Below are 53,619 nucleotides of genomic sequence, written 5' to 3'. Positions count from 1 at the left end.
GTGTTGAACACCGGCCGAGCTGACACACGACTCCCAGACAGTGAAAGTCTGATGTGTTGAGAATCTGTCGCGACAAGATGTTGAACCGTCACGGGTTGGGGGCCGCTTCTTCCTAGTGGAAGATGGTTCCCATCATGACGAAGCGTTACCCGCCCGGGGTTCGCGAGCAGGCCGTCCGTCTGGTCTTGGAGCGTCTCGATGAGTTCGAGTCCCCGTATGCCGCCGCCCGCGCGATCGGCACGTTGGTGGACGTACATTACGAGACGTTGCGGGTGTGGGTGAAGAAGGCGCTCGCCCAAGGTGCCTCGCCGGCCGGCAAGGCCGGTGCGGGGTTGTCGGCGGCCGAGCGTGAGGAGCTGACGCGGCTGCGTAAAGAGGTCCGAGATCTCAAGCAGGCCAACGACATTCTGAAAGCTGCCTCGGCTTTTTCGCGCGGGAACTCGACCCGCGACACCGTTGATCGTCGGGTTCATCGACGAATACCGTCAGGTCTTCGGTGTCGAGTCGATCTGCCGTGCGCTCTCGGCGCACGGAATCCAGATCGCGCTGCGGACCTATCGCAAGGCCCGACGCCGACCGGCGGCAATGCGTGATATCGCAGATGCGCACCTGGAGAACGCATTACGCGATCTGAAGGGCAAGCCCGAGGAAATGTATGGCCGCAGGAAAATGACCCGCTACCTGCGCCGCCACGGCCACGACGTCGCGTTCTGCACTGTGGACAGGGTCATGCGCGAGCTCGGCATGAACGGGATCGTGCGCGGCCGCAAGCTGCGTACCACGATCCCGGCCAAGGACGGGATCCGCGCCGGTGACAAGCTCAATCACGACTTCACCGCCGCCGTACCGAATCTGGGTCGCCGATTTCACCTACGTGTCGACCTGGACCGGATGGGCGTATGTGGCGTTCGTGTTCGACGCCTACTCCCGTGCCATCGTCGGCTGGACCACCGCCGCGACGAAAACGACGTCGCTGGTGTCCAAGGCCCTCAACATGGCCGTGTGGCGGCGTGATCATTACGGGCATCCGATCGAGCCCGGACTGATCCACCACAGCGATGCCGGGTCGCAATACACGTCGGTGAAGTTCACTGAATCACTTGCTATGCAAGGACTCTCAGCGTCGATAGGCTCGGTCGGTGATGCCTACGACAACGCTCTGGCTGAATCGATCATCGGGTTGTTCAAGACCGAGGTCGCGAATCGGCACGGCCCGTTCAAGACGCTCACCGAGGTCGAGTTCGCGCTCATGGAATGGGCCGACTGGTACAACAACGCCCGCCTGCACTCGCGGCTGGGCTACCTCAGTCCGGCCGAATACGAAGCCGCGTACTACTCTCAACAATCGCCACGCCGACCGGCGCTGGTCTGAATCCGAAGCCGGTCCCTTATCCGTGACGGTTCACCATGCCGTTCCAACTTCTCGAGGATGGTGCCAGTGTTCTTCACTCGGCTCGTTGGCGTCCATCCCAGTTCCACCTGCACTCGATCGACGACAGCTCCGAGAACTTCGCCGTAGCAGAGGAGCAGATCCTGCAGCATCGTGAGGTCAGCGGGCGTCGGCCCACCGACAGTTAACAGCCACTGCCCGAGCTTTTCGATCTGTGACTTGGAGTATGGCAAGGTCACCTGGTGGTTTTACCATGCTTATCGAACCAGAGCATCCGCGTTTTCGTTCAGATGGCGTCTAGGCGTGTGGCCCCGCCACTCACTCTGTCTCTGGTCCCGATCACCCCCGACGTCCAGGGCAGCCCCATCGGCTATTGCATAGCTAGCAACTGCTGCTACACGTATGCCAACACGAATCGAGCACTAGATCGAAGCTGATACACGAAACCCAGGCATGGCCTGGGTTTTCGAGGGTGGGCGCAGAGGGGTTCGAACCCCCGACCGCTGGTGTGTAAAACCAGTGCTCTACCACTGAGCTATACGCCCTCGGGGCGCCGGTGGACCGGCGCGACGGTTTATGAATCTAGCGCGGCGAGCGCTTTCTCCCAAGCTGCCTGGTCACGGGGCTCTCCGGGGCCGTTCATTTCGGAGAATTGGATGATGCCGTCCTTGTCTACGACGAAGGTGCCGCGGTTGGGGTAGCCGGACTTCTCGTTGAAGACGCCGTAGGACTGGGCTACGGCGCCGTGGGGCCAGAAGTCGGAGAGGAGGGGGAAGGTGTAGCCTTGCTCGGCGGCCCAGATCTTGTGGGTGGGCGGGGGGCCTACCGAGATGGCGAGGATTTCGGCGTTGTCGTTCTGGAACTTCGGCAGTTCGTCGCGGACCTTGCAGAGTTCGCCCTGGCAGATGCCGGTGAAGGCGAGAGGGTAGAAGACGATGAGGACGTTCTTCTCGCCTCGGTAGCTCGACAGGGTGACTTCCTGGTTGTTCTGGTCCTTCAGGGTGAAGTCCGGGGCGAGCGTACCGACCTCTAGCGGCATACGGTGAACCTCCATCGGATTCGGGCTTACGGCGGGCGGGCACGGTCGCCCGCCCGATCGAAAACCTTAGCGAAGGCAGGGATCAGCGCTGCTTCGAGGGCGTCTTGGGTTGGGTCAGCTTGGTGCCGGTCCAACTACCCAGGCTGACCGGGGTGGTCGAATTCAGGCCCGCAGACGGTGCGGACTCGGCGATCTCACTGGGATCGACGTGGCCGGGCTGGCCGGTCTTGGGGGTGAGCACCCAGACGATGCCGTCGTCGGCCAGGGGGGTGATCACATTGAGCAGTTCGTCGACCAGGTCTCCGTCACCGTCCCGCCACCAGAGCAGCACGACCTCGACCACCTCGTCGGTGTCCTCGTCGAGGAGCTCCGAACCGATGGTCTCCTCGATCGAGTTCCGCAGCGTGTCGTCGGTATCTTCGTCCCAGCCCAGTTCCTGTACCACCATGCCGTGCGAGATGCCAAGCTTCTGAGCGTAATTCTGCGCGTCCGCCGCGGCGACCACGGTGGTGTCCTCCTCGAGTCCCGACAATAGGTAGTTGCAAGCGAACATGGTTAAGAGCCTCAGCGCAAGCCGATCGGCCGAAATCGCCGAGGAAATTGTCGCGAGTGTTATCGGGCCGGGCAGGCGTCGCGGACCGCGTTGAGGGCGTCGTTGACCTTCTTGCTGGCGTCGTTGAGCGCCGCGACCGGGGAGGTGTAGGTCATGACGCGGGCCTGGGCGGCAAGCTCTCGAGCAGCGTTCACGTAATCGGTGAGCTTCTGCGCGAGGTCCGGGGGCAGCGCCTCGCCCGCCTCCTGCACGCGCGTCTCGACGGTCCGCGCGGCATCCTCGATCGTGTTCGCGGCGGTGTCTCGTTTGGCCGCGTAGTCCGGCGCATTTGCGTCATGGGCATCGACGAACTCGTTGTAGCGCGTCACCGCGGGACCGGTGGTGTCCCGGAACGGATCGCAGTTGTCGGCGATCGCCTTGGCCTGTGCGGCCGCCCGGCGCGACGAGGTGGCCGCCGCCGAACTCGACGACGCCTCAGCGCGATACGACGTAACCTGGGCCTCGTTGGCCGTCGGTGTGCCCTCGATGCGATCGGCACATCCCGCGACCGCTAGACCAGCGGTTACCGCCAGGCTCGCACAGACCAGACCGAACCCCCGCGGGTTCAGCAGCTTCATCGATCCTCCCGGTTCGACTGCCATGACGGTTCCCTACCGAACCGTACTGGATTTCCGGCTGACATGATGATCCAGGACGCATCGTGCACGAGGATGTGAGATGCGCCCTAGAAACCATCGTGAACGGGTACCCGCCGACCAGCGGTCACCCGGGGTAATGACGCCACGCTTGTCCCACCCCATGTACGAGGAGCAAATGTCTTGACCGACCTGATGCACCCCATTTCTTCGTCGAGTCCTACAAACGGGCCGGCACGCAATCGCCCGGCGGGGGGCCGGGTCCGAGTGATCCGCGAGGGGGTGGCGTCATACCTGCCGGACATCGATCCGGAAGAGACCAGCGAATGGCTCGAGTCCTTCGACGAGATGCTCGAGCGCGAAGGACCTGGCCGGGCGCGCTACCTGATGCTGCGGCTGCTCGAACGCGCCGGTGAACGCCGTGTCGCGATTCCCGCACTGACCTCCACCGACTACGTCAACACCATCCCCACCGAGAACGAGCCCTGGTTCCCCGGCGACGAAGAGGTCGAACGCCGCTACCGGGCCTGGATCCGCTGGAACGCGGCCGTCATGGTGCACCGCGCGCAGCGGCCCGGAATCGGTGTCGGCGGCCATATCTCGACCTACGCCTCCTCCGCCGCGCTCTACGAAGTCGGCTTCAACCACTTCTTCCGCGGCAAGGACCATCCCGGCGGCGGCGACCAGGTGTTCATCCAGGGGCACGCCTCCCCCGGCATCTACGCCCGCGCCTACCTCGAGGGACGGCTGTCCGAGGATCAGCTCGACGGCTTCCGCCAGGAGTACTCGCACGGCGGCCCGGGCCGCGGCCTGTCGTCGTACCCGCATCCGCGGCTCATGCCGGACTTCTGGGAATTCCCCACGGTGTCCATGGGCCTGGGCCCGATGAACGCCATCTACCAGGCGCGGTTCAACCACTACCTGAACGACCGCGGTATCAAGGACACCTCCGATCAGCACGTGTGGGCGTTCCTGGGCGACGGCGAGATGGACGAGCCGGAATCGCGCGGCCTCATCCAGGTGGCGGCCAACGAGGGCCTGGACAACCTGACCTTCGTGATCAACTGCAACCTGCAGCGCCTGGACGGCCCGGTGCGCGGCAACGGCAAGATCATTCAGGAGCTGGAGTCGTTCTTCCGCGGCGCCGGCTGGAACGTCATCAAGGTCGTGTGGGGCCGCGAGTGGGACTCCCTGCTCCAGGCCGACCGCGACGGCGCGCTGGTGAACCTGATGAACTCCACGCCCGACGGCGACTACCAGACCTACAAGGCCAATGACGGCGCGTACGTGCGCGAGCACTTCTTCGGGCGCGATCCGCGCACCAAGGAGCTGGTGAAGGGGCTGTCCGACAGCGATATCTGGAACCTCAAGCGCGGCGGCCACGACTACCGCAAGATCTACGCGGCCTATGCGGCGGCCATGGCCCACAAGGGGCAGCCGACGGTCATCCTGGCCAAGACCATCAAGGGCTACGGTCTGGGCAAGCACTTCGAGGCGCGCAACGCCACGCACCAGATGAAGAAGATGACCCTGGACGATCTGAAGGCGTTCCGCGACGTGCAGCGCATTCCGATCACCGACGCCGAACTCGAGGCCAACCCGTACCTGCCGCCGTACTACCACCCCGGCCAGGACGATCCGGCCATCCAGTACATGATGGACCGCCGCAACTCCCTCGGCGGTTTCGTGCCCGAGCGCCGCACCAAGGCCAAGCCGCTGCAGCTGCCGGGCGATGAGCCGTACCGCTCCATCCGCAAGGGCTCCGGCAAGCAGAACGTGGCCACCACCATGGCTTTCGTGCGCCTGATGAAGGAACTGCTGCGCGACAAGGAGATCGGCAAGCGGATCGTGCCGATCATTCCCGACGAGGCCCGCACCTTCGGTATGGACTCGTGGTTCCCGTCGTTGAAGATCTACAACCGCAACGGCCAGCTGTACACGTCGGTCGACGCGGAACTGATGCTCGCCTACAAGGAGTCGAGCGTCGGGCAGATCCTGCACGAGGGCATCAACGAGGCCGGTTCGACCTCGTCGTTCACGGCGGTGGGCACCTCGTACGCCACCCAGGGCGAGCCGATGATCCCGCTCTACATCTTCTACTCGATGTTCGGATTCCAGCGCACCGGCGACGGCCTGTGGGCGGCGGCGGACCAGATGGCGCGCGGATTCGTCCTCGGGGCGACCGCCGGGCGGACCACGCTGACCGGTGAGGGACTACAGCACAACGACGGTCACTCGCTGCTGCTGGCGTCCACCAACCCGGCCTGCGTGCCGTACGACCCCGCCTTCGCCTACGAGATCGCCCACATCGTGCGCGACGGCCTGCGCCGCATGTACGGCGGCGGTGTCTCCTCGGGCTACCAGGAGGCGCTGCCGGGCACCGACCCGGAGACGCACTCGCGCCACCACGAGTTCGGCGGCGAGGACATCTTCTACTACATCACCCTGTACAACGAGCCGCAGTCGCAGCCCGCGGAGCCCGACGACCTGGATGTGGAGGGCCTGCTCAAGGGCATCTACCTCTACAAGAAGGGCGGTGCGGGTGATGTTCGCGCGCAGATCCTGGTGGCGGGTGTGACCATGCCCGACGGCCTGCGCGCCCAGGAGATCCTGGCGGAGGAGTGGGGCGTACAGGCCGACGTGTGGTCGGTGACCTCGTGGGGTGAACTCCGCAAGGAGGCGCTCGCAGGCGAGATCGCCAAGCTGCACAACCCGACCGCCGAGCCGACCGTGCCCTATGTGACCAAGGTGCTGTCGCAGGCCGAGGGCCCGTTCGTGGCCGCCTCGGACTGGATGCGGGCGGTGCCGGATCAGATCCGCCAGTGGGTTCCGGGCGATTACATCACCCTCGGCACCGACGGTTTCGGCTTCTCCGACACCCGCCCGGCCGCGCGCCGCGTATTCAACGTGGACGCGCAGTCGATCGTGGTGGCAGCGCTGTCGGGGCTGGCGAAGGCCGGGAAGATCGATGCGGGCAAGGTCGCCGAGGCGGCCGCGCGCTACCGCATCGACGACGTGAACGCCGCGCCGAAGGCGGCACCGGGTACCGAGGGCGGCGACGCATAACGGACGATAGGCATCGTGGAACGTAAACCGCCGAGGCCGCGCCGGATTTCCGAGAGCACCTCCTCCCACGAGGTGTATCTACCCACCGGCGCGCTCTCCCCGAATCGGCAGACCCGCGACCCGCTCCCGGACACGCTCCTCAAGCGGGTGAAGCAGTTCTCCGGTCGACTCTCGACCGAGGCCGTGGCGTCCATGCAGGATCGGCTGCCGTTCTTCGCCAATCTGGACGCCGCCCAGCGGGCCGGGGTGCAGATGCTGGTGCAGACGGCGGTGGTGAACTTCCTCGAATGGCTACAGGACCCGGAAAGCGATATCCGGTTCAGTCTGGACGCTTTCCAGGTCATCCCGGACGATCTGGCGCGGCGGCTCACGCTGCGCCAGACCGTCGACATGGTCCGGGTGGCCATGGAGTTCTTCGAACAGTGGCTGCCCGCGCTGGCGCGCAACGACCGGCAGCTGGTGGCGCTCACCGAGGCGGTGCTGCGATACGGGCGTGAGCTCGGTTTCGCGGCCGCCTCGGTGTACGCCAGCGCCGCGGAATCGCGGGGCGCGTGGGACACCCGGCTGGAGGCCCTGGTGGTCGACGCCGTGGTGCGCGGCGATACCGGGCCCGAAATGCTCTCGCGCGCGGCCACATTGAACTGGGACGCCACCGCGCCCGCCACGGTGCTGGTGGGCACGCCCCCGAACGACCAGATGACCGTGGTGGGTTCGGTGCACGGCATCGCCGCCCGGCACGGTCGCGCGGCGCTGGCCGTGGTGCAGGGTTCGCGGCTGGTGATGGTGGTGAGCGGACATCTGGGCGACACCATGTATCCCTCGCCGTTCCTGGCGGACCTGCTCACCGAGGTGTTCTCCGAGGGCCCGGTGGTGATCGGACCGACCACGCGCACCCTGTCCGCGGCGCATGTGAGCGCGGTGGAGGCGATGGCCGGTATGGAGGCCGTGGTGGGCTGGCGGGGTGCGCCACGCCCGGTGCACGCGTCCGAACTCCTGCCGGAACGGGCACTGCTCGGCGATCGGGCCGCCGTGGACGCCCTGAACGAGAGTCTTGTGCTACCGTTGGCCGCCGCCGGGGCAGCGCTGTCCGACACCTTGGACGCCTACCTGGACTGCGGTGGAGCCGTCGAGACCTGCGCCCGCCAGCTGTACGTTCATCCAAATACCGTCCGCTATCGGTTGAAGCGAATCGCCGATATCACGGGACGGGATCCGATGAATCCGCGGGACGCCTATGTGCTCCGGATCGCCGCCACCATAGGTCGGCTGACACGAACCCGTAACGAATCGCCTACTTCAGCCTCAGAAGCGACTCCCGTCACAGATCCGAAAGATGGGATGTAACGCGATCCGGGAATCGGGCGATCCGGACAACTCACTTGCGCTTTTGTAGAGTCCACACAAAAGCACCCGCCAAGCTTCATTCGCGCCGACATCTCTGGAGACCCGCCTCACAGTGTTCTCTTAGAGGCGTGATCGCGTTGTTCGCCCCAGGACAGGGCTCTCAGACACCCGGCATGCTCTCCCCGTGGCTCGAACTGCCCGGTGCGGCCGACCGCATCGAGCTGTGGTCGAAAGCCTCGGGGCTGGACCTGCTGCGATTGGGCACCACGGCGACCGCCGAGGAGATCACCGATACGGCGGTGACTCAGCCGTTGGTCGTCGCGGCCGCCCTGTTGGCTTTCGCGGAAATCCCGCAGGACTCGCTTCCCGCGGATACGATCGTCGCCGGTCATTCGGTCGGCGAACTCGCCGCCGCTGCCGTCGCCGGAGTCATCTCCGCCGATGACGCGGTGGCCCTGGCCGCCATCCGCGGTGCGGAGATGGCCAAAGCTTGCGCACTCGAACCGACCGGCATGTCGGCGGTGCTCGGCGGTGACGAAGCCGCCGTGCTCGCCCGGCTCGACGAGCTGGACCTCGTTCCGGCCAACCGCAACGCGGTGGGCCAGATCGTGGCGGCGGGCCGGTTGGACGCCCTCGCGGAACTCGCGGCGAATCCCCCGGAGAAGGCCCGGATTCGCGCGCTGCCCGTGGCGGGCGCCTTCCACACCGCGTTCATGGCTCCGGCCCAGGACGCCGTGACGAAGGCCATTTCCACGATCACCCCGGGTGAACCGACCCGGGTGCTGCTGTCGAACTTCGACGGCAAACCGGTCGCCTCCGGTCAGGACGCGATCGACAAGCTCGCCGCCCAGGTCACCCGACCCGTGCGGTGGGACCTGTGTAACGAAACCGTGCGCGCGAGCGGTGTATCCGCGGTAGCGGAGCTGCCGCCCGCGGGCACCCTGGTGGGTATCGCCAAGCGGGAGCTGAAGGGTACGCCGAATCTGGCGCTCAAAACCCCGGCCGACCTCCCCGCGCTGGCCGAACTCACGACCAAGGACTAGCTTGGCCTGCGGCCTCCGGCCCGATCGTCAACGGCGACATCGGTGTACAGCCGCAAACCGGAAGAACACCACCAATCCCACAACAAGAATCACGAAGGGAGCCACGAAGTGGCCGCTCTGACCCAGGAACAGATCGTCGAAGAGCTCGGCAAGATCATCGAAGAGGTGACCGGTATCGAGCCCTCCGAGGTGACGATCGAGAAGTCCTTCGTCGATGACCTGGACATCGACTCCCTGTCGATGGTCGAGATCGCGGTGCAGACCGAGGACAAGTACGGCGTCAAGATCCCGGACGAGGATCTGGCCAGCCTGAAGACCGTCGGCGACGCCGTGGCTTACATCCAGAAGCTCGAGGCCGAGAACAGCGAAGCGGCCGCGGAGCTCAAGGCGAAGTTCGGTAGCGAGTAAAGGCCGACATCGTGACCACTCCTTCCACCCGGAACGGGAATTTCCCCAACGTCGTCGTCACCAGCATGGCGGCGACCACATCGATCGCAGGCGACGTTGATGCGACCTGGAAGGGCCTGCTCAACGGCGAAAGCGGCATCGATGTCCTCGAGGACGATTTCGTCGCCGAGTACGACCTTCCGGTCCGCATCGGCGGCCACCTGAAGGTTTCGCCGGACACCCTGCTCAGCCGGGTCGAGATTCGCCGGATGGCGTATGTCGAGCGGCTGGCGACCGTACTCGGTCGCGAGGTGTGGAAGAACGCCGGTTCCCCCGAGGTCGACCCGCTGCGGCTGGGTGTGGCCATCGGTACCGGTCTCGGCGGCGGTGACGCGCTGATCGATTCGGTGGACAAGCTGAAGAACGGCGGCTATCGCAAGATCTCGCCGCTGGCCGTTCAGATGGTCATGCCGAACGGCCCGTCCGCCGTCGTCGGTCTCGAACTCCAGGCCAGGGCAGGAGTGGTCACTCCGGTCTCGGCGTGTTCGTCGGGTTCGGAGGCCATCGCGAACGCGTGGCGCATGATCGTCATGGGTGATGCCGACATGGTCGTCACCGGTGGTGTCGAGGGCTTCATCGACTCGGTGCCGATCGCCGCCTTCTCGATGATGCGGGCCATGTCGACCCGCAACGACGACCCGAAGGGTGCCTCGCGTCCGTTCGACTCCGAACGCGACGGTTTCGTCTTCGGTGAGGCCGGTGCGCTCATGGTCATCGAGACCGAGGAGCACGCCAAGGCTCGTGGAGCCACCATCCACGCCCGACTGCTGGGCGCGGGTATCACCTCCGACGGCTTCCACCTGGTCGCCCCGGATCCGGAAGGTTCCGGTGCGGCGCGTGCGATGCAGCGTGCCATGCAGACCGCCGGTCTGTCCGCACAGGACATCACCCATGTCAACGCCCACGCGACCGCCACCCCTATCGGTGACACCGCGGAGGCCAAGGCGATTCACAAGGCGGGCGTCCAGCACGCCTCGGTGTACGCACCCAAGTCCGCCCTGGGCCACTCGATCGGCGCCGTGGGCGCGCTCGAGTCGGTGCTCACGGTCCTCAGCATCCGGGACGGCATCGTCCCCCCGACGCTGAACCTGGAGAACCAGGATCCGGAGATCGACCTGGATGTCGTGAAGGGCGAGGCTCGCCGTCAGGACATCGAGTACGCGATCAACAACTCGTTCGGTTTCGGTGGGCACAATGTCGCGCTCGCCTTCGGCCGGTACTGACGACACCGGTCGTTAGCCAAGCGGTCCCGGCGGGGTCTCGGCAAGAGATCCCGCCGCCGAAACCACCGCCGGGACTTCGACATTCGCAGCCGCTCTCAGCGACCGCGCTTCCTTTCACAGGAGTTCGCGATGACCATCATGGCTCCCGCGCATGCGGATACCACCACGACCGATCCCCGCGATCCGCTGGGCCGGTTGCAGCGCTTCTTCGATCCCGGAACCGTGCTGCCCCTGCACCCCCGCGACAAGTCCGGCGTGCTCGCCGCCATCGGTGAGGTCGACGGCGTGCGCACGGTGGCCTACTGCTCGGACGCCACCGTCATGGGCGGTGCGATGGGCGTCGAGGGCTGCAAACACATCGTCGATGCGATCGACACCGCCATCGACTCCAAGATTCCCGTTGTCGGCCTGTGGCATTCGGGTGGCGCCCGCCTCGCGGAAGGGGTGGAGGCGCTGCACGCGGTCGGCCTGGTCTTCGAGGCCATGGTCCGCGCGTCCGGACAGGTCCCCCAGATTTCCGTGGTGCTCGGCTTCGCCGCCGGTGGCGCCGCCTACGGTCCCGCGCTGACCGATATCGTGATCATGGCTCCCGAAGGGCGCGTCTTCGTCACCGGCCCGGATGTGGTCCGCAGTGTGACCGGCGAGAATGTGGACATGGCGACCCTGGGCGGTCCGATCACCCACGGCAAGAAGTCCGGCGTCTGCCATATCGTCGCCGACGACGAGTCCGATGCCATGCACCGCGCCCGCCGCCTGGTCTCGATGTTCGCCGAGCAGGGCGAGTTCGATATGACCGCGGCCGCGCACGGCGACGTCGACCTCAAGGCCATGCTGCCGGAGTCGGCCAAGCGCGCCTACGACGTCAAGCCACTCATCCACGAACTGCTCGACAATGTGGACGGCGAAAGCTCCTTCGAGGAATTGCAGGGCGGTTACGCCCGCTCCATCGTCACCGGTCTGGGTCGCCTCGGCGGTCGCACCGTGGGCGTGCTGGCCAACAACCCGATTCGCATGGGCGGCTGCCTCAACTCCGAAAGCGCCGAGAAGGCAGCGCGTTTCGTGCGCCTGTGCAACGCCTTCGGCATTCCGATGGTCGTCGTGACCGATGTGCCCGGCTACCTGCCCGGCGTGAGCATGGAGTGGGAGGGCGTGGTGCGCCGCGGCGCGAAGCTGCTGCACGCCTTCGCCGAGGCCCGCGTCCCGCGCGTCACCCTGGTGACCCGCAAGATCTACGGCGGCGCGTACATCGCCATGAACGCCCGCTCGCTCGGCGCCACCGCGGTCTATGCCTGGCCCGGCTCCGAGGTCGCGGTCATGGGCGCCAAGGCCGCCGTCGGCATCCTGCACAAGAAGGCGCTCGCCGCGGCTCCCGAGGAGGAGCGCGAGGCCCTGCTCGAGCGCCTGACCGCCGAACACGAGGCCATTGCCGGCGGTGTCGGCCGCGCGCTGTCCATCGGCGTGGTGGACGAGGTCATCGACCCGGCCAAGACCCGATCGACCATCGCGGCGGCCCTGGCCGCGGCCCCGTCCCGGCCGCAGCACAACAAGAACATCCCGCTGTAAACGGAACGGCGAACCCGGAACGGGGCGGTCTCATCCGAGGCCGCCCCGTTCCGCATTCCCCGGGCAAATCGTCGGATGTTCTTCATAACTGGCAACAGCGGCGATACGGCGCCGATACACGGTGCCCCTAGCGTGCACGCATGTCCGCAACCCTGGAGAGAACCGACGAATCCGCTCCCGCCGCCCGATCGCCCTGGTACTCCTCGCTGTTCGTACAGCTGCTGGTGGCCGTGGTCGCCGGAATCACCGTCGGCGCGCTGTGGCCGGATCTCGGCGCCGATCTGAAACCGCTGGGCGACGGATTCATCAAGCTCATCAAGATGGTGATCGCGCCCATCGTGTTCTGCACGGTGGTGCTCGGCATCGCCCACATCGGGAATCTGAAGTCGGTGGGGCGCATCGGCATCAAAGCGCTGATCTACTTCGAGGCGGTCACCACCTTCGCGCTGATCTTCGGGCTGGTGGTGGGCAATCTGGTGCGGCCGGGCGCGGGGTTCAGCATCGACCCGGAGACGCTCGCCACCGGCGCCGAGGCGGTGGCGCAGAAGACCGGTGACGGGGAGCTGCCGCATACGGTCGAATTCCTGCTCAACATCATCCCGGCCTCGCTGGTGTCGGCCTTCGCGGAGAACCAACTGCTCCAAGTGCTGTTCATCGCTGTGCTGTTCGGGTTGGCGCTGGCCAAGTTCGGCGAGAACGGGCCGCCGGTGGTACTGGAGCTGATCGACCACGTCAGCCGCATCCTGTTCATCGTGATCGGTTGGATCATGCGGCTGTCCCCGCTGGGCGCGTTCGGCGCGATGGCCTACATCATCGGGCAGTACGGGCTGCGGTCACTGGGCAGCTATGCCAAGCTGATCGCCTGCTGCTACGGGGCTGCCGCGCTGTTTCTGCTGGTGCTGGCGGTGATCACCCGGGTGTTCGCCGGGGTGAGCTTCTGGAAGCTGTTGCGCTACATCAAGGATGAGCTGTTCGTGGCTCTGGGCACCGCGTCCACCGAGGTGGTGCTGCCCCGCATCATGACCAAGCTCATCGACGCCGGGGCCTCCCGGGCGACCACGGGTCTCGTTGTCCCGACCGGATATTCGTTCAATCTGGACGGTGCGACGCTGTATCTGGCCATCTGCGTGCTGTTCCTGTCGCAGGCGGTCGGCGTGGATCTGACGCTGGGTGAGCAGATCACCGCGCTGCTGGTGCTCATGCTGACCTCGAAGGGGATGGCGGGGGTGCCGGGCTCGTCCTTCCTGGCGCTGTCGGCCACCATCAGCGCCATCGGGCACGGCTCCATTCCCGTTGCGGCCGTGGCGATTCTGCTCGGCGCGGACCGCATCATGGATTCCATGCGGGTGTCGGTGAACCTGCTCGGCAATTGCGTCGCCACCTTGGTGGTCGCCAACTGGGAAGGGCAACTCGACCGCGAGCGGCTCGCCCTGGTGCTGGACGGCAAGGAAGTGCCGCCGCTGGACGAGCCGGATCCCATGGCCTCCCGGCGGGACTAGCCTCCCTCACTCCCGGTCCAGGACGGCGTGCAGGAATTCACGGGTGCGCGGGTGGTCGGGCTCGCTGAAGATCTTCTCCGGCGCGCCGTCCTCGATGATGCGGCCGGAGTCGAGCACCATGACGCGGTCGGAGCTGGTTCGGGCGAAACGCATTTCGTGGGTGACACACAGGAAGGTGATGTCGGTGTCGGCGGCGATGTCGGCGAGCAGGCCGAGTACGCCGGTGACCAGTTCGGGGTCGAGAGCGGAGGTGACCTCGTCCAGCAGCAGCACCTTGGGGTCCATGGCCAGGGCGCGGGCGATGGCGACACGCTGCTGCTGACCGCCGGAGAGCTGGGTGGGGTGTGCCTTCACCTTGTCGGCCAGCCCGACCATGCCCAGCAACTCCACGGCGCGCGCCTCGGCCTCCTCTTTCGAACGGCCCAGGCTTCGGATCTGGCCCTCGGTGATATTGCGCAGCACGTTCATATTCGGGAACAGGTTGAACTGCTGGAACACCATGCCGATGTGGCGGCGCGCGTGCCGCAGATGCTTCTCGTCGGCGGGCACCAGTTTCCCGCGCCGCTCCATATGGCTGAGCGGTTCCCCGGCGACCTCGATGGTGCCGGAGGTGACCCGCTCCAGGGTCATGAGCAGGCGCAGCACCGTCGTCTTGCCGGAGCCCGACGGTCCGATGAGGGTGACGAATTCCCCCGGCGCGACCGCGAAGTCGAGCGCCTCCAGGCACCTCACCTCGCCGTAGCGCTTCACCACGTCGTTGAAGCGGATCATGGGCTCGGAGCCGCCGCCCACGACGGCGACGGCGGATTCAGACGCTAGGGATTCAGATGCTTCCGACACGGCGTTCCAGCTTTCGTACCAGGAGGGAGCAGGGATAGCTCAGCATGAGGAAGGTGAGGCCGACCGCGAACCACGCCTCCGGTCCGGCACCGCCGGTGTTGGCGGCGTAGACGGTCTTCACCTGATAGACCATGTCGAGCACGACGATAGAGGACAGCAGCGGCACCTCTTTGAACATGGCGATGGTGTAGTTGCCGAGCGCGGGCAACACCCGCGGAATCGCCTGCGGCAGCACCACATCGGTCCAGGTGCGGGTGCGCGGCAGATTCAGCGCCGTGGCCGCCTCCCATTGGGCGCGCGGCACCGCGTCGATACCGGCGCGGTACACCTCGGAGGTGTAGCAGGCGTAGTGCACGCCCAGGGCGGCCACACCCACCAGCAGGCGCTGGGTCTCGATCGGCAGCTCGCCCAGCAACGGCGGGCGAACCACCCAGTACAGCACGAAGATCTGCACCAGCAGCGGTGTGCTGCGCACGAATTCGATGAACAGCCAGAGCGCCTGGGTGACCACGGGGATGCCCAGGCGGCCGATGACGGCGAAGAGCAACCCCAGCGTGTAGGCGACCAACGAACCCAGCAGGGTGAACTGGATGGTGACCTTCAGGCCGTCGAGAATGTAGGGGAAGGCGTCGAAGAACCGGTCCCACTGCCACTTTTCCATCAGACCGCCACCGTCCGCACGCCACGCCACGTCGCCTGGCGACCGACTCGCCGGGCCGCCAGCATCTCCACCACACGCATGATCGCCGTGACCGCCACCGCGATCAGCAGATAGAACACCAGCTCGATGGCATAGATCAGGCCGAGTTCCTGCGAGAACTCCGGTACCGCGCGCAGTTCATCGGTCTTCTTGAAGATCTCGGGTGCGGCGATGAAGCTCAGCAGGGCCGTACTCTTCACCAGTTGGATGAACAGCGTATTGAACGAGGGCACCATCTCGACCACGGCCTGCGGCAGCACTACCCGCCACATGCGTTGCCACGGAGACAGATTCAGTGCCACCGAGGCGTCGATCTGCCCGCGCGGCACGGATTGGATGGCGCCGCGCACGATTTCGGCACCGTAGGCGCCGTGGTTGAGCCCGAGCACCATGATGCCGATGTACAGCAGCCCTTCGGCCGTCGCACCGAGCGCCACCCCGAGGAAGATGGGCAGCGCGACCGCGAAGAAGAACAGCTGCACGACCTCGGAACTGCCGCGGAACCCCTCCACGTAGACCCGCGTCACGAAGCGCACCGAGCGCCGCGGCGAGAGCAACGCGATACCCGCCGTGAATGACAGCACGATGGTGAGCGCGATGCCGCCGACCGTCGCCCACAGCGTTAACGGCAGACCGGCGAGCATCCGCTCCAGGTAGATCGAGATATTGTCGGACACGGAATTATCAGGCCGTGCAGTACGACTCGGTGGTCATGGCGGGATCGGGCTCATTGGCGGCGGTCAGGCCGTACGGCTCCACCAATTGCAGCCACTCCCCGCTCTCGTGCAGGGCACGCAGTTCGCGGTTGAAGTCCTCGCGGAACTCGTCGTCGTCCAGGCGGAAGTTGAAGGTGCCGACGTCCGGGCGGTCGCTGAAGTTGAAGGACGGGGTGACCTCCAGTCCCGCACCGGGGTTGTTCTTCACCAGCCAGGAGGCGGTGACGTCGAGGATGGCGGCGCCGTAGACGTCGCCGTTGTCGACGGCACGCAGGATGTCGTCCTGCTTCGCCATGGGCTCGATCAGGTTGCCGGGCACACCGGCCTGTTCGGCGTAGCCGTTCTCCACCGCTCCACCGAGGGTGGCGACGCGGACGTTCTCCCGGGTGATGTCCTCGAACCGGGTGATATTGCGGGGGTTGCCCTCCGGCACCATGAAGGCCGAGCCGACCTGGTAGTCCGGGATGGCGAAGTCGGAGTTCTCGCAGCGCTCCGGGTTGATGAACATACCGGCGGCGACGAAAGCGTAGTTCTGGGCGCGCAGGCCGTCGATGAGACCGCCGAAGTCGGTGACCACGCCCTCGACCTCGTCGATGCCGAGCCTCTTCAGCACGGCGCGGGCGACGGTCGGCGCGTAGCCGGTCAGCTCACCGTTCTCGTCGAGGTAGGCCCAGGGGGCCTCGTTGGCGAATCCGACCTTGATGCGGCCGGAGGACTTGGCATCGGCGTAGGTGGTGGCGGCCGCGTCGTCGCCGCCGACACCGCAGCCCGTGACGGCGAGCAGCGCCGCGGCGGTGAGAGCCAGGATCGGGCGCAGGCGGCCGCGCGGTCGCCCGCTCGTCGGCGATGTCCGCACCGTCCGTCGGGATGGAATGGCCCATTGTATGAATCGTGTCCGCATAGACAGTCGAGCCTTGCGCATCGACTTTGCGATCAGACCGTCGATTGATTTGCGGCTGTGTGACGGACGACACGCGGCCGTCGTCTACGAGTAGAGGTGGATCTGGTCGGCGGACTCGTTCTGGCTGCCGCACTCCTGGTACGGATTGGGATCGCCCTGCCGTTCGGCGCAGACCCAGCGGATATTGTCGACGGTGACGGCGATATCCCCTTCGGGCTGGGAATCGCGTTGTGCCGCATACTCGTTCACTACCTCGAGGGCCATGGCGCAGAAGTCCGGACCCTTGGTGGTGTAGACGACGACCGACAGGCCCCAGGGGCCGGTTCCGCACTGTACGGGTTCGCCGGGCAGCGGGGTGGCGGGCCTGGTCGACGTGGCGGAGGTTGTTGTCGAACTCGTGACGGACGACTCCGAGGTGGAATCGTCACCGCAGCCCGTCACCGCGACCAGGGCGACGGCCAGACCGGCCAGCGCCGATGCTCCGACGCCTCGCATACGCACTCCTCTCTCTCGAACTGCTCCCTATCGAGCGTCCAGCAGCAGGCGTTCAGCCGACATCGCGGCGCAGCCAGGTGACCTCCGCGCCCTCACCGCCGAGGCGGAAGGGCTCGAGCGCGTCGTCCCAGGCGGTGCCGAGCGCGCGGTCGATATCGGCGGCGATGTCGGCGGCGGTGTGGCGACCCGCGCCGCGGGCCTGTTCGACAATGGCGCGCAGGCGCATCTCGCCGACCACCACATCGCCGCTGGCGGACGTCGCGCCGTTCCAGAGGCCGAGGCCGGGAACGAAGCAGTAGCGTTCGCCGTCGACGCCCTCACTGGGGTTCTCGGTGACCTCGAAATAGAGTACCGGCCAATCCCGCAATGCCCTGGCTAATCTACTGGCGGTGCCGACCGGTCCGTACCAGTCGATGGTCGCCCGCAATTGCCCGTCGGCCGCGGGCTGCGCCGTCCAGCGCAGTTTGGCGGGAGCCTTGAGGGTGGAGGTGAGCGTCCATTCGATGTGCGGGCACAGCGCGGCCGGCGACGAGTGGATGTAGACGACACCCGACGTCGCGTCGGCGAACTGACTCGATGCGCGCACCACTAACACCTCCGGCTTCGACGGGGACGTCTTCCCCAACGACCCTCCGAGCCGGCGTTGCCCGAGTTTACTGGAGTGCCCGGTGTTACGGGTGTTACTTATCCGACGTGTCGCGAGTCCGCGCGTGTCCGATGCGGCAACCAGGCAGACCCGCGCGACGCCTAGCCGAACTCGGCGATGACGGCATCACTGAGGGTCGGCCACGCCGCACGGGCCCAGTCACCGAAATTCTCATCCGCCAGCGCGAGACACGCCATACCGATAGCCGGATCGACCCACAGGAACGTGCCCGACTGCCCGAAATGCCCATAGGTACGAGGCGAATTCGCGCCTCCGGTCCAGTGCGGGGCCTTGTGGTCGCGGATTTCGAACCCGAGCCCCCAGTCGTTGGGACGCTGCGAGCCGTAGCCGGGAAGAATCCCATTGCGATCCGGGAATTGCACTGTGTTTGCTTCGCCGAGCAATTCCGCACTTACCAGACGCGGGTTCAGCAATTCCTCAGCGAAGCGCAGCAGATCTGCTACCGAGGACCGTGCGGCATGCCCGGCCGCACCGGCCAGCACCGACGAGCGCATACCCAGCGGCTCGAAGACCGCCTCGTGCAGGTAGCGGTCGAACGCAATCCCGGACTGTTCGGCCACGAATTCGGCCAGCACCTCGAACCCCGCGCTCGAATAGATCCGCCGCGCCCCCGGCTGCGCCACCACCTGCGTGGTGTCGAACGCATACCCCGAGGTGTGCGCCAGCAGATGCCGCACCGTCGACCCCTCCGGCCCGGCGGGCTGATCGAGTTCGACGGCCCCCTCCTCCACCCCCACCAGAACCGCGTACGCCACAAGCGGTTTGGTCACCGAAGCGAGCGCGAACACCCGATCCGCATCCCCTTCCCGGTCCACCACCCCCTTGCCGTTCACGACCACACCCGCGGCCGCATGCCGGACCGGCCACTGTCGAATCTGTTCCAGCGCTCGCACCCCTCGAGCCTACGAGTTCCACACCGGCGCGGGGGCGCACGGGTGCGGATTCAGTGTCGATCGTGCGCCGCGTCGTGGTGTCGGGCCAGCAGGGAACGCCGGCGTGCGAGGGTGGCGATCTCGTCGTCGAGGCGAGCGAGGCCGTCGCGGATGACCGCGCGGGAGTGGTCGCAGTGGGCGAAGCCGGTCTCGGTGACGCAGGGCAGCAGGGCGTGGATGGCGGCGGTGTTCAGGCCCGCGTCGAGGAGTTCGCGAATACGCGCCACCCGGGCGACGGCGGTCTCGGGGTAGACGCGGTAACCGTTGGCGTCCCGGCGGGCGACCAGCAGCCCCTGCTCCTCGTAGTAGCGCAGCAGCCGGGGACTCACGCCGGTGGCGCGCGACAGTTCACCGATCAGCACGTCGGCCCGCCGTGGGTGCGGCGCGGTGGTTCCGAGTGCTGTGTTCCCGAGCGCTGTGTTCCCGAGCACCGGGGCTTGACCCTCACATCCATGTCAATCCCTAACGTCGCCGCCATGACGACGATTCCACTCACCACCACCGTGACCGGCTCCGGACCCGCCATCGTGCTCGCGCACGGTGCCAGCGGCGGCATCGAGGCCAATTTCGGATCACTGATCCCCTTGCTCGCGACCGACCACATGGTCATCGGGTCGGACTACCCGGACGACGACACCCCGTTGGAACTCGACGCGCTGGCCGACGCACTGGTCGCCGCGGCCGTCGAGGCCGGAGCCGAGGAGTTCGCGATCATCGCCTATTCGCTCGGGACCGCGGTGGCCGTGCGAGCGGCGATACGGCATCCGGAGCGGGTGCGCGGGCTGGTGCTGGCCGCCGGATTCGCCCGCGCCGACCATCGGGCGGTGCTCACCATGCACCAGTGGCGGCAGACCCTGGCGGCCGGGGATACAGACGCCTTCGCGCGGATCGCGCTGCTGGGCGGATTCGCCGCCGACTTCGTCAATTCCCTCTCCCCCGAGCAGCTCTCGGCCGTGCTCGAGCAGACCGCCGCGCGGGTACCGGGAGGCACCGCCGCCCAGGCGGACCTGGTGACGCGGGTGGACACCACCGCCGACCTCCCCCGCGTCCGGGTGCCGACACTGTCCATCGGCGCGCGCGACGATCTGCTGATCGATCCGGCGGGCGCACGCCGGTTGGCCGCCGAGATTCCCGGAGCCGAGTACCTCGAAGTGCCCGCCGGGCATGTGCTGATGGTGGAGCGGCCCGATGCCTGGCACAGTGCCGTACTCGACTTCGTGCGGCACCGGATCCCGGTGCGCGCCTGAGATTCTCGTCTGCGCGCCTCAGATTGTCGTCGCGACTACGGCCGCGCGACGGTCGGGTCGTGGGTGGCAGCGACCGTCAGCCGGGAGCGGCGGCGGCCGTAGCCGAAGTAGACGAACAGGCCGAAGGCGGTCCACAGGGTGAACGCCAGCCAGGTGACGCCGGGCAGGCGCAGCAGCAGCCAGGCGCACATGCCGATGCCGAGAACCGGGACCAGCGGCACCAGGGTCCGGAAGGTGCGAGGCAGGTCGGGCTTGGTGCGGCGCAGCACCAGCACGCCGATGTTGACCAAGCCGAAGGAGACCAGGGTGCCGATATTGGTGGCGTTCACCAGTTCTCCGAGCGGAACCAGTGCGGCCAGCACCGACACCACGCCGCCGACGATGAGGATATTGAGGGTCGGCACCCGCTTGCCGCCGACCCGCGACAGCACCCGCGGCATGAGCCCGTCGCGGGACATGGAGACCAGGATGCGGGTCTGCCCGTAGAGCACGGTCAGCACCACCGAGGCGATGGCGATCACCGCACCGGCCGCCAGCACGGTCGCGGGCCAGCCCGCACCGGTCACCCGCTCCAGCACGGTGGCCAGCGAGGCCCCCGAACCGCTCACCTCGTCCACTCCGACCGCGCCGACCGCGGTCAGCGCCACCAGCACGTACACCACGGTGACGATGCCGAGTGAGATCACGATGGCGCGCGGCAGATCCCGCTGCGGATTCTTGGCCTCCTCACCGGCGGTGGAGGCGGCGTCGAAACCGATGAAGGAGAAGAACACCATGGACGCCGCCGAGGTGATGCCCGCGATCCCGGCCGGGGCGAAGGGCGCGAGATTGCCGGAGTCGAAGGCCGTGACCGCGACGACCACGAAGAAGACCAGCACGGCGATCTTGAGCAGTGTGGTGAAGGTGGTGACGCGGGCGCTCTCCTTGATGCCGTCCAACAACACGGCGGTGGCGATCAACACCACGACCGCGGCGGGCAGGTTCACGATCCCACCCTCGCTGGGCGCGGCGGCCAGCGCGTCGGGAATGCGCCAGCCGATGGTGCCCGCGAGGAATTCGTTCAGATACGCACCCCAGCCGACCGCGACGGCCGCCACCGAGACGCCGTACTCCAGCAGCAGGCACCAGCCGCACACCCAGGCGACGATCTCGCCGAGGGTGGCGTAGGTGTAGGAGTAGGCCGAACCCGAGACCGGCACCGCACCGGCCAGCTCCGCATACGACAGCGCCGAGAACAGCGCCGCCAGCGCGGCGAGCGCGAAGGACACCACTACGGCCGGTCCCGCCAGCGGTGCGGCCTCCCCCAAGACGACGAAGATGCCGGTGCCCAGTGTCGCGCCGACCGACAGCGCGATGAGCGAGATCAGCCCGAGGCTGCGCCGCAGCTGAGAGTGCTCGCCGTCGGCGGCCAGCTGTTCGACGGGTTTGGTGCGCAGCAACGATGCGGTGAATCGACTGAGTCCGGGCACGTGCGGCCACGCTACCCGGTGATAACCGGCCGGTTACCATCGGTTGCACCATGAGTGAGATTCCCCAGATCCACGGCGAGGTGGACACCGGCTTCGGCCCCGTCGCCGACGCCTTTCGGCGCAACTTCACCCGGCACGGCGAGATCGGGGCGGCGGTGGCCGTGTACGCCGGTGACCGACCGGTGGTGGATCTGTGGGCGGGGCATCGGGATCGCCGGCGCTCGGTGCCGTGGGAGCGCGACACCATGGCCCCGGTGTTCTCCTCCACCAAGGGCATGGCGGCCTTCGTCGTCGCCGCGGCGGTCTCGCGGGGATGGCTCGACTACGAGACGCCGGTGGCCGAGTACTGGCCGGAGTTCGCCGCGCACGGCAAGGAGTCCATCACCGTCCGGCAGCTGATCGACCACCAGGCCGGGCTGGCGGCGCTGGACCGCACGGTGCGGCTGCGGGAGCTGGACGACCTCGATCGGCTGGCCGAGATCCTGGCGGAGCAGAAACCGTTGTGGCGGCCCGGAACCCGGCACGGCTACCACCCGATCACGGCCGGGCTCTACCAGACGGAGCTGATCCGCCGGGTGGATCCGCGGGGGCGCACCCTGGGCAAGGTGTTCGCCGAGGACTTCGCCGCGCCACTGGGTCTGGACTTCCACATCGGGCTGCCCGAGCAGGTGTCGATGGACGGCATCGCGACGCTGTCGGGTACCCGGGGCCTGGACGTGCTGCGCTACGAACGCGATCTGCCGGTGCGCATCGGCATACAGCTGGCGGTGCAGCGCGGCCTGTCGTATCGGGCGCTGAGCAGCCCCCGCACCGGCGCTCCGGAGCGCGCGGCCCGCCGGGAGTTCCTGTCCAAGGAACTGCCCGGTTCCAGCGGTGTCGGCACCGCCCGCTCGCTGGCCCGCGTCTACGGTGCGGCGGCGGCCCGCACCGGAGAGCTCCCGATCGACCAGGACCTCATCGACCGGCTCGGCGCCGCCGACACCGCCGACGACGTACCGGCCGACGACCTGATCCTGCTCACCCGCAGCCGCTACCACCTCGGCTTCCGGAAATCTTGCGGCGCTTTCCGTTTCGGCACCGACAAGCGCGCCTACGGCACCACCGGCCTCGGCGGCTCATTCGGTTTCGCCGATCCGGCAACGGGTCTCGGCTTCGGCTACGCCATGAACCGGCTCGGCCTGGCGGTGCTCGACGACGCGCGCGCCCGCAATCTGCGCACGGCGCTGCGGGCCTGCGTCGCCTGATTCCGGCTCAGGCGCGCACGTCGTGGACGTGGTGGACCAGGTCGTGCAGGAAGTAGCGGCCCAGGGTGTCGACGGTGAACTGGGAGCCGTTGCTGCGGCGGGCCACCCGCGCGCGCTGGTCGGCGGGCACGGATTCGTAGGCGCGGGCCGCTGATTCGGCGGCGGCGCCGAGTTCGGCGGCGACGGCGGCGGGACTCTGGGCCGCGTAATCGTCGGCCTCGGCGGTGATGTCCTGATCCCAGTTGGCGAACATCGGAACGCCCGCGTCGACGGTGACGCTCGGATCGTAACCGGAGATGACCGGGCCGGGGACGGCGGCCGCCGCCAGTGTGATGCCGAGGCGGTGGGTCATGATGCGGCACACGTCGCGCACATGGGCGGCGTATTCCAGGGTGGACCAGGTCGATTCGTCCGGGCGGACCCGGACGTCCGGGCGTTCGAGCGCCGCGGCGATGCGGACGGCGCTCGCCCGCACCAGGCCCGGAACGGCCTCGTAGGGGGTGGCGGCGGGGTCGAATCCACAGTCGACGCAGGCGCGTTCGAGGACCCAGGTCCAGTCCTTGGTATCGGGAACGATCGGCATGCCGAAAACTTATCCTGGCAAAAGTTTTTCGGCCACCAATTTCCTGCCACCCCTCGGCAAGATTCCGACAGTGCCGGTCACTCCATCAGCCGGTGCGCCTTCTCGAACAGCTCCAGGGTGATGGCGTGCAGGAAATCGCCGACCTGTTTGGGCGCCTTCCCAGCGAAGGCGCGGGCGTGGGTGCCCTCCAGCACGATGCCGAGCTTGAAGCAGGCCAGCACCGTGTACCAGGTGACATCGCTCAGGTCGCGGTCGGAGAACCGGCCGTAGTGGGCGGTCATCTCCTCCGGCGTGGGGAGGCCGCCGACCGCGCCCAGGCTGCCGACCAGGGCCGCGCCCGTGGTGCCGGGTTCGGGGCGGGTGGCGATCTGCCAGCCCAGGTCCAGCAGCGGGTCGCCGATGGTGGACATCTCCCAGTCGACCATGGCCACCACCTCGGGACCATCGAAGGAGAACATCATATTGGCGAGGTGGCAGTCGCCGTGCAGGATGCCGGGCCGCCACCGAGCGGGACGGTTGCGGTCGAGCCAGTCCCCGACGCGCTCCACGCCCGGGATCTCCGGCCCCGGGTAGCCCGCATTGGCGCTGTAGGAGTCGAGCTCCTTCAGCCAGCGCGGCACCTGACGTTCCAGGAAGCCCTCCGGCTTGCCGTAGTCGCTCAGCCCGAGCGCCTCATGGTCGAGGGAGCCGAGGCGGGCAATGGCCTCCACCGCCGACAGACCCATCTGCCGCCGCACCTCGGGATCACCCGCGTGCAGCTCGGGCAGTTCATTCTGCGGGTTGAAGCCGACGACCGGCTCCATGAGGTAAAAGGACGCACCGAGCACGGAGTCGTCGGGGCAGGCGGCGATCACCCGGGGTGCGCGGATACCGGTGCCGTCGAGCGCGCCGAGAATGCGCGATTCGCGATTGATGACGGAATTGCTGGCCGCTCGCAGATGCTTGGGACCGCGCCGCAGCACATAGTCGCGGTCGCCGCGACGGAAGCGCAGCATGATGTTCTGGGTGCCGCCGCCGAGCGGTCGCACATCCTCGAATTCCCCGCCGGGCAAGCCCTGCTCATCCATCCACTTCCCGATGATCGCGAAGTCGACGACATCTCGATCCACTGCGACCGGCTGCACTTCAGACATGCCCCACATTGTGCCGCAGCCGTCCAGCACAACTGAAGGCATATGCCAGCAGAAGTGGCGGTGGCCATGTTCACGCAGGTCGAAGTGCGATGTTCGGCACCGGGCGGCGTAGTCTGCCAGGCAAATGCGCACGCTCCTGATCGACAACTACGACTCGTTCACCTACAACCTGTATCAGCTGATCAGTGAGGTGAACGGGATCGAACCCGTGGTCGTGCGCAATGACGAGGTCGACGATCCGGCCGAGCTGAAACTGGAAGCCTTCGACAACATCGTCATCTCCCCCGGACCGGGCCGACCGGATGTGCCGCGCGATGTCGGCATCTCGGCGGCGCTCATCGCCTGCGGCGAGTTACCGCTGCTGGGTGTTTGCCTGGGCCACCAGGGCATCGTGCTCGCGGCGGGCGGGGTGGTGACGAGGGCTCCCGAACCCCGGCACGGTTATCCCGATCGCGTCACCCACGACGGGCGAGATCTGTTCGCGGGTGTACCGCAGGACTTCACGGCCGTGCGGTACCACTCGCTGTGCGCGGCGCGGCCGCTGCCGGAGGCCCTGGAGGTCACGGCGACCACGCCGGACGGAGTGATCATGGGGGTGCGGCATCGCGGCCGACCGCAGTGGGGGGTGCAGTTCCACCCGGAGTCCATCGCGAGTGAATACGGGCGCACGCTGCTGCGGAACTTCGCGCGGCTGACGGAGGCGGCCGGTGCCCGGACCCCCGGCCGGAGCGGGAGCGCGAGCCCTGACGCGGCACGGCCCGGATCCGGTCGTCGACTCGGCGGACACGGCGCTGCTTTCGGCCCGCGCGCGGAGGCCGCATCGGAAGGCCACGACGTCGCGACACCGGAGAACCGTGCCGCACAGCCCCTATCGGAGACGCACGCGGCGACCGTCGAGTACCGGGTCGAGCGCACGACCATCGAGCGTGCCCTGGACGCCGAGGCGGTATTCCTGCGGCTGTACCGGAATTCGGCGACGGCGTTCTGGCTCGACAGCGAACATGTGGAGCCCGGGTTGGACCGGTTCTCCTTCCTCGGGGACGCCTCGGGACCGCTGGCCGAGGTGGTGCGCTACCGGGTCGGCGCGGGCAGCGTGGAGGTGGAGTCGGCGGGCGGCCGACGACAGGTCGCGGGCGGGGTGCTGGACTATCTGTCCCGGGAGCTACGTCGTCGCCGCATCGAATTCCCGCCGGTGCCTTTCGATTTCGTCGGCGGCTACGTGGGGTACCTCGGCTACGAGATGAAGGCGGACTGCGGTGCGGCCGCCGCGCACCGCGCGCCCGCCCCGGACGCGCAGTGGATGTTCGCCGACCGGCTGATCGTCGTCGACCACGAGGCGGGCCGCACCCATCTGCTGGCGCTGGCCGAGTCGGGCGCGGAATCGGTTCGGGTCGCGCGGGATTGGCTCACCGCCACGCGCGCCGTCGTGGCCGCGCTGCCCACCTGGGAGAACCCGCCCGCCCTGGACCTGGTCGCGGAGGAGCGGACGGTCGCGCCGCTGCTGACCCGGGGGCGGGAGCGGTATCTCGCCGATGTCGCGGCCTGCCGGGAGCAGTTGCGCGCGGGCGAGTCGTACGAGATCTGCATTACCGACAGCGCCTATCTCCCCGCCGATTCCGACGGGCTCGACGTCTACCGCACCCTGCGCCGCAGCAATCCCGCCCCGTACGCGGCCTTCCTGCGCTTCCCGGGGCTGGAGGTGGCCTGCTCCTCCCCCGAGCGCTTCCTCAAGATCGACCGCACGCGCACGGTGGAGTCCAAGCCCATCAAGGGCACCGCGCCACGCGGCCTCACCGCCGCCGAGGACGAACAACTGGCGGCGGAACTGGCCAGCAGCCCGAAGACCCGCGCGGAGAACCTCATGATCGTGGATCTACTGCGCAACGATCTGGGCCGGGTGTGCGAGATCGGCACCGTGCACGTGCCCAAGCTGATGGCGGTCGAGACGTATACCACCCTGCACCAGCTGGTTTCGACCGTTCGCGGCACCCTGCGCGCCGACCACGACGTGATCGACTGCGTCCGCGCCTGCTTTCCCGGCGGGTCCATGACCGGAGCCCCGAAGCTGCGCACCATGGAGATCATCGACGGCCTCGAGACCGAGGCCCGCGGCGTCTACTCGGGCACCATCGGCTTCCTCGGTCTCGGCGGCACCGCCGATCTGAATATCGTCATCCGCACCGCGGTGCGCCAGCACGGCCGCTGGCGCGTGGGCGCGGGCGGGGCCGTCGTCCTGGACTCCGATCCCGAGGCCGAGTACCACGAGATGGTCTGGAAGGCCGCCGCCGCGCTGCGCGCCCTGCCGGGTATCGGCGTCGCACCGCGTGCACCCCTGCCCTCGGCCTGACCGCAGGCGGCTATTTCCGGCGATCGCGGCGCGACTTCGGTTCGGGCGGGGCGGGCTCGGCTTCCTCGCGGGGAACGGTGAAGCGACCCAGCAGGGATACGCCGGGGAGTCTGGACAGCCGGGTGAACACGTCCTCGCCGAACGCGATCATGGCCTCGAGCCGCGGGAGCAGGCGGTCGTAGGCGGCGAAGGCCGGATCGGCCAGTGCCAGCGTCCGGTCGAGACGGTCGATGGTGGCATTGAGCCGGTCGATGGCGGTGGCGAGGTTCTCGATGAGGTCGGGGAGCTGGGCGGCCAGTTGCACGGAGGCCGGTGGGAGGCGCACCGCGGTGTCGAAGGCGGTACCGGCGGTGAGCTGGGCGGCGTCGAGGACTTGGCCCGCGGCGTGCTGGGCCGCCTCCACCGCGGACTGGGCGGCGGCGATGAGGTCGCCGGGGCTGGCGGCGCGCTGCTGGCCCTTGCGGCCGGACCCCTTCGGGTTGCTGCCGGGGCCCTTCGGAGTGGTCATGCCTCCACTGTGCCGGAGCGGCGGCCAAAGTACATGTAAGACCGCCCGGTTCTATTCGGCCGGGTGGCGTGTCGGAGCGACATGGCATAGTTCGATCACGATGAAACTGATCAGGGGTGGCCATGCGCCGGTGCCGACATCGCTTCTGACCGTTGTCCTTTCGTGGCAGTCGGAACACGAGGTGGACGCGCACGCCCTGTTACTCGCCGACGGCGGCCGGGTGCGCTCCGACCGGGACTTCGTCTTCTTCAACGCGCCCCGCCACATATCCCAGGCGGTCACCCTGGATCAGGCGCCCGCCCCCGGCACCGCGCGCCTGTCGGTCTCCCTCCCGCGCACCGAATCCGACGTCACACGCATCGTCCTCACCGGCTCGGTGGACGCCGACTCCTTCACCGAGATCCCGGGTCTCGTCCTGACCGTGTTCGATCACAGCCGCCCGGTGGCCTGGTTCGAGATCGACGCCGGGGAATCGGTGCGGGCCATGATGTTCGGCGAGTTCTACCGCCGCGACGGGCAGTGGCGTTTCCGCGCCATCGCGCAGGGCTGGGCCAGCGGGCTGGCGGGCATCGTCACCGAATTCGGCGTCGAGGTCGACGACGAGGAAGCCCCGGAGCGCACGGATGCCGACCACGAGATGGCGGGAACGCGGGCGGGGGGCTCCGCGCCGTGGGAGCGGCGGATGCGGCCGGGATTGTCGTTGGAGCGGGAAGCCCGGGAGATTCCATCGCTGCTGCTGCCACCGCCGCATCCAGAGCGGGCGGACTGGCACGTGGATCCGGAGGACCCCGCACGCCTGCGCTGGTGGGACGCGGCGCAGTGGACCAGTTCCGTGCGACCGGTGCCGTCCACCGACGCCCGGCACTGCCCGCGATGCGGGCGGGCGCGGCGCTGGCGGTTGTTCGGGCGGCCCGCCCCGTGCCGGGAGTGCTCGGACCGGATCGAGGAGTATCTCGAGGGCTGGGTGCAGCGCGCCGCGCGGGTACTGCGGACGACCGGGACACACGGTGCGGACTGGGAGGCGCTGTGGACGGCACTGCGCTATCAGCGCATCGATCAGGCGCTGGGGCTGGAGCGGTTGCGGCCAGTCGGGCACGACCATGTGGAACGCCTGGTGGCGTTCGCCTTCGCCGACGGGGTCATCGAGCAGGCCGAACGCGACGCCTTCGACGCGGCGGTCGGCGAACTGGCCCTGACCGGTCCGCTCATCGAGGATCTGCGGCGGCGCATGCAGCGCGGGCATACGCTGTCCCGGCTGCGGGCCGGGGACCTGCCGGTGGTGCGGGCGGTGGGCCTGCACCTCGATCCGGAGGAGAAGGTGCACCTGGATGTGCCCGCCATCCACATCCGCCAGCTGTCGCGCGGACCCAAGCACAGCGAGGGCAGGCTCATCTGCAGCAATAAGAAGCTGCGTTTCGTCGGCATCGACACCGGCATCGAAATGCCCTGGGCGCGCGTGGTCTCGGTGATCTCGGAGAACGGTCGCGTGGTGCTGGCCGCGACCTCGGCACGCGGCGGGGCGACCTTCGACGTGGCCGATCCGGACTACACGGCCGCCAGCCTGGAGGGCGCGCTGCGGGTGGCCAAGCGCCTCGCACTCACCCCGGGGCAGCGTGATACCCGCAGCATTCCCCAAGAGGTCAAGGCGGAGGTGTGGCAGCGCGACGGCGGCAAGTGCGTGGAGTGCGGCGACAGCCACTATCTGGAGTTCGACCACATCATCCCGCTCAGCCGGGGTGGGGCGACCAGCGCGGCGAATCTGCAGATCCTGTGCCGCGCCTGTAATCGCTCCAAGGGCGCTCGTATCTAGTTGTGCTCGGCGGTCCCGGCAACCGCCCATAACCAACCGGTTGGATCGTTAGACGGTCGCGCCCCATTGCGCTGGCCTCGACGTCATCGGCGAGGCGGTGGTCCTCCGATTCCGGCGGCCACGTCGGCGGTATGCCGAGGAAGCCTGTTCTGTTGTGATGTCCATCCTCATCCACGCGCGGATGAGGTCACATCCGGGGAATTACCGAATCCAGCCCGGATATTCAGCCCCGGAGAATACGTAGTACCACCGGTTCGGTACAGAACCGTTCCCGTGCCTCCACCAGCGAGGGCAGCTCGGTGTCCGACAATCCGCCCTCGTCCACCACGGTGCACGTGCTGTCGGTGACGCGAGTGCCGTCGGTGTCCAGGCGCACCCGGGCGGTGACGAGGGGGGTCAACACATCGTCCGCGAAGCGCCAGAACCCGACCGACCAGCTCAGCTGGGCGTCGCGGGCGGTGGACGCCACATAGCCGTCGGCGGTGGTGTCGATGGCGACGCCGGTGAGTTCACCGGCCCGCCGCAGTTCGGTGGCCGCTCCCGACGCGTGATAGACGGCGTAGCGGGTATTCGGCGTGGTGAGGTGGAGCGGGACGATCAGCTCCTCACGACCGTCACCGTCGATATCGCGCAGGCTCGGATCGGAGGGATGCCGGATATCGCGCTCGGCGAGTGTCTGCGTGGCGGCGCCGTCGGGCCCGGCGACCTCGATGGTCGCGTCGGTCCGCCCGTCCACGGTGGTCCGCCGGACCGTGAAGGCGAGGCCGACCGGATCGCGGGAGCGCAGGCGGCAGTCCGGCGAGTCGGCGGGCACACCGAGATCGCCGCACGCGGGCGGCCCGTCGGGTTCGGGCGCACGGGAGACCGTCCGCGGCTGCCGCACCTCGGCGACCCCCGAGCGCTCCGAGACCGGTTGGGCCGTATCGGATTCGGCGCAGCCCGCGAGGACGGAGGCGGTCAGGGCGATCAGGTAGCCGACCGCGGAGATCCTCCCCATACGGCGAGGATAGGGCGTCCCACCGTCGCACCGAGCGATATCGCACCGACCCGCGCGGCGGCAGCACTACCCGGCACAACATGACATCATGTGCACAACTGCGCACTTATTGGCTTATAGTGGGCGGCGTGATGGAGGTTCTGCGGCACCGGCGATTCCGCCGGCTGTTCACCGCGCAGGTGGTGGCGCTGATCGGCACCGGCCTGCTCACGGTCGCCCTCGGCCTGCTGGCCTACGACATCGCGGGCAGTCGGGCCGGCGCGGTGCTCGGCACCGCGCTGGCCATCAAAATGGTGGCGTATGTCTTTGTCGCCCCGGTGATCTCGGCCGTGGCCGAACGGGTGCCGCGCAAGCTGCTGTTGCTCTCGGCGGATGCCGTGCGGGCCGCAGTCGCGGTGCTGCTGCCGTTCGTGACGCAGGTGTGGCAGATCTACGCGCTAATCTTCGTCCTGCAGGCCGCCTCGGCGACCTTCACGCCAGCCTTCCAGGCCGTGATCCCCGCGATCCTGGTCGAGGAGCGGCAGTACACGCGCGCGCTGTCGCTGTCTCGGGTGGCCTATGACCTGGAGTCGCTGCTGAGTCCGGCGCTGGCCGCCGCCCTACTGACCGTGCTGGGCTACCACCTGCTGTTCCTCGGCACGGCAGCGGGTTTCGCGGTATCGGCCGCCATGGTGGTAGGCACCGCGCTCCCCCGGCTCACCGCGGTGCCGACGGCAGAGTCGCTGCCGCGCCGCATCACCGCGGGCGCACGGGCCATGCTGGCCCTGCCCGCGCTACGCGCCCTGCTGGTCATGAATCTCGCGGTGGCGGCCGCGACGGCGCTGGTGGTGGTGAACACCGTCGTGTACGTGCGGGAACTGCTGCACGGCACGGCGACCGGGGTGGCGGTGGCCTTGGGCTGCTTCGGATTCGGCTCCCTGACGGTGGCCCTGGCCACGCCCCGCCTGCTGGCGGCACTCGGTGACCGGCGGCTCATGCTCACGGGGACGCGGTTGCTCGCCGCCGGATCGACCGCCGCGGCCGCGCTGACACCGTTGCTCGACTGGCCGCTGCTGGCCTGCACCTGGATGGCGCTGGGAGCGGGCACTTCCCTGGTGAATACACCGGCAGCCCGGCTGCTGCGGGCAGGATCCCCACCCGGCGACCGGACGGCCGTGTTCACCGCTCAGTTCTCACTGTCGCACGCGGCGTTCCTGCTCACCTACCCCATCGCGGGGTGGGCGGGCGCGCTGGCGGGGCGGGCGGATCCGGCCGGCGGACTGTTCGTGGCAGCGGCCGTACTGGCGGCGATCGCTACACTTGCGGCTATGGCGGCCGCCCGGTTGTGGCCGGTGTCCGCACCGGCGGGCACGGGAGGGCCGGTCTCGGTAGGAAGGTGAGCTGATGGCGCGCAAAGGTATTCCGGCCGCGGAATCCGCTGCCAGCCTCAGCCATCCGATCGCCCCGGACCAGGCCCGCCTCGATGCCGCGACCTCGACCTTCCGCATGCTCTCCGATTCCACCCGGCTGCACATCCTGTGGATTCTGGCCGCGTCCGAGGCTGATGTGACGGCGCTGACCGAGGCGGTCGGGGCCAATCGCACCGCGGTCAGCCAACATCTGGCCAAACTGCGCTTCAGCGGCATGGTGGACACCCGCCGCGAGGGGCGGCGGATCATCTACCGGCTGCGGGACGGGCATCTGGCGCGACTGGTGCGCGAGGGGCTCAATCACGCCGATCACGTGGTGACCGGCGAACCGCCGCACGAGTAGCGGGTCCGCGCTCCTGATCAGTGGGACGAAGGGTCGCGGCGCCGCGCTCACCCGCTCGACCATATGCCTATTCGAAATACTCGAGACGAATGGGCGAGAGGGCGAGCATGCACTCCAACAGCGAGGCGGACGGCCGGTACGACGTGGTGATCGTCGGGGCGGGGTTCGCGGGCCTCTACGGGGTCCACCATGCGGTGCGGGCGGGTCTGACCGTGCTCGGCATCGAGGCGGGCGACGATGTGGGCGGCACCTGGTACTGGAACCGCTATCCGGGCGCACGCTGCGATGTGGAGAGCGTGGACTACTCGTACTCCTTCGATCCGGAATTGCAGCAGACCTGGACGTGGACCGAGCGTTTCGCGGCGCAACCGGAGATCCACGCCTACCTGCGACATGTGGCCGAACGCTACGAACTGCGACGGCACTACCGGTTCGGCACCCGCGTCACCGCCGCGGAATTCGACGAGCCCACCGCCACCTGGGCGGTGCGCACCGATCGCGGCGACACCGTCACCGCCCGCTTCGTCATCTTCGCCACCGGCTGCCTGTCCGAACCCATCCGCCCGAATATCCCGGGGGCCGGCACCTTTCGGGGCGTCGAGCTGTTCACCGCCCGCTGGCCGGAGACGGGCGCGGACCTCACCGGCAAGCGGGTCGCCGTGATCGGCACCGGCTCCTCCGGCATCCAGGTCTCGCCGCTGCTGGCGCGCGAGGCCGCCGCCCTCACCGTCTTCCAGCGCTCGCCGAACTACAGCGTGCCCATGCCGAACCGGCCGTGGACCGAGGACGAACAGCGCGGCATCCGCGCGAGCTACGCCGAACGCCGCGCGAAGTCCTACTACGCCCCGGCCGCCACCCCGCACACCGGTATCCAGACCAAGGCACTGGAGCTGAGCGAACCCGAACGCCTGGCGGCCATGGAACAGCGCTGGAACGAGGGCGGCGTGCTGTTCAACAAGGTCTTCCCGGACCAGAACAGCGATCTGGCCGCCAATGACATCGTGCGGGAGTTCGCCGAGGCCAAGATTCGCGCCAAGGTCGCCGACGCCGCCGTCGCCGCCGATCTCATTCCCACCGACCACCCCATCGGCACCAAGCGCATCTGCACCGACGTCGGCTACTACGAGATGTTCAACGAGCCGCACGTCGACCTGGTGAATCTGCGCCGCGAGCCCATCGAGGAGATCACCGCCACCGGCATCCGCACCGGCGAACGGTTCCTGGAGTTCGACGCCATCGTCTACGCCACCGGGTTCGACGCCATGACCGGCGCGCTGCTGCGGGTGAATCCACGGGGCGCGAACGGTGTTCGGCTGCACGACGCCTTCGCCGACGGCCCGACCACCTATCTCGGCTTCGGAATTCCGGGCTTTCCCAACATGTTCAGCGTCAACAGCGTCGGAACCCCGTCGGTGATGGCGAATATGGCGCTGCACTCCGAACAGCAACTGGACTGGGTGCTCGCGCTCATCGACCACTGCCGCGCCACCGGTGTCACCCGGGTGGAAGCCCGCCCGGAGGCCGCCGCGGAGTGGACCGCCCACCTCACCGAGGTGGCGGAGGGCACCCTGTTCGTGCGCGCCAATTCCTGGTACATCGGTGCCAATGTGGATGGTAAGAAGCGGGTGTTCATGCCCTACATCGGCGGCTTCGGCAACTATCGCCGCCGCTGTGACACCGAGCGCGAGCACGGCTACCCGGGCTTCGCGCTGAGCCGCTAGCGGTCAGCCGGACAAGGGCAGCCGAAGTTCCACCGACGTCCCCGTACTGCCGGTCTCCAGCCGGACCTCCGGAACCAGAGCCCGGACCAGTCGCAGGCCGCGGCCGCGCACCTCGCCCGGATCCGGTCGCGGTGGTCTCCACCGGCCGTGGTCGGTCACCACGAGGTGCACCGCGGACCGGGTCGCCCAGCCCTCGACGTGCACGGTGCCCGGACGGTCCCGATAGCCGTGTTCGATGGCATTGGAGCACACCTCGGTCACCGCCAGCACCACATCGTCCACCCGTTCCGACGCCATTCCCGTGGTCGGCAGCCAGTCGCGCAGCGCCCGGCGCACCATCACCAGGTTGCGGGGCTCGGCGGGCAGCCGGACGCGCAGGGGCGTCGATGGTTGCGCTTGCCGCGGTCGCTGGATCATCATCGACACGCCGCCTCCTGTTCCGCCGTTGCCGGCGAGTCGCACCATCTGTCCTAGTCGCTCCTTGGTAGCAATACCCGTGCAACTCACGGCTATTCGACCCGTTGTGGGAGGATTGAACACACGGCGGATGGGTACGCACGCAATGGCGCGCGGCCAGGAACCGGCCGCCCGCACAGTACCTGGGCAGCCCTGGAGAAAGGACTCGACGGTGACCGAGAGCGGGACGTCCCGAACACTGTCCGTGGCGGTCCACGAGCACGATGGCACGCTCGTGGTGACCGCGAACGGTGAGATCGACATCGCCTCGGTCCCCGAGCTGCGGTCGGTGCTCGAGGAGACCCTGGCCACCGGGCGCGTGCCGGTGCTGGACATGTCGGGGGTGGGTTTCATGGGCTCGGTGGGGCTGAGCGCCCTGCTGGTGGCGGCCGAGGCGGCCAAACCGGCCCGGCTGCGTGTGGCAGCCAGCCCGCAGGTGCGCCGCCCCATCGACGTGACGGGGCTGGACGAGGTGGTGGCGCTGTTCGACACCCTGGACGAGGCCCTCGCCGCCGGGGAGCTCGATCTCTCGGTGTGATCGGGCCGCCCCGGCCGGTCAGTGCCGGGGCAGCCGGACCACCTGGACGAAGAATTCGTCGATCTGCTTGATCGCGGCCATGAACTGGTCCAGATCCACCGGTTTGGTCACGTACGCGTTGGCGTGCAGCTGGTAGCTGCGCAGGATGTCCTCCTCCGCCGCCGAGGTGGTCAGCACGACCACCGGAATGTGCGCCAGCTCGGGATCGGTCTTGACCTTGCCGAGTACCTCCCGCCCGTCGTATCTGGGCAGGTTGAGGTCGAGCAGGATGAGGTCGGGGCGCGGGGCGTCGGCGTGCTCGCCCTGACGGTAGAGGAAGTCCAGTGCCTCCTGCCCGTCCCGCGCGACGTGCATGGTGTTGCCGATCTTGTTGTCCTCGAACGCCTCTCGCGTCATCAGCTCGTCGGCGGGGTCGTCCTCCACCAGCAGGATATCGATCGGACGGACGACCTCGTTCATGGCGATGCTCCTTCTTCGGCGGTGATCGGCCGGTCGACGGTGGATTCGACCGCCGCGACCAGCGTGAAACGGAACCGGGTGCCACCGGTGTAGTCGGTGTCGATCCCCATGTGACCACCGTGGTACTCGACGATTTTCTTGCAGATGGCCAAACCGATTCCGGTACCGCCGTATTCACCGCGCGGATGCAACCGCTGGAAGATGACGAACACCTTGTCGGCGAACTCCGGCTCGATGCCGATGCCGTTGTCGGTCACCGTGAACGACCAGCCGCCGTCCGCATCCGCCACGCAGGTGATCTCGACGACCGGTGCGCGATCGGCGGCACGGAACTTGATGGCGTTCCCGATCAGGTTCTGCCACAGCATGGTCAGCAGCACGGGTTCACCGACCAGCTCGGGCAGCCGGTCCGGGCGGACGACACGCGCCCCGCTCTCCTCGATGGCGGCGGACAGATTGGCCAGCGCGCGGTCGAGCGGCTCGTCCAACCCGATGGGTTCGGTGCCGGTGATCACCCGACCCACGCGGGAGAAGGCCAGCAGATCGTTGATCAGCACCTGCATGCGCTTGGCCCCGTCCACCGCGTAGTGGATGTACTGCTTGCCGCGCTCGTCCAGTTCGCTGCCGTAGCGCTTCTCGATCAGCTGACAGAACGAGGCGACCTTGCGCAGCGGTTCCTGCAGGTCGTGGGAGGCGACGTAGGCGAACTGCTCGAGTTCGGCATTGGAGCGGCGCAGTTCCAGGGTCTGGCTGTCCAGGAAGGCACGCTGCTCCTCCACCCGCGCCTGCTGTTCCCGGGAGGACTCCAATTCGGCGAGGATGCGGCGGCGCATATCGTCGACCGCGGTCGCCACCGCCGCCACGTCGGCTGGACCGCGGCCGTCGATGCGGTGGGTGAAGTCGCCGCCCGCCACCCGCTGCGACGATTCGGTGAGTTCCCGCATGGGCCGCACGATCAGCCGCCGGACCAGGACGATCATGGCGATACCGGTCAGCAGGCAGACCCCGACCATGACACCGAGGATCGCGTTGCGCACGGTCCGGGTCCGCGCCAGCGCCGCGGAATCGGTCGCCGCCATCTCGTTCAGATGCTCCTCCTGGGTGGTGAAGCGATCGCGGAGCTGGTCGAAGATGTCTTTGCCCTGCGCGGCCGTGACATCCCCCAGATCGCGCACCGCCGCTGCGGAGCCCGCCGAGATCAGCGGTTCGGCGTAGGAACCGCGCCAGCCCGCCGCGGCCTGTTCGACGGCGGCCAGATCCGCGATCGCCACCGGCCGATCGCCCACCAGCTCCCGAAGCCGCTGGGCCGCTCGGCCTTCCTCCAATCTGCCGTCGTAGTAGGGCTGGAGGAAGCGTGGATCGCCGGTGATGGCGTAGCCGCGGATACCGGTCTCCTGGCTGATGAGCGCGTTCTGCAGGCGAATGGCCTCGTTCTGCGCGGGCAGTGCGCTCGCCACCAGCCGGTCGGTCACCTCCGTGGTCTCGGCGACCACCTGGGCGACGGCCAGCGCCGCCAGTGCCACCACGAACAGCAGACTCGCCAGGACCACGTGCAGCCATGCCTGTGCCGTCAGCTTCCCCACCGGTCCGGAGGGTCGCTCGGATGCCATCAGTCGCGGTTCTCCCTGTCGTCGGCCCAGTGCAGATACAGCATGGCCACATCGTCGTCGAGTCCGCCCGATGCGGCGGCCAGCGACTCGACCTGGCCGATCAGCGCGTCCAGGAAGGCGTCGGGGCTGTCGGCGCGGATGCGGCGGGCCAGGTCGAGCAGGCCGTCCTCGCCGAGCCGGTCGCCGTGCTCGTTCACGCAGCCTTCGAACAGGCCGTCGGTGAGCAGGGCGAGACCGCAGTCGGCGGGCAGGGCCACCGTGTGTTCCGGCCAGTCGGCCCGACCGGGCAGGAAGCCGAGCGCCGGACCACCGGGCGTCTCCAGCCAGGAGACCTCGTCGCCGCAGCGCAGCAGCATGCCGGGATGACCCGCGCGCAGCACCCGCACGGTGCCGTCGTCGGGACGCAGCTCCAGGCTGGTGGCGGTGGCGAAGGTGGACGGCGCGGTGCGTTCGGCCAGCAGCACCTGTTCCAGCAGCCGCAGCTGTCGCGTGCCGGTGACGCCGCTGAGAATCAAGGTGCGCCAGGCCAAGCGCAGCGCCACCCCGGCGGCGGCCGCGTCCGGGCCGTGGCCGGAGACATCGCCGATCACCGCGTGCACGATGCCGTCGGCATCGGCGACCACATCATAGAAATCACCGCCGAGCAGTGCGTGTGCCCGACCGGGCCGGTAGCGCGGGACGGCGGTCACGGCACTGCGCGCGGGCAGCAGCGGCGTGGGCAGCAGTCCGCGTTCCAGCCGGGCGTTCTCCTGCGCCCGCATCTGACTGGCCTGGAGGGCGGCGCTGGTGTGCTCGGTCTGTTTGCGCTGAATCGCGTATCGCACCGCGCGCCCGAACAATTCGGGTTCGACCCGGCCCTTGACGAGATAGTCCTGCGCCCCGGCGGCGACGGCGGCCAGGCCGGTGTGCTCCTCGTCGAGCCCGGTGAGCACCACCACCGCCACATCGGTGCGGCCGCGCACCCGCGACAGCGCCTCCAGGCCGTTGGCGTCGGGCAGGTGCAGGTCGAGCAGCACGCAATTGGCCGTGCCCGCACGCAATTCCGGATCCGCCTCGGCCAGCGAGCGCACCCACCGCAGGGTGCATCCGGGCGCGCCCTCGGTGACCAACTCCTCCACCAGGAGGGCGTCGGCGGGGTCGTCCTCGATCAGGAGAACCCGGGGCTGGGGCCACACCCGGTCGGCGACCAGGCTTTCGAAGGGCTCACGCCGCACGGGCACCGCCGACGGGTATGGGGACGGGGCGGGTGCGCCGGGTGGTGCGGCGTCCGGTGGTGCGGCGGAACAAGATCATTGCCTCCGATCGACCCCTGCGGGCAGGGTGGGCATGCGTCATCGACGCCACGGCCGGTTTCTGGACCGAACGGCCCTCGAATCGTAGCCGATCCAGCAGATCCACGGCAGCGACGCAGGTGAGCACCGGCGCGGCGGCATTACCTCGAAGGTAATCGACCCGCGCACCCGCGTCCGGCACGCTCGAGGTCATGACCACAACGATCGACACCGCCGGCACCGCCCTCTTCCACCGGTCCATGCCGTTCACCGAACGGCTCGGCGTGGAGGTGCTCGACAGTCGCGCCGATCTGGTGCGCAGCCGTCTGGCGTGGGACGAATCCCTGTGCACCCTGGGCGGTGTGCTGCACGGCGGCGTGCTGATGGCCCTGGCCGACTCGACCGGCGCCGTCTGCGCGTATCTGAATCTCCCCGAGGGCAAGGCCGGTACGACCACGGTCGAGTCCAAGACGAATTTCCTGCGCGCCGTCCGCTCCGGTTACGCCACCGCCACCGCGCGCCCCCTGCACGCCGGTCGCGCCTTCATCGTGGTCGAGACCGAGATCCACGACGACGCGGGCGATCTCGTCGCCAAGGTCACCCAGACCCAGGCCGTGCGCTAGGCGCTGCGGCGGCCGTGCAGACCGTAGCGCTCGCGCGCCGCGGCGGGGGTGACCACGGTCGGATTCGCCGGGACGCCCGCCTCGAGGTGCTCACGGTACAGCCGCGCGGTCATCGGGCCGATGGCCGAGCGCAGCACGGCCAGTTTGGCCCGGTCGCCGCTGACCGCCGCCACGGCGAGTCGGGCGGCGGGTCGGATACCCGCGTCCACCACACGCGGGTGGTCGAAGCCGCCGGTCTCCCGCATCCACCTCGGGAGTGTGGCGATGACGGCCGGGGCGATGAGGCGGCTGCCGAAACCGAGCCGGAAGCCGCGGTCGAACGGGGTGTGCAACAGGTAGTGCATGGCGCGGTGGGCGCGGTCGGAGCTGCACAGGCGCGGCTTGACGGCAGCGAAGTAGTCGCGCACCTCCGCTCGCGAGCGCGGTACGTCCGCCGGTTTGCAGGTTTGCAGTTCGGCGGCGACGGCGCATTCGGCCCAGTACCGCCGCTCCTCGGCGGGCGACAGCGGTCCGGGTCCGTACTGCTCGTAGCACTTGAGCACCGAATGCCAGCCGGTGACGTGGATCCACAGCTGCGAGTCGGGATTGTTGGCGCTGTAGCGCTTTCCGGTGATGGGCTCGATACCGGTTGCCTTGGCGTGCACCTTCATGAGGTGATCGGCGGATTCGACGGCCATGCGGCTGTCGCCCACCGCGGCGATGAGGAAGTAGGCGAAGGTGTGGTCGAGCCGGCCGCGCGGATCGCTGTAGATGCCGCCGACGTCCGCGACCGCGGCGGTCAGATCCGGATCGAAATGCTCGAGCGTGACCGAACGCTGGAATCCCAGCACCGCGGTCGGCGCGGTCCACACCTTCCAGGTGGGTGAATCGGGTCCGAAGAAGCCGTAGTCGACCTCTCGGATCTTGCGGGTGGGCGCGTTGAACTGCGGACGCTCGGTCTGTGTGGTCATCGCGTGCTCCTTTGCACAACTTCGCTGCCGAAAACCAGCCGACCAAATTTATACACGAGCGTAGCATTTTCGTCGAAGCAGCCGCCAGACCCGCCGCTACCTGGCGAAACCCGGTGGCGTCAGATGTATCGACACATCGTTCACGGTCACCTCGGGAGCCGTCAGGCGCGCCCGGACGTACCCGCCGGTCGCGTCGTCGGTGGTCCAGACGCTCACGCTCGGCCCGCACCAGGGCAGCGCGGTGCGCTCGATCGCCTCCTCCACATCGGCGACCCGCATGACCGGCAGCAGCGGTCCGAGCGTCTGCTGCGTCATCACCGCCATGGCCGGATCGGCGTCGGCGAGGACCGTCGGCTCGAAACGATTGCCCGTCCCCGCCCCGCCGATGCGCACCGACGCACCCTTCGTCACCGCGTCCTCGACCTGACCGGCCACGAATCGGACGTGGGCCGCGGAGGTCATGACGTAGGGGTCGGTGTCCTCGGGATCCTCGGCCCCGAAGGCCGCCACCTCGGTGCCGAGTTTGTCCAGAAACGCCTCGTAGACCGCGGATTCGACGAAGACGCGCTCGATGCTGTGATACCCCTGCCCGCATTCGGCGAGACCGCCCAGGGCCACCGCCGCGGCGGCGCGATCGAGATCGGCGTCGGCGAGCACGATCGCCGTGGATTTGCCGCCCAGCCCGAGTCGGCACGGGATCAGCCGGCTCGCGGCCCGCAGCGCCACCACCTTGCCGGTATCGGCCGAGCCGGTGAAGTGCACGTGGTCGACGGTGTCGAGGACGGCGGGTCCGGCCTCCGGACCGAGCGCGGCGGTGAGCACCGCCGGTGCGCCGACGCGCGCCCAGCCCGACACCACCTCGTTGACGGTCAACGGCGTCACACTCGACGGTTTGACGATCACCGAGCAGCCCGACAGCAGCGCCGGAACGGCGTCGAAGAGGCTGAGCGCCAGCGGATAGGTCCAGGGCGCGATCACCCCCACCACCGCGCAGCGGCGGTAGGAGATCGACAGGTGCACCCCCAGCGTCGGCATGCTGTGCGCCCGGGGGCGTTGTACGCCAAGGAATTCCGCGCCGTGGCTGCGGTGGTAGTCGATGGCCTCGACGGCCAGGTCGAATTCCCGCCGCGCCGCCGACACCGACTTTCCGGTTTCGCTCGCCAGCAGATCGGTGATGGCGTCGTCACTGTCCAGTAGCCATTCGCGGAATTGCGTCAGCCAGTGCAGGCGGCCGATGACACCCATTGCACGCCAGGGAATCTGGGCGGCCCGGAGGCGATTCACCGCGGTGTTCACCTGCTCGGGCGAATCCACCCAAACAGTTCCGACCGGTCGGCCATCATCCGGGGAATAAACGGTGATCGAAGATTCCCGGACGGTTTTCGTATGCGGCATTCCAGCTCACTTCAGACGAATCGGGAATGGAAGTGCCGCACCGCGATCGGGTGAGTCGGGGGCACACTGGGCGACTACCGGGGCGGATGACCGCCGCTCGCGGTGCGGCATAAAGTCACCGTACGTTCGCCGGGTACGCCCGAACAGCACACAATGGGCCAGGAACCGGCGAATATCGGCCGCACCGGCGACCGAATCGTCACCGAATCCGAACCACCGGCAGGGCGGATTCTGAGACGATTTCACCATGGACACGGACAGGGCGGACCAACCTACTCGATTGCGCTCCATCGTCGGTGCGGCCCTGTTGGCGGACTTCGCGAGCACCCGGGGGCTCGGTCTGCCCGAGGTGCTGCGCGATACCGGCATCCGGGAGAGCGATCTGAACGAACCCACTGCCGAGATCACCCTCGGCCAGGAGGTCGCACTCATGCGCAATGTGGTGCGCGGGGTGGGCGACGAACCCGGTCAGGGTTTGCTGGCCGGACTGCTGTGCCATCCGCCGAGTATGGGTGTGCTGGGCTTCGCGCTCATGACCTGTCCGACCTTCGGGCACGCGGTGGATATCGCCACCCGCTACGCCGACCTGTCGTTCACCGCCGCCCGGTTGTCCACCCGCCGGATCGGCGACGAGTTCTGGGTGCTGCGCGACGATCAGGCGCTGCCGTCCGATATCCGCACCTTCGCGCTGGAGCGGGACCTGGCCGCCGTGGCGACTGTGCAGCAGGATCTGCTGTCCACCAAACTCCCCGTCATGCGCGTGGAGGTCACCGTCGCCCCGCATCCCATCTACGAGATGTTCGGGGCCATCTTCGGCGTGGACGACATCCGCTTCGACGCCGAAACCAGCTACCTGGTGATTCCGTCGAGCACACTGGATATGCCTCTCCCCCAGGCGAATACCGCCACCGCCCGCTACTACGAGCAGCAGTGCGCCGACCTCATGGAGCGCCGCCGCAGCCGCGTCGGCGTCAGCGGCCAGGTCCGCAAACTGCTCATCCGCCGCGGCGGCGTCGCCGACCAGGCCCATGTCGCCGCCGATCTCGACATCAGCGTCCGCACCCTGCGCCGCCGCCTCGCCGACGAAGGCACCACCTTCCGCGAACTGAGCAACGAGACGGTCGGCATGCTCGCCGAGGAACTCCTCGTAGCCGGCCTCACGGTGGAGCAGGTCGCCGACCGCCTCGGCTACTCCAGCGTCTCCGCCTTCGGCTCGGCCTTCCGCTCCTGGAAAGGCCAGTCCCCCGGCCACTTCGCCCGCATCAACCGCGGCCGGGCGACAGTCCGGGTGGGCGCCTGATCGAGCAGCCGGACGACAGCGACCGCGAGTGCGGGAAGTGGGCCTGGCCACCGCCCGTCAGGCGGATATGAGTGGGGCGGGCGGGGCTCGAACCCGCGACCAATGGATTATGAGTCCACGGCTCTAACCGACTGAGCTACCGCCCCTGACCGCCGCATTCCTGCGCGGGCTCGGGTGATGTTATCGCTTCGGGCGCGTTGATGCCTACTCCGCCCCGCCCAGGGCGCTGATACCCGCCGATCGGGTGCTCCACGGCGGGCGAGTGTCGTGGAAGACTCGGGCTGGACCGGACAGGCGGTTGCTCACGGTCCGGTACCGACCCAGTGCAGGAGGATTCGATGGCCAATCTGTTCACGAGGGTGTTGCGGGCCCATCAGTGGCTCTACGAGAAGAGTGGTGGGGTGGTGGGGCATCGGCTGTTGTTCGGCAACCCCACGTTGCTGCTGCGGACGGTGGGGCGGAAGACGGGGGTGGAGCGGACGAATGCGTTGACCTATGCGCGGGATGGGAAGGATTATCTGGTGACCGCGTCGAATGGTGGGTCGCCGCGGCCGCCGGGGTGGTTGGCGAATGTGAAGGCCAAGGGGGACTGTGAGATTCAGGTGGGGACCACGCGGATTCCGGTGACGGCGCGGGCCACGTATCCGGAGGATCCGGAGTACGCGCGGCGGTGGGCGCTGGTGGACGAGGTCAACAAGGGCAGGTACACGGCGTATCAGAAGCAGACGTCGCGGCCGATCGCGGTGGTGGTGCTCAGCCCCCGCTGATCGGACAAATTGGACACGAGGCTATGGGGCGGCTATCCTCGGCCGCGAGGGGAGTACTTCCCAAGCATCACTCCGGTCAGTACGGATCGCGCCGTCGCGATCCCCGGATGATCACCCGCGGCTCTCGCGGGTGAAGGAGACCTCGGCTGGTTATCCATGTCCGAGGAGTCTCTGTGTCCAATGTCTCTGTGCTCGCCGCCGCCACGAGTGTCGAATCCGTTGGTACGCCCGGTTTGTGGGCGTTGACCATTGTCGGCGTACTCGGCCTGCTGGTGCTCGATTTCGTGCTGACGCGGCGACCGCACGAGGTGTCCATGCGGGAGGCGATGGGATGGACCATCTTCTACATCGCCCTGCCCGTGGCCTTCGGCGTATACCTGTGGGCGAGTAGGGGTTCCACGCCGGGCGTGGAGTTCTTCACCGGCTATCTGCTCGAGAAATCGCTGTCGGTCGACAACCTGTTCGTCTTCATGCTGCTGTTGACGGCGTTCGCCGTGCCCGCGGCACTGGCGCAGCGGGTGCTGTTGTTCGGCATCGCGGGTGCGCTGGTACTGCGCGGCATCTTCATCGCGCTGGGCGCGGCGGCGCTGGCCACGCTGGACTGGGCATTCCTGCTGTTCGGGCTGATCCTGCTGGTCACCGCGATCAAGCTGATCCTCGACGCCATCGGCGGCGGCGAGACCGAGATCGACGTGAACTCCATGAAGTCGGTCCGGCTGATGCGCCGGTTCATGCCGGTGACCGACGGCTACCGAGGCACCCGGCTGACCATCGTGGAGCACGGCAAGCGCGCCCTGACCCCGCTGGCGCTGGTGGTCGCCGCCGTCATGGCCACCGATCTGGTGTTCGCGGTGGACTCGGTGCCCGCCGTCTACGGCGTCACGGGTGACCCGTACCTGGTGTTCGCCACCAACGCGTTCGCGCTACTCGGTTTGCGCGCACTGTATTTCGTGCTGCACGCGGCGCTGACGCGCCTGGTGCACCTAGTCTACGGTCTGGCGATCATTCTCGCCTTCATCGGCGTGAAGCTGGTGCTGCACTGGGCGCACGACATCTGGAGCGGCGTGCCGACCATCCCGACCCTGGCGTCGCTGGGCGTGATCGTGGCGGTGCTGACGACCGTGACGCTCACCAGCCTGTACGCCACTCGCGACCGCGCGGGCGACAAGGCCGAGCTGGCCGGTTGACGAGCGCCGGGTGCGGGACGGCCCGCGGCCGCCCCGGGAATTCCCGTGTGGTGCCCCGTCGCCGCGCCGTCGTACGGTGAATCGTGTTGCGTGGACTCGGTAATCGCCCTCGAATCGACCGGATCAACAGCGCGGTGGACGCACTGGAGTTGCGGGACGCGATCTTCAAGACCTGTCCGTGGCAGCCGCGTGAGCTGGTGGAGACCGGTCTGCGGCAGTGGCTGCGGTGCTGCGGCGCGGCGCTGCGGGACGACCAGGTGATCGGCATGCCGTCCCATGCCGTGGACGAGGCGTGGCACGGGTTCATCCTGTGCACGCTGCGCTATCAGCGCTTCTGCGACACCGCGTACGGGCGGTTCCTGCACCACTTTCCGGAGGGCGAGGGCTCCCGGGGCGCGGTCGTCGACCCCATGGCGGAGCAGCTCGGCCGGACCGTGGTGGCCTGGTCGATGGTCGCCCGGCCCGGCGAGAGCTGCGTGCTGTGGGATCTGGATTCCCGGGTGGGCGTCGCGCGGCCGTGGGGTATTCCCGCCGAGCGCGTCGCCCTGATCGAGGAATCGCTACGGCCGGATTCGCGGTAGCGGCACGGCTGACGGTTCAGCTGCCGCCGCCCCCGCAACCGCCGCCCCCGCCGCAGCCGGAGCTACCGCTGCTCCCGGAATCGCCTCCACCCCAATCGCTGCCGCCGTAACCGCTCCCGCCCCCGTACCCGCTGCCACCCGTGTAGCCGCCGCCCGCGTACCCGCCACCCGCGTACCCGCCTGAGCGTCGATACCTGCCCGCTCGCGCGCTCCCTTGGCTGTATCGCTGCTGCCGTGCCTTCTCCGAGTTCCGCTTGCTGGACCGGATGAACAACCCGATCACCGAGCCCACCAGCAGCACTGCCACCAGAAATATGAACAGATCCATATCGTTCCCCTCCCCCGGGTGCCGACACCTTCGATTGTCGGATAGCGAAACGCTACCAGTCCCGGCCGACACCGCGCAGACCCATTTTCGGGGTGATTGAACCGCGAGGGCTCCGGGTACGGCGGGGCTATTCACCACCTCCGCCCCCGCCCCCTCCTCCCCCGCCGCAACCCGAGCCGCCATCACTCTCGGACCCGCCGATATAGCCGCCGTCCTTCCCACCGACGGCACGGCCTCCCTCCCACCTACTCCGGCGTCGCCTCCGCTCCGGCAGCGCCCCGGAGGTCCGCCCGAGCCACGCGATGAACAGCCCTACAGCCACCAGCAGCACAAGCACCGCTATCAATACGTCCATGCCCGAACGCTAAGGCGTGACCGTCTGTGCCGCTATCGTTTTCGGCTCAGCGCGACAACGGCCGGTCCGCAGACGCGGACCGGCCGTCTCCCGGACACCCACCGGGAGTTCGTGCGCTTCGCGGCTAGGTCAGCTTGACCCGGGCCGCGAAGAAGCGGGCGATGGCCGGGGCGAACCGGTTGAAGCGGTATTGCAGGTGCGCCTCGGGGGTCACCGGGACCACGGCACGTCCCTTCTCGACGGCCTTGACGATCTGGGCGGCGACCTTCTCCGGGCCGTAGCGCCGGGCCGCGTAGAGCTTGTCGTAGCGCTGCTGCTTGGCGGCTTCCTCCTCGGCGGAGACACCCGAGAAGCGGGTGGTGGCAACGATATTGGTGTGCACGATGCCGGGGCAGATGGTGTGCACGCCGATGCCCTTGCCCGCCAGCTCCGCGCGCAGGCAGTCGGAGAACATGAAGACGGCCGACTTGCTGGTGGAGTAGGCGCTGAAGCCGCGCTGCGGGGTGTAGGCGGCCATGGAGGACAGGTTCACGATATGTCCGCCGAGTCCGCGCTCGGCCATGGCCTTGCCGAAGGCGCGGCAGCCGTTGACGACGCCGTGCAGGTTGATGTTCAGCACCCGGTCGAATTCCGCCGCGGGCGTGTCGAAGAAGTCCCCGGCCTGGCCCACCCCGGCATTGTTGATCAGGATGTCGGGCACCCCGTGCGCGGCGATCACGGCGGCGGCGTGTTCGGCGACGGCCGCCTCATCCGCTACGTCCAGTTGGTAGGCGTGTGCCGTACCTCCTTCGCGCGCAATGAGTTCCGCGGTCTCCTTGGCGGCGTCGAGGTTGATGTCGGAGAGCACCACCTCGGCTCCCTTGCGGGCGAAGGCGAGCGCGGTCTCCCGGCCGATGCCGCTGCCGCCGCCGGTGATGACCAGCAGTTGATCCTCGAATTCGCGCTGCTGCCTGCCGACTTCGGCGCGTCGCAGCCCGCGGACGGCCTCCCCGGTCCGCAGTGATTCGATCATCTCGGTGGTGGCGGTGGCCAACAGTTCGGGGTGGGAGAACGGCAGCCAGTGCCCGCCGCCGACCTCGCGGCGGAACAGGGTGGGGGCCCAGTCCTGCTCGTTGTCGTAGCCGGCGGGCCGCACCGCCACATCGCGGCGCGCGATGATCAGCTGCACCGGCACCTCGGTGCGGCGCTCCCGCGGATCGGCCAGGCGGCGCGGGATGTTCGCGCGGTAGATGCGCATTCCGTCGAAGAAGTCGCGCCGGAACTCGGGGCCGAGCGTGATGTTCGCGGGTGAGGTCTCGTTCATCAGCCCGACGAAGCGAGACCACATCTTCTCGGTCCCCAGCGGCTTGAGCACCACGCGCGGCACCCCGGGGGTCATGAAGAGTCCCGTGTAGAGCGAGGACAGCAGCTGCGTGAACGGCCCCCACACCTTGCCGCGCGAGAGTTCCCCGCGCACCCACGCGCCCAGGTGATCGAGGTTGGGGCCGGACACCGAGGTGAAGGAGGCCACGCGCGCGGCGGCCCGCGGCTCGCACACCGCCTCCCACACCTGGACCGAACCCCAGTCGTGGGCGAGGACGTGGACGGGCCGGTCCGGGCTCACCGCGTCGGCGACGGCGAAGAAGTCGGACGCGAACCGCTCCAGGCGGTAGTCCTCGGTGCGGTCGGTGCGGGTGGAACGCCCGTGGCCGCGGGTGTCGTAGGTGACCACGTGGAAGCGGTCGGCCAGCAGCGGCACCACGCGATCCCACAGGTGGTTGTCGTCGGGCCAGCCGTGCACGAGCAGCACGGTCTCGTTCGACGGCTCCCCGTATTCGTAGACGGCGATGTCGAAGTCGTCATTGCGTACCAGCCGCTGGGACGCCGGGGTGATGGTCGGTTGATCGGTCACGATCGTCTCCTGGGGTGGGGTGCTAGAGGTCCAGCACCAGTCGTTCACCGCCGCAGCGGGATACACAGATCAGCATGTCGCCCGCCGCGCGCTCGGCGTCGGTGAGCACGGTGTCGCGGTGGTCGACGTCGGTGGACAGCGCCGTCACCCGGCAGGTGCGGCAGAAGCCCTGGCGGCACGAATACGCCAGGTCGGGGCGGACTTTCAGTACTTGTTCGAGCACCGATTTGTCGGCGGGCACGTCGACGACCGTGCCGCTGCGGGCCAGCTCGACCCGGAAGGCGGTGCCGTTCACCACCGGCGGCGCGGAGAAACGTTCGGAGTACAGTTCCACGCCCGGCCGCTGCGCGACCGCCTCGGCGATGACGCGGGTCATCACCACCGGTCCACAGCAGTACACCGAGGTGTCGGCTCCCGCTCCGTGCAAAAGGTCGGCGGCCGTGGGCAATCCGTGCTCGTCATCGGTGCGGACCGTGACCCGGGAGCCGAAGGACTCCACCTCGTCGAGGAAGGGGATGGTGTCGCGGGAACGTCCGACGTACACCATGCTCCAGTCCACGCCGAGCCGCTGCGCCATCCGCACCATGGGCAGGATCGGGGTGATGCCGATGCCGCCCGCCACGAAATGCACTCGGCTGGCGGAGGATCCGTATCCGGGCAGGACGAAGGGGAAGGCATTGCGTGGCCCGCGCACGGTCACCGGCGTGCCGACGGGCAGCGCCTCGTGCACCTCCCGTGAACCGCCGAGCCCGTCGGGGATGCGCCGCACCGCGATGCGGTAGCTGTGCCGGTCGGCGGGGTCGCCGCACAGCGAGTACTGCCGAACTTTGCCGGAGGGCAGTTCCAGGTCCAGATGCGCGCCCGGCCGCCAGGCGGGCAGCGCACGACCGTCGGGGGCGGTGAACATGATGCTGACGACGTCGTTGTCCCGCGCCTCGACGCGGCGTTCGGTGACGATCAACGGCGTGCGCCGGTCGTCCACCCGGCCCTGCGGAGCCTTCCGGTTGACCACCGTGGTCCAGCGCAGCCGGGTTTCGGCGATCAGGTCCAGCACCCGGGTGGCGCGGTCGCTGCGGGGTTTGCCGAAGAGGTCGAGCGGCGCGGCGGTGGGCACCGGACGCGATGCCGTCACGACGCCGCCCGGCGCGCCGCCGGGGATTGCGCCAGATAGGCGATGGCCTGCGCGGTGGAGCCGACCGTCTCCGGGCTGTATCCCGGTTTGAAGGTGGACAGCGCGCTCACCAGCAGCGACGGCACACCGGGCAGCGCACCCCGCCACATGGCGGCGAAGATGCGCCCGACCAGCCGCGGGTAGCGATGGTTGGGCAGCGACTCGTCCTGGTGCACAAGGTATTTGGTACCGCGCAGCAGCAGCGCGATGAAGATCGGGAAGACCATCAGCATGAGCGCGCCGCGTCGCACGTAGCCGACCTCGAAGTATTCGGCCACGTCGTGGGCGACCATGCGGTGTTCGACCTCTTCGGCCCCGTGCCAGCGGAACAGGTCCAGCATCTGCGGGTCGGCGTCGAACCGCTCCAGCTCGGCGTTGATCACCCAGTCGCCCAGGAACGCGAAGAAGTGCTCGAGGGCCGCGATCACGCCGAGCCGCTCCACCAGATGCTGGCGGGCGGCGGCCTCGGTGTCGAACTCGCGTGGGCCGAGCGTCTTGCGGAAGAGGTATTCCGCCTGCCGCACATACGGTTCCACGTCGATGCCGTGCGTCTTCAGTACGTTTTCGAGTACGCCGTTGTGGCTTTCGGCGTGCATGGATTCCTGGCCGATGAAGCCGATCATGGCCTCGCGCAGCTTCTCGTCCCGCACCAGCGGAAGGGCCTCGCCGAAGGTGACCAGGAACATGCGCTCCCCCTCGGGCAGCAGCATGCTCAGGGCATTGAGCACGTGGGAGGCGACCGGCTCGCGCCGCATCCAGACGGGCTCGGTCGCGGCCCAGTCGAACTGCACGTTGCGTGCGTTGAGGGCTACCTCACCGGGATCGGTCGTCGCCGTGCGGCGGCCCATATTCGGAAGTAGCTTCATCGATACTCCTGGTCATCGTCGTACCCGCGACCGGGGGTGATGCCCGCGGCCGCCGTTGCTACGTGAGCGTAGCAACAGTCTAGCCGTTTATGCGACTGCGAGTAACAGCTAGTTTTCTCCGGCGCGATGACCAGGGCACGACGATACCGGCACTAGGGTTCGAATCATGACCGCGCAAGCCCCGCAGATCGTGGTAATGGGAGTGGCGGGCTCCGGGAAGACGACCGTCGGAACCCTGCTCGCCCACGCGCTGGGCGTCGAGTACGGCGAGGGCGACGATTTCCACCCCGAAGCCAATGTGGCCAAGATGGCGTCCGGCGTACCGCTGAACGATACCGATCGCGCACCGTGGCTCGATGCACTGGCCGGGTGGCTGGCCGACCGACGCAGCACGGGCGCGGTACTGACCTGCTCGGCGCTCAAACAGAGCTACCGCGATCGACTGCGCGCGGCCGCGCCCGACCTGTTCTTCGTGCACCTGGCCGCGCCCCGGGACGAACTGGAGCGCCGCCTCACCTCCCGCAAGGGCCATTTCATGGGGGCGCGGATGCTCGACTCCCAACTCGCCGTCCTGCGGCCGCTGACCGACGACGAATCCGGGATCACCCTGGACGCCACGCTGCCGCCGGCCGACCTGGTCGAGCAGATCCGCACGGCCCTTCCCACGACGGTCGCATAGGTCCCGGCGAGGTGGGTAGCTCCTCGGTGACCCCCGAGGAAGGAGACCCCCGTGCAACAGCCCGTGATGACCACACTCGACACCGAGCAGCAGCGGATCGCCGGTGAGGCACTGAGCGGCACCGTGGTGGACCTCATCGACCTGACGCTCATCGCCAAGCAGGCGCACTGGAACGTGACCGGCCGCAACTTCCGCCCGCTGCACCTGGCGCTCGACGAACTGGTCGCCTCCGCACGGACATTCACCGACGATGCCGCCGAGCGCGCCACCGCCATCGGCGTCAGCCCGGACGGCCGCGCCCGCACCGTGGCCGAGCAGGCCGGAACCACCGGCTTCCCGGCGGGATGGGTGCGCGACGCCGACGTGATCGACAAGATCACCGACAACCTGACCGAGGTGATCGGCCGCCTCCGCCAGCGCGTCGACGCCACCGAGAAGGCCGACCCGGTCACCCAGGACGTGCTGATCGACATCACCGCCCGGCTGGAGCAGTTGCACTGGATGTGGCAGGTGCAGCGGGAGGAGTGAGGCGCTCGGCGCTTCACACGGTCAGCACGGTCCGCCCCACCGCCGTGCGCGCTTCGATCGCCGCGTGCGCCGCCGATGCCCGGTCGAGCGGGAAGGTCTGGCCGACCACGACCTCCAGCCGTCCGGCCGCCACCGACGCGAGGGCACGGCCGAGGGCTGGTTCCCAATCGATGTCGGACTTGGTGAGTTCCAGCAGGCCCACGATGGTGATGTCGCGCGCGGCCGCGTCCTCGTGATCGAAGTCCGCGAAACCGCCTGCGGCATTGCCGAATCCGATGATCCGCGCGCCGCGCGCCATGGTAGCCAGCGCGCGGCTGCCGAGATCGCCTCCCGCGCCGTCGAAGACGATGTCGACACCCGCCCCACCCAACGCGGACCGCACGCGGTCGGTCCAGTCCGGCTCGCTGTAGTCGACCACGGCGTCAGCACCCAACCGTTGCGCCAGTTGGAGTTTGGCGCGGCCGCGAGCCGCGGCGACGACGGTCGCCCCGGCCGCCTTGGCAACCTGGACCAGCAGGGTTCCGACACCGCCACCGGCCGCGGTGATCAGCACCCGCGAGTCCGGCCCGATTCCCGCCACCTCCGCCACGGTGAGGGCGGTGCGCCCGTCGTGCACCAGCGCGGCCGCCTGGGTGAAGTCCACCCCCTCCGGAATCACGGTCAGCGCCTCGGCCTTGGCCAGCGCCCGTTCCGCGTAGCCGCCGACCGGTTTGCCACCGCCGACGGCGCTGGCCGCGGTAGCGGTGGCGACCCGACGCCCGATCCAGCTCGCATCGACGCCCGCGCCGACCGCGCGCACCACGCCCGCGACCGCGCCACCCGGCACATACGGCGGCGTGACCGGAAAGAAGTCCACTCCCGAGCCGCTGCGCAACACCACATCGAGGAACATCACATCGGCTGCCGCCACCTCGACCACCACCTCGCCCGGACCGGCCGTCGGATCGGCGACCTCGGTCACCGTCAGTACCTCGGGACCACCGAACGCCTTCGCCTCGACTGCTCGCATTGCCATGCCTCCCTGCCGTTTCGAACATCCGCAACGGCCTCCATCCTCAAACCTCGAGATACGTTCAGGTCAAGGCCATCGCGCCGATTTCGCATTGGGCGAACGATCGGTTAAGCTAGCGGAGCTTCCGAGATCGAGAGATCGAAGGACAGTCCTGGCCCCGTCGTCTAGCGGCCTAGGACGCCGCCCTCTCAAGGCGGTAGCGCGGGTTCAAATCCCGTCGGGGCTACTACGAAGGCTCCCGGTCGAATCAGACCGGGAGCCTTCTGCTTTCCGGCGACCTGCTGTCCGGGCCACCTTCTTTCCGCCGGAAGGTCACGAAAGCCGCTCGAATCGTCCACCGCCGCCCCCGGTACGTACAGGCGCAAGCGACGTTCGCATCGGCCCCTCCCCCGAGGTACACCGGAATCGGGAGGACACACCATGGGCACCAACCGATCCTGGGACACCATAACCGGCGCGCTCGACCGGGTCAGCGGCCCCGGCCGCGCCAGCGGCGAGTGGACCCGCTACCTGTGTCCGGTGCACGAGGGTGACGGACGCCGCCACCACCCCTCGCTCGGGGTCGTCTACGACCGGAAGAAGGGACGAACCGTCGTCCGCTGCTTCGCCGGATGTCCGGACGAGCGGGTCCTGGAACGGCTCGGACTGCGGGTGCGCGATCTGTTCGACCGACCGCTCCCGCACGCCGCGCGCACGCCGCGACCGCGCCCGGAACCCTCCATCGCCGATCGCGCCCTGCTGGCCGCCGGGCTGCCGCTCGCCACGCCCACCCGCGATCTGGGACGCCCACTCGGCGCGCCCCGTCGGGTCGCCGTCTATGTGTACGAACGGCTCGACGGGCGGCCGGTGGGTCGCGTCCACCGCATGCACATTCCCCATGAGCGCGGCCGGGCGAAAACCTTCTGGCAGCAGCGCATGACCGACAGTGGTTGGCGGCGCGGCGGATTCGCGCGCATCCCCTTCCAGCTGCCGACGATCGTGCCCGCGGTGCGCGCGGGCGCCGACATCTTCGTCTGCGAGGGCGAACGGGATGTGCTCACCGCCCGCCACTGCGGGGTGTACGCCACCTGCAATGCGGGCGGCGCGCTCGGCTGGCACCCCGAACACGCGACCTGGCTGCGCGGGGCGCGGCGGGTGATCATCGTCGCGGACCGGGACGCGCCGGGCTACCGGCGGGCCGTCCGGGTGGCGACCACACTGGTGGGTTCGGTCGCGCAGCTCCGCGTGGTCGAGGCACGGGACGGCAAGGACCTCACCGATCACTGCGATGCCGGACATCAGATCAGCGAACTCGATCCGGTCCCGCTGCTGGACGCCCACTATCGACGACGCCGCTAGCTATTGCTCACCCGGAATGGCCGCGAGGATCAGCACCAGCAGCGGCGGTGCCGCCGCGAGCGCCACACAGACCGTCAGATAGAACCATTTGTGCTCGAAGAGGATGCCGACGAACTCGCGCAGCACCGCGCTCGGCAGGTAGTACAGCGCGGTCGGTGATCCGACCACCGCGGCGTCCAAGCCCATTCGACGCGCCAGGATCGCGGTACGCAGGGCGTGGAAATTGCTCGTCACCAACAACATTCGGGTACTGATTCCACGCTCGGCGAGCAGTTGCCGGGTGAACAGCAGGTTCTCGCGCGTCGTCGCGGAACGGTTCTCCCGCAGGATGGCGGCGTCGGGCAGTCCGCGGTCGATGAGGTAGCCCGCCATGGCGTCGGCCTCGGCCAACTCCTCGTCGGAGCCCTTGCCGCCGCTGGTGACCAGCAGTGGCCGATACCCGGAGGCGAC

General features: G+C 68.4%; 51 protein-coding genes, 3 tRNA genes, 1 pseudogene and 1 other annotated feature (1 of these 56 cut by a window edge). Of the genes and pseudogenes, 25 read left to right on the top strand and 30 right to left on the bottom strand.

Going from position 1 to position 53,619, the window contains the following annotated elements; all coding sequences use genetic code 11:
* Positions 1 to 134: 134 nt before the first annotated feature.
* Positions 135 to 1,372, top strand: a pseudogene (locus tag ON31_RS09535) (IS3 family transposase).
* Positions 421 to 549 (top strand) — a sequence feature (AL1L pseudoknot). It overlaps the preceding pseudogene by 129 nt.
* Positions 1,373 to 1,863: 491 nt before the next feature.
* Here the strand turns inward: ON31_RS09535 and ON31_RS09530 are convergent.
* The 4 genes from ON31_RS09530 to ON31_RS09515 form a co-directional block, all read right to left on the bottom strand.
* A tRNA-Val gene (locus tag ON31_RS09530) sits at positions 1,864 to 1,935 on the bottom strand.
* 29 nt (positions 1,936 to 1,964) lie between these two features.
* Entirely contained in the window at positions 1,965 to 2,429 is a 465-nt protein-coding gene (locus ON31_RS09525) for a peroxiredoxin (RefSeq protein ID WP_029932672.1), read from the bottom strand.
* A gap of 82 nt (positions 2,430 to 2,511) precedes the next feature.
* Positions 2,512 to 2,934, bottom strand: coding sequence for a DUF3052 domain-containing protein (locus ON31_RS09520; RefSeq protein ID WP_029932673.1), 423 nt, complete (start codon positions 2,932 to 2,934; stop codon positions 2,512 to 2,514).
* 107 nt (positions 2,935 to 3,041) lie between these two features.
* A complete protein-coding gene (locus ON31_RS09515) occupies positions 3,042 to 3,599 on the bottom strand; it encodes an Rv2240c family protein (RefSeq protein WP_039811663.1) in 558 nt (185 codons plus the stop codon).
* A gap of 213 nt (positions 3,600 to 3,812) precedes the next feature.
* On the opposite strand from ON31_RS09515, the gene aceE reads away from it, so the two are divergent.
* From aceE to dctA, 7 genes are all read left to right on the top strand, one after another.
* The gene (aceE, locus tag ON31_RS09510; protein WP_081592322.1) at positions 3,813 to 6,683 is read left to right on the top strand and encodes a pyruvate dehydrogenase (acetyl-transferring), homodimeric type; all 2,871 of its coding nucleotides are present in this window, start codon (positions 3,813 to 3,815) and stop codon (positions 6,681 to 6,683) included.
* A gap of 45 nt (positions 6,684 to 6,728) precedes the next feature.
* On the top strand, positions 6,729 to 8,027 hold the full coding sequence (locus ON31_RS09505; protein ID WP_370450475.1) for a PucR family transcriptional regulator: 1,299 nt from the start codon (positions 6,729 to 6,731) through the stop codon (positions 8,025 to 8,027).
* A 128-nt stretch (positions 8,028 to 8,155) separates the two neighbouring features.
* Positions 8,156 to 9,070 (top strand): ACP S-malonyltransferase, encoded by a 915-nt coding sequence (locus ON31_RS09500; RefSeq protein ID WP_029932677.1) that lies wholly within the window; start codon positions 8,156 to 8,158, stop codon positions 9,068 to 9,070.
* Between the two features lie 108 nt (positions 9,071 to 9,178).
* The gene (gene acpM / locus ON31_RS09495; RefSeq protein WP_029932678.1) at positions 9,179 to 9,478 is read left to right on the top strand and encodes a meromycolate extension acyl carrier protein AcpM; all 300 of its coding nucleotides are present in this window, start codon (positions 9,179 to 9,181) and stop codon (positions 9,476 to 9,478) included.
* Between the two features lie 11 nt (positions 9,479 to 9,489).
* Positions 9,490 to 10,740: a KasA/KasB family beta-ketoacyl-ACP synthase gene (locus ON31_RS09490; RefSeq protein ID WP_039811658.1), complete on the top strand. Its 1,251-nt coding sequence runs from the start codon at positions 9,490 to 9,492 to the stop codon at positions 10,738 to 10,740.
* Between the two features lie 129 nt (positions 10,741 to 10,869).
* On the top strand, positions 10,870 to 12,303 hold the full coding sequence (locus ON31_RS09485) for an acyl-CoA carboxylase subunit beta (RefSeq protein WP_039811656.1): 1,434 nt from the start codon (positions 10,870 to 10,872) through the stop codon (positions 12,301 to 12,303).
* A gap of 140 nt (positions 12,304 to 12,443) precedes the next feature.
* Positions 12,444 to 13,802, top strand: a complete 1,359-nt coding sequence (gene dctA, locus ON31_RS09480; protein WP_039811654.1) for a C4-dicarboxylate transporter DctA — start codon at positions 12,444 to 12,446, stop codon at positions 13,800 to 13,802.
* A 6-nt stretch (positions 13,803 to 13,808) separates the two neighbouring features.
* Here the strand turns inward: dctA and ehuA are convergent, their stop codons facing one another.
* The 8 genes from ehuA to ON31_RS09440 all read right to left on the bottom strand — a co-directional run bounded on the left by ehuA (position 13,809) and on the right by ON31_RS09440 (position 19,415).
* Positions 13,809 to 14,573 (bottom strand): ectoine/hydroxyectoine ABC transporter ATP-binding protein EhuA, encoded by a 765-nt coding sequence (gene ehuA / locus ON31_RS09475; protein WP_039811724.1) that lies wholly within the window; start codon positions 14,571 to 14,573, stop codon positions 13,809 to 13,811.
* A gap of 52 nt (positions 14,574 to 14,625) precedes the next feature.
* Complete coding sequence (ehuD, locus tag ON31_RS09470) at positions 14,626 to 15,303, bottom strand: ectoine/hydroxyectoine ABC transporter permease subunit EhuD (protein ID WP_039811721.1); 678 nt, start codon at positions 15,301 to 15,303, stop codon at positions 14,626 to 14,628.
* Positions 15,303 to 16,019 carry an amino acid ABC transporter permease gene (locus ON31_RS09465; protein WP_039811652.1) on the bottom strand — a complete coding sequence of 239 codons (717 nt, stop codon included), beginning with the start codon at positions 16,017 to 16,019 and terminating at the stop codon, positions 15,303 to 15,305. Before ON31_RS09465 ends, ehuD begins: the two co-directional genes overlap by 1 nt.
* 7 nt (positions 16,020 to 16,026) lie before the next feature.
* Positions 16,027 to 16,914, bottom strand: coding sequence for an ectoine/hydroxyectoine ABC transporter substrate-binding protein EhuB (gene ehuB, locus ON31_RS09460; protein ID WP_051037028.1), 888 nt, complete (start codon positions 16,912 to 16,914; stop codon positions 16,027 to 16,029).
* A gap of 129 nt (positions 16,915 to 17,043) precedes the next feature.
* Complete coding sequence (locus ON31_RS09455; RefSeq protein ID WP_039811650.1) at positions 17,044 to 17,454, bottom strand: hypothetical protein; 411 nt, start codon at positions 17,452 to 17,454, stop codon at positions 17,044 to 17,046.
* Positions 17,455 to 17,506: 52 nt separating this feature from the next.
* The gene (locus ON31_RS09450) at positions 17,507 to 18,040 is read right to left on the bottom strand and encodes a DUF3145 domain-containing protein (RefSeq protein WP_029932687.1); all 534 of its coding nucleotides are present in this window, start codon (positions 18,038 to 18,040) and stop codon (positions 17,507 to 17,509) included.
* Positions 18,041 to 18,201: 161 nt separating this feature from the next.
* The gene (locus tag ON31_RS09445) at positions 18,202 to 19,014 is read right to left on the bottom strand and encodes a serine hydrolase domain-containing protein (protein WP_039811648.1); all 813 of its coding nucleotides are present in this window, start codon (positions 19,012 to 19,014) and stop codon (positions 18,202 to 18,204) included.
* A gap of 50 nt (positions 19,015 to 19,064) precedes the next feature.
* Positions 19,065 to 19,415, bottom strand: coding sequence for a MerR family transcriptional regulator (locus ON31_RS09440; protein WP_039811645.1), 351 nt, complete (start codon positions 19,413 to 19,415; stop codon positions 19,065 to 19,067).
* 114 nt (positions 19,416 to 19,529) lie between these two features.
* Between ON31_RS09440 and ON31_RS09435 the strand changes: the two genes are divergently transcribed.
* On the top strand, positions 19,530 to 20,300 hold the full coding sequence (locus ON31_RS09435; RefSeq protein ID WP_039811643.1) for an alpha/beta fold hydrolase: 771 nt from the start codon (positions 19,530 to 19,532) through the stop codon (positions 20,298 to 20,300).
* Between the two features lie 35 nt (positions 20,301 to 20,335).
* Here ON31_RS09435 and ON31_RS09430 read toward each other — a convergent pair whose 3' ends face one another.
* Entirely contained in the window at positions 20,336 to 21,769 is a 1,434-nt protein-coding gene (locus ON31_RS09430) for an amino acid permease (protein WP_051037027.1), read from the bottom strand.
* Positions 21,770 to 21,819: 50 nt separating this feature from the next.
* Here ON31_RS09430 and ON31_RS09425 point away from each other — a divergent pair, with 50 nt between their 5' ends.
* Positions 21,820 to 23,013 carry a serine hydrolase domain-containing protein gene (locus ON31_RS09425; protein ID WP_039811640.1) on the top strand — a complete coding sequence of 398 codons (1,194 nt, stop codon included), beginning with the start codon at positions 21,820 to 21,822 and terminating at the stop codon, positions 23,011 to 23,013.
* A gap of 7 nt (positions 23,014 to 23,020) precedes the next feature.
* On the opposite strand, the gene ON31_RS09420 is transcribed toward ON31_RS09425, so the two are convergent.
* Together ON31_RS09420 and ON31_RS09415 are read right to left on the bottom strand one after the other, a co-directional pair.
* Positions 23,021 to 23,596 carry a DinB family protein gene (locus ON31_RS09420; protein ID WP_039811637.1) on the bottom strand — a complete coding sequence of 192 codons (576 nt, stop codon included), beginning with the start codon at positions 23,594 to 23,596 and terminating at the stop codon, positions 23,021 to 23,023.
* Positions 23,597 to 23,673: 77 nt separating this feature from the next.
* The gene (locus tag ON31_RS09415; RefSeq protein WP_081592330.1) at positions 23,674 to 24,738 is read right to left on the bottom strand and encodes a phosphotransferase family protein; all 1,065 of its coding nucleotides are present in this window, start codon (positions 24,736 to 24,738) and stop codon (positions 23,674 to 23,676) included.
* Between the two features lie 115 nt (positions 24,739 to 24,853).
* Between ON31_RS09415 and pabB the strand changes: the two genes are divergently transcribed.
* Positions 24,854 to 27,076 (top strand): aminodeoxychorismate synthase component I, encoded by a 2,223-nt coding sequence (gene pabB, locus ON31_RS09410; protein ID WP_051037026.1) that lies wholly within the window; start codon positions 24,854 to 24,856, stop codon positions 27,074 to 27,076.
* A 10-nt stretch (positions 27,077 to 27,086) separates the two neighbouring features.
* Here the strand turns inward: pabB and ON31_RS09405 are convergent, their stop codons facing one another.
* Positions 27,087 to 27,584, bottom strand: a complete 498-nt coding sequence (locus ON31_RS09405) for a hypothetical protein (RefSeq protein WP_039811634.1) — start codon at positions 27,582 to 27,584, stop codon at positions 27,087 to 27,089.
* A 100-nt stretch (positions 27,585 to 27,684) separates the two neighbouring features.
* Here ON31_RS09405 and ON31_RS09400 point away from each other — a divergent pair, with 100 nt between their 5' ends.
* Entirely contained in the window at positions 27,685 to 29,394 is a 1,710-nt protein-coding gene (locus tag ON31_RS09400) for a TerD family protein (protein WP_039811631.1), read from the top strand.
* A gap of 223 nt (positions 29,395 to 29,617) precedes the next feature.
* Here ON31_RS09400 and ON31_RS09395 read toward each other — a convergent pair whose 3' ends face one another.
* Positions 29,618 to 30,391, bottom strand: coding sequence for a hypothetical protein (locus tag ON31_RS09395; RefSeq protein WP_039811629.1), 774 nt, complete (start codon positions 30,389 to 30,391; stop codon positions 29,618 to 29,620).
* 131 nt (positions 30,392 to 30,522) lie between these two features.
* On the opposite strand from ON31_RS09395, the gene ON31_RS09390 reads away from it, so the two are divergent.
* The 3 genes from ON31_RS09390 to ON31_RS09380 all read left to right on the top strand — a co-directional run bounded on the left by ON31_RS09390 (position 30,523) and on the right by ON31_RS09380 (position 33,864).
* Positions 30,523 to 31,770: an MFS transporter gene (locus ON31_RS09390; protein WP_303621443.1), complete on the top strand. Its 1,248-nt coding sequence runs from the start codon at positions 30,523 to 30,525 to the stop codon at positions 31,768 to 31,770.
* A 4-nt stretch (positions 31,771 to 31,774) separates the two neighbouring features.
* Positions 31,775 to 32,143 (top strand): ArsR/SmtB family transcription factor, encoded by a 369-nt coding sequence (locus ON31_RS09385; protein WP_039811627.1) that lies wholly within the window; start codon positions 31,775 to 31,777, stop codon positions 32,141 to 32,143.
* A gap of 89 nt (positions 32,144 to 32,232) precedes the next feature.
* Positions 32,233 to 33,864, top strand: coding sequence for a flavin-containing monooxygenase (locus ON31_RS09380; RefSeq protein ID WP_051037025.1), 1,632 nt, complete (start codon positions 32,233 to 32,235; stop codon positions 33,862 to 33,864).
* A gap of 3 nt (positions 33,865 to 33,867) precedes the next feature.
* On the opposite strand, the gene ON31_RS36560 is transcribed toward ON31_RS09380, so the two are convergent.
* Positions 33,868 to 34,329: an ATP-binding protein gene (locus ON31_RS36560; protein ID WP_039811622.1), complete on the bottom strand. Its 462-nt coding sequence runs from the start codon at positions 34,327 to 34,329 to the stop codon at positions 33,868 to 33,870.
* Positions 34,330 to 34,492: 163 nt separating this feature from the next.
* Here ON31_RS36560 and ON31_RS09370 point away from each other — a divergent pair, with 163 nt between their 5' ends.
* Positions 34,493 to 34,858, top strand: a complete 366-nt coding sequence (locus ON31_RS09370) for an STAS domain-containing protein (RefSeq protein ID WP_051037024.1) — start codon at positions 34,493 to 34,495, stop codon at positions 34,856 to 34,858.
* An 18-nt stretch (positions 34,859 to 34,876) separates the two neighbouring features.
* Here the strand turns inward: ON31_RS09370 and ON31_RS09365 are convergent, their stop codons facing one another.
* The 4 genes from ON31_RS09365 to ON31_RS09350 are packed head-to-tail and all read right to left on the bottom strand — an operon-like array spanning position 34,877 to position 38,412.
* Positions 34,877 to 35,317, bottom strand: a complete 441-nt coding sequence (locus ON31_RS09365; RefSeq protein ID WP_029932702.1) for a response regulator — start codon at positions 35,315 to 35,317, stop codon at positions 34,877 to 34,879.
* Entirely contained in the window at positions 35,314 to 36,927 is a 1,614-nt protein-coding gene (locus tag ON31_RS09360; RefSeq protein WP_085996368.1) for a sensor histidine kinase, read from the bottom strand. Before ON31_RS09360 ends, ON31_RS09365 begins: the two co-directional genes overlap by 4 nt.
* Positions 36,927 to 38,141, bottom strand: coding sequence for a PP2C family protein-serine/threonine phosphatase (locus ON31_RS09355; protein WP_051037033.1), 1,215 nt, complete (start codon positions 38,139 to 38,141; stop codon positions 36,927 to 36,929). Before ON31_RS09355 ends, ON31_RS09360 begins: the two co-directional genes overlap by 1 nt.
* Positions 38,131 to 38,412, bottom strand: a complete 282-nt coding sequence (locus ON31_RS09350; protein ID WP_039811615.1) for a hypothetical protein — start codon at positions 38,410 to 38,412, stop codon at positions 38,131 to 38,133. The genes ON31_RS09355 and ON31_RS09350 overlap by 11 nt, the downstream gene beginning before the upstream one ends.
* On the opposite strand from ON31_RS09350, the gene ON31_RS09345 reads away from it, so the two are divergent.
* Positions 38,411 to 38,821 carry a PaaI family thioesterase gene (locus ON31_RS09345; RefSeq protein ID WP_039811613.1) on the top strand — a complete coding sequence of 137 codons (411 nt, stop codon included), beginning with the start codon at positions 38,411 to 38,413 and terminating at the stop codon, positions 38,819 to 38,821. The genes ON31_RS09350 and ON31_RS09345 overlap by 2 nt on opposite strands.
* Here ON31_RS09345 and ON31_RS09340 read toward each other — a convergent pair.
* Entirely contained in the window at positions 38,818 to 39,771 is a 954-nt protein-coding gene (locus tag ON31_RS09340; RefSeq protein WP_051037022.1) for an oxygenase MpaB family protein, read from the bottom strand. The genes ON31_RS09345 and ON31_RS09340 overlap by 4 nt on opposite strands.
* Before the next feature lie 96 nt (positions 39,772 to 39,867).
* On the bottom strand, positions 39,868 to 41,166 hold the full coding sequence (locus tag ON31_RS09335; protein WP_081592319.1) for an aldehyde dehydrogenase family protein: 1,299 nt from the start codon (positions 41,164 to 41,166) through the stop codon (positions 39,868 to 39,870).
* A gap of 247 nt (positions 41,167 to 41,413) precedes the next feature.
* Between ON31_RS09335 and ON31_RS09325 the strand changes: the two genes are divergently transcribed.
* Positions 41,414 to 42,466, top strand: a complete 1,053-nt coding sequence (locus ON31_RS09325; RefSeq protein ID WP_063821452.1) for an AraC family transcriptional regulator — start codon at positions 41,414 to 41,416, stop codon at positions 42,464 to 42,466.
* Positions 42,467 to 42,538: 72 nt separating this feature from the next.
* Here ON31_RS09325 and ON31_RS09320 read toward each other — a convergent pair.
* A tRNA-Ile gene (locus tag ON31_RS09320) sits at positions 42,539 to 42,612 on the bottom strand.
* Between the two features lie 192 nt (positions 42,613 to 42,804).
* Between ON31_RS09320 and ON31_RS09315 the strand changes: the two genes are divergently transcribed.
* The 3 genes from ON31_RS09315 to ON31_RS09305 all read left to right on the top strand — a co-directional run bounded on the left by ON31_RS09315 (position 42,805) and on the right by ON31_RS09305 (position 45,001).
* Positions 42,805 to 43,233 (top strand): nitroreductase family deazaflavin-dependent oxidoreductase, encoded by a 429-nt coding sequence (locus tag ON31_RS09315; protein ID WP_029932712.1) that lies wholly within the window; start codon positions 42,805 to 42,807, stop codon positions 43,231 to 43,233.
* Between the two features lie 173 nt (positions 43,234 to 43,406).
* Positions 43,407 to 44,420 (top strand): TerC/Alx family metal homeostasis membrane protein, encoded by a 1,014-nt coding sequence (locus ON31_RS09310; protein ID WP_039811608.1) that lies wholly within the window; start codon positions 43,407 to 43,409, stop codon positions 44,418 to 44,420.
* Between the two features lie 86 nt (positions 44,421 to 44,506).
* Positions 44,507 to 45,001, top strand: coding sequence for a UCP032817 domain-containing protein (locus tag ON31_RS09305; protein WP_039811606.1), 495 nt, complete (start codon positions 44,507 to 44,509; stop codon positions 44,999 to 45,001).
* Between the two features lie 807 nt (positions 45,002 to 45,808).
* On the opposite strand, the gene ON31_RS09295 is transcribed toward ON31_RS09305, so the two are convergent.
* From ON31_RS09295 to ON31_RS09285, 3 genes are read right to left on the bottom strand one after another with little or no spacing between them, the layout of a single operon-like run.
* Positions 45,809 to 47,578, bottom strand: a complete 1,770-nt coding sequence (locus tag ON31_RS09295; RefSeq protein ID WP_039811688.1) for an SDR family oxidoreductase — start codon at positions 47,576 to 47,578, stop codon at positions 45,809 to 45,811.
* A gap of 19 nt (positions 47,579 to 47,597) precedes the next feature.
* Positions 47,598 to 48,707 carry a PDR/VanB family oxidoreductase gene (locus ON31_RS09290; protein ID WP_039811603.1) on the bottom strand — a complete coding sequence of 370 codons (1,110 nt, stop codon included), beginning with the start codon at positions 48,705 to 48,707 and terminating at the stop codon, positions 47,598 to 47,600.
* Positions 48,704 to 49,612 (bottom strand): metal-dependent hydrolase, encoded by a 909-nt coding sequence (locus tag ON31_RS09285; protein ID WP_039811601.1) that lies wholly within the window; start codon positions 49,610 to 49,612, stop codon positions 48,704 to 48,706. The genes ON31_RS09290 and ON31_RS09285 overlap by 4 nt, the downstream gene beginning before the upstream one ends.
* A gap of 166 nt (positions 49,613 to 49,778) precedes the next feature.
* Here ON31_RS09285 and ON31_RS09280 point away from each other — a divergent pair, with 166 nt between their 5' ends.
* Positions 49,779 to 50,291, top strand: coding sequence for a gluconokinase (locus ON31_RS09280; protein ID WP_039811598.1), 513 nt, complete (start codon positions 49,779 to 49,781; stop codon positions 50,289 to 50,291).
* A gap of 66 nt (positions 50,292 to 50,357) precedes the next feature.
* A complete protein-coding gene (locus ON31_RS09275; RefSeq protein ID WP_039811597.1) occupies positions 50,358 to 50,819 on the top strand; it encodes a Dps family protein in 462 nt (153 codons plus the stop codon).
* A 13-nt stretch (positions 50,820 to 50,832) separates the two neighbouring features.
* Here ON31_RS09275 and ON31_RS09270 read toward each other — a convergent pair whose 3' ends face one another.
* Positions 50,833 to 51,834, bottom strand: coding sequence for a zinc-binding dehydrogenase (locus ON31_RS09270; protein ID WP_255222033.1), 1,002 nt, complete (start codon positions 51,832 to 51,834; stop codon positions 50,833 to 50,835).
* 150 nt (positions 51,835 to 51,984) lie between these two features.
* On the opposite strand from ON31_RS09270, the gene ON31_RS09265 reads away from it, so the two are divergent.
* Together ON31_RS09265 and ON31_RS09260 are read left to right on the top strand one after the other, a co-directional pair.
* A tRNA-Glu gene (locus ON31_RS09265) sits at positions 51,985 to 52,057 on the top strand.
* Positions 52,058 to 52,251: 194 nt separating this feature from the next.
* A complete protein-coding gene (locus tag ON31_RS09260; protein WP_039811595.1) occupies positions 52,252 to 53,169 on the top strand; it encodes a toprim domain-containing protein in 918 nt (305 codons plus the stop codon).
* Here the strand turns inward: ON31_RS09260 and ON31_RS09255 are convergent, their stop codons facing one another.
* Positions 53,170 to 53,619, bottom strand: the 3' end of a protein-coding gene (locus tag ON31_RS09255; RefSeq protein WP_039811593.1) for a YdcF family protein. The gene runs 564 nt beyond the window's last position; 450 of the gene's 1,014 nt are visible here — the last part of the coding sequence; the start codon falls outside the window, past its right edge; the stop codon is at positions 53,170 to 53,172.

Source organism: Nocardia otitidiscaviarum NBRC 14405 (assembly GCF_000308635.1).
GTDB classification, from domain to species: domain Bacteria; phylum Actinomycetota; class Actinomycetes; order Mycobacteriales; family Mycobacteriaceae; genus Nocardia; species Nocardia otitidiscaviarum.
The sequence above is the reverse complement of the archived record's forward strand: the minus strand, read 5'-3'. Positions and strand labels throughout refer to the sequence as shown.

Coding starts and splice junctions, on each gene's coding strand:
- ON31_RS09525 (WP_029932672.1), bottom strand. CDS start 2,429: ATGCCGCTAGAGGTCGGTACGCTCGCCCCGGACTTCACCCTGAAGGAC.
- ON31_RS09515 (WP_039811663.1), bottom strand. CDS start 3,599: ATGAAGCTGCTGAACCCGCGGGGGTTCGGTCTGGTCTGTGCGAGCCTG.
- aceE (WP_081592322.1), top strand. CDS start 3,813: ATGCACCCCATTTCTTCGTCGAGTCCTACAAACGGGCCGGCACGCAAT.
- ON31_RS09485 (WP_039811656.1), top strand. CDS start 10,870: ATGACCATCATGGCTCCCGCGCATGCGGATACCACCACGACCGATCCC.
- dctA (WP_039811654.1), top strand. CDS start 12,444: ATGTCCGCAACCCTGGAGAGAACCGACGAATCCGCTCCCGCCGCCCGA.
- ehuA (WP_039811724.1), bottom strand. CDS start 14,573: ATGATCCGCTTCAACGACGTGGTGAAGCGCTACGGCGAGGTGAGGTGC.
- ehuD (WP_039811721.1), bottom strand. CDS start 15,303: ATGGAAAAGTGGCAGTGGGACCGGTTCTTCGACGCCTTCCCCTACATT.
- ON31_RS09455 (WP_039811650.1), bottom strand. CDS start 17,454: ATGCGAGGCGTCGGAGCATCGGCGCTGGCCGGTCTGGCCGTCGCCCTG.
- ON31_RS09435 (WP_039811643.1), top strand. CDS start 19,530: ATGACGACGATTCCACTCACCACCACCGTGACCGGCTCCGGACCCGCC.
- ON31_RS09425 (WP_039811640.1), top strand. CDS start 21,820: ATGAGTGAGATTCCCCAGATCCACGGCGAGGTGGACACCGGCTTCGGC.
- ON31_RS09420 (WP_039811637.1), bottom strand. CDS start 23,596: ATGCCGATCGTTCCCGATACCAAGGACTGGACCTGGGTCCTCGAACGC.
- ON31_RS09415 (WP_081592330.1), bottom strand. CDS start 24,738: ATGTGGGGCATGTCTGAAGTGCAGCCGGTCGCAGTGGATCGAGATGTC.
- pabB (WP_051037026.1), top strand. CDS start 24,854: ATGCGCACGCTCCTGATCGACAACTACGACTCGTTCACCTACAACCTG.
- ON31_RS09405 (WP_039811634.1), bottom strand. CDS start 27,584: ATGACCACTCCGAAGGGCCCCGGCAGCAACCCGAAGGGGTCCGGCCGC.
- ON31_RS09400 (WP_039811631.1), top strand. CDS start 27,685: ATGAAACTGATCAGGGGTGGCCATGCGCCGGTGCCGACATCGCTTCTG.
- ON31_RS09395 (WP_039811629.1), bottom strand. CDS start 30,391: ATGGGGAGGATCTCCGCGGTCGGCTACCTGATCGCCCTGACCGCCTCC.
- ON31_RS09390 (WP_303621443.1), top strand. CDS start 30,523: ATGGAGGTTCTGCGGCACCGGCGATTCCGCCGGCTGTTCACCGCGCAG.
- ON31_RS09385 (WP_039811627.1), top strand. CDS start 31,775: ATGGCGCGCAAAGGTATTCCGGCCGCGGAATCCGCTGCCAGCCTCAGC.
- ON31_RS09380 (WP_051037025.1), top strand. CDS start 32,233: ATGGGCGAGAGGGCGAGCATGCACTCCAACAGCGAGGCGGACGGCCGG.
- ON31_RS36560 (WP_039811622.1), bottom strand. CDS start 34,329: ATGGTGCGACTCGCCGGCAACGGCGGAACAGGAGGCGGCGTGTCGATG.
- ON31_RS09365 (WP_029932702.1), bottom strand. CDS start 35,317: ATGAACGAGGTCGTCCGTCCGATCGATATCCTGCTGGTGGAGGACGAC.
- ON31_RS09360 (WP_085996368.1), bottom strand. CDS start 36,927: ATGGCATCCGAGCGACCCTCCGGACCGGTGGGGAAGCTGACGGCACAG.
- ON31_RS09345 (WP_039811613.1), top strand. CDS start 38,411: ATGACCACAACGATCGACACCGCCGGCACCGCCCTCTTCCACCGGTCC.
- ON31_RS09350 (WP_039811615.1), bottom strand. CDS start 38,412: ATGACCTCGAGCGTGCCGGACGCGGGTGCGCGGGTCGATTACCTTCGA.
- ON31_RS09340 (WP_051037022.1), bottom strand. CDS start 39,771: ATGACCACACAGACCGAGCGTCCGCAGTTCAACGCGCCCACCCGCAAG.
- ON31_RS09335 (WP_081592319.1), bottom strand. CDS start 41,166: ATGCCGCATACGAAAACCGTCCGGGAATCTTCGATCACCGTTTATTCC.
- ON31_RS09325 (WP_063821452.1), top strand. CDS start 41,414: ATGGACACGGACAGGGCGGACCAACCTACTCGATTGCGCTCCATCGTC.
- ON31_RS09315 (WP_029932712.1), top strand. CDS start 42,805: ATGGCCAATCTGTTCACGAGGGTGTTGCGGGCCCATCAGTGGCTCTAC.
- ON31_RS09285 (WP_039811601.1), bottom strand. CDS start 49,612: ATGAAGCTACTTCCGAATATGGGCCGCCGCACGGCGACGACCGATCCC.
- ON31_RS09280 (WP_039811598.1), top strand. CDS start 49,779: ATGACCGCGCAAGCCCCGCAGATCGTGGTAATGGGAGTGGCGGGCTCC.
- ON31_RS09275 (WP_039811597.1), top strand. CDS start 50,358: ATGACCACACTCGACACCGAGCAGCAGCGGATCGCCGGTGAGGCACTG.
- ON31_RS09270 (WP_255222033.1), bottom strand. CDS start 51,834: ATGGCAATGCGAGCAGTCGAGGCGAAGGCGTTCGGTGGTCCCGAGGTA.
- ON31_RS09260 (WP_039811595.1), top strand. CDS start 52,252: ATGGGCACCAACCGATCCTGGGACACCATAACCGGCGCGCTCGACCGG.